This window comes from Oceanimonas doudoroffii (assembly GCF_002242685.1).
In the GTDB taxonomy this organism is placed as follows: Bacteria; Pseudomonadota; Gammaproteobacteria; order Enterobacterales; family Aeromonadaceae; genus Oceanimonas; species Oceanimonas doudoroffii.
Genome location: NZ_NBIM01000007.1, coordinates 1 through 55,863 on the forward strand (window position 1 = coordinate 1; position 55,863 = coordinate 55,863).

58 protein-coding genes (1 of these 58 only partly in view) are annotated in these 55,863 nt (G+C 62.0%); 32 read left to right on the forward strand and 26 right to left on the reverse strand.

Annotated features, from left to right (window positions below; all coding sequences use genetic code 11):
• The 4 genes from B6S08_RS15090 to B6S08_RS15105 form a co-directional block, all read right to left on the reverse strand.
• Positions 1-3,274, reverse strand: a 3,274-nt coding sequence (locus B6S08_RS15090) for a DUF4347 domain-containing protein (protein WP_141202208.1), incomplete at its 3' end; no start/stop codon positions are given.
• A complete protein-coding gene (locus tag B6S08_RS15095; RefSeq protein ID WP_094201645.1) occupies positions 3,271-4,050 on the reverse strand; it encodes an efflux RND transporter periplasmic adaptor subunit in 780 nt (259 codons plus the stop codon). The genes B6S08_RS15095 and B6S08_RS15090, both read right to left, overlap by 4 nt.
• Position 4,051: 1 nt before the next feature.
• Positions 4,052-5,641 carry a TolC family protein gene (locus B6S08_RS15100; RefSeq protein WP_245849878.1) on the reverse strand — a complete coding sequence of 530 codons (1,590 nt, stop codon included), beginning with the start codon at positions 5,639-5,641 and terminating at the stop codon, positions 4,052-4,054.
• Between the two features lie 353 nt (positions 5,642-5,994).
• Positions 5,995-6,480 carry a zinc ribbon-containing protein gene (locus tag B6S08_RS15105; RefSeq protein WP_094201646.1) on the reverse strand — a complete coding sequence of 162 codons (486 nt, stop codon included), beginning with the start codon at positions 6,478-6,480 and terminating at the stop codon, positions 5,995-5,997.
• Between the two features lie 116 nt (positions 6,481-6,596).
• On the opposite strand from B6S08_RS15105, the gene leuS reads away from it, so the two are divergent.
• From leuS to lipA, 14 genes are all read left to right on the forward strand, one after another.
• Complete coding sequence (leuS, locus tag B6S08_RS15110; RefSeq protein ID WP_094201647.1) at positions 6,597-9,176, forward strand: leucine--tRNA ligase; 2,580 nt, start codon at positions 6,597-6,599, stop codon at positions 9,174-9,176.
• Between the two features lie 89 nt (positions 9,177-9,265).
• Positions 9,266-9,751: an LPS-assembly lipoprotein LptE gene (locus B6S08_RS15115; protein ID WP_094201648.1), complete on the forward strand. Its 486-nt coding sequence runs from the start codon at positions 9,266-9,268 to the stop codon at positions 9,749-9,751.
• Positions 9,751-10,773 carry a DNA polymerase III subunit delta gene (gene holA, locus B6S08_RS15120; RefSeq protein WP_094201649.1) on the forward strand — a complete coding sequence of 341 codons (1,023 nt, stop codon included), beginning with the start codon at positions 9,751-9,753 and terminating at the stop codon, positions 10,771-10,773. Before B6S08_RS15115 ends, holA begins: the two co-directional genes overlap by 1 nt.
• On the forward strand, positions 10,770-11,417 hold the full coding sequence (nadD, locus tag B6S08_RS15125) for a nicotinate-nucleotide adenylyltransferase (protein WP_094201650.1): 648 nt from the start codon (positions 10,770-10,772) through the stop codon (positions 11,415-11,417). Before holA ends, nadD begins: the two co-directional genes overlap by 4 nt.
• Before the next feature lie 31 nt (positions 11,418-11,448).
• On the forward strand, positions 11,449-11,793 hold the full coding sequence (gene rsfS / locus B6S08_RS15130; RefSeq protein ID WP_094201651.1) for a ribosome silencing factor: 345 nt from the start codon (positions 11,449-11,451) through the stop codon (positions 11,791-11,793).
• The gene (gene rlmH, locus B6S08_RS15135) at positions 11,790-12,260 is read left to right on the forward strand and encodes a 23S rRNA (pseudouridine(1915)-N(3))-methyltransferase RlmH (protein ID WP_094201652.1); all 471 of its coding nucleotides are present in this window, start codon (positions 11,790-11,792) and stop codon (positions 12,258-12,260) included. Before rsfS ends, rlmH begins: the two co-directional genes overlap by 4 nt.
• 3 nt (positions 12,261-12,263) lie before the next feature.
• Positions 12,264-14,153 carry a penicillin-binding protein 2 gene (mrdA, locus tag B6S08_RS15140; protein ID WP_094201653.1) on the forward strand — a complete coding sequence of 630 codons (1,890 nt, stop codon included), beginning with the start codon at positions 12,264-12,266 and terminating at the stop codon, positions 14,151-14,153.
• Positions 14,146-15,246, forward strand: a complete 1,101-nt coding sequence (gene rodA, locus B6S08_RS15145; protein ID WP_094201654.1) for a rod shape-determining protein RodA — start codon at positions 14,146-14,148, stop codon at positions 15,244-15,246. The genes mrdA and rodA overlap by 8 nt, the downstream gene beginning before the upstream one ends.
• A gap of 18 nt (positions 15,247-15,264) precedes the next feature.
• Positions 15,265-16,236, forward strand: coding sequence for a lytic murein transglycosylase B (gene mltB, locus B6S08_RS15150; RefSeq protein ID WP_094201655.1), 972 nt, complete (start codon positions 15,265-15,267; stop codon positions 16,234-16,236).
• Complete coding sequence (locus B6S08_RS15155; protein ID WP_094201656.1) at positions 16,220-17,056, forward strand: septal ring lytic transglycosylase RlpA family protein; 837 nt, start codon at positions 16,220-16,222, stop codon at positions 17,054-17,056. Before mltB ends, B6S08_RS15155 begins: the two co-directional genes overlap by 17 nt.
• Positions 17,057-17,125: 69 nt before the next feature.
• Positions 17,126-18,298, forward strand: a complete 1,173-nt coding sequence (locus tag B6S08_RS15160; RefSeq protein WP_094201657.1) for a D-alanyl-D-alanine carboxypeptidase family protein — start codon at positions 17,126-17,128, stop codon at positions 18,296-18,298.
• 166 nt (positions 18,299-18,464) lie between these two features.
• Positions 18,465-18,728 (forward strand): DUF493 family protein YbeD, encoded by a 264-nt coding sequence (ybeD, locus tag B6S08_RS15165; RefSeq protein WP_094201778.1) that lies wholly within the window; start codon positions 18,465-18,467, stop codon positions 18,726-18,728.
• An 8-nt stretch (positions 18,729-18,736) separates the two neighbouring features.
• On the forward strand, positions 18,737-19,390 hold the full coding sequence (gene lipB / locus B6S08_RS15170) for a lipoyl(octanoyl) transferase LipB (RefSeq protein ID WP_094201658.1): 654 nt from the start codon (positions 18,737-18,739) through the stop codon (positions 19,388-19,390).
• Entirely contained in the window at positions 19,387-20,352 is a 966-nt protein-coding gene (gene lipA, locus B6S08_RS15175) for a lipoyl synthase (protein WP_094201659.1), read from the forward strand. The genes lipB and lipA overlap by 4 nt, the downstream gene beginning before the upstream one ends.
• A 149-nt stretch (positions 20,353-20,501) precedes the next feature.
• Here the strand turns inward: lipA and aroG are convergent, their stop codons facing one another.
• Positions 20,502-21,557: a 3-deoxy-7-phosphoheptulonate synthase AroG gene (gene aroG, locus B6S08_RS15180; protein ID WP_094201660.1), complete on the reverse strand. Its 1,056-nt coding sequence runs from the start codon at positions 21,555-21,557 to the stop codon at positions 20,502-20,504.
• Positions 21,558-21,771: 214 nt separating this feature from the next.
• Here aroG and B6S08_RS15185 point away from each other — a divergent pair, with 214 nt between their 5' ends.
• From B6S08_RS15185 to B6S08_RS15220, 8 genes are all read left to right on the forward strand, one after another.
• On the forward strand, positions 21,772-21,972 hold the full coding sequence (locus tag B6S08_RS15185) for a DUF2061 domain-containing protein (RefSeq protein ID WP_094201661.1): 201 nt from the start codon (positions 21,772-21,774) through the stop codon (positions 21,970-21,972).
• Between the two features lie 33 nt (positions 21,973-22,005).
• Positions 22,006-22,407: a DUF2750 domain-containing protein gene (locus B6S08_RS15190; RefSeq protein ID WP_094201662.1), complete on the forward strand. Its 402-nt coding sequence runs from the start codon at positions 22,006-22,008 to the stop codon at positions 22,405-22,407.
• Positions 22,407-22,844, forward strand: a complete 438-nt coding sequence (locus tag B6S08_RS15195; protein ID WP_094201663.1) for a YaiI/YqxD family protein — start codon at positions 22,407-22,409, stop codon at positions 22,842-22,844. The genes B6S08_RS15190 and B6S08_RS15195 overlap by 1 nt, the downstream gene beginning before the upstream one ends.
• Before the next feature lie 89 nt (positions 22,845-22,933).
• Positions 22,934-23,479, forward strand: coding sequence for a YceB family lipoprotein (locus B6S08_RS15200; RefSeq protein ID WP_094201664.1), 546 nt, complete (start codon positions 22,934-22,936; stop codon positions 23,477-23,479).
• Between the two features lie 115 nt (positions 23,480-23,594).
• Entirely contained in the window at positions 23,595-24,197 is a 603-nt protein-coding gene (locus tag B6S08_RS15205) for a LysE family translocator (protein ID WP_094201665.1), read from the forward strand.
• The gene (locus tag B6S08_RS15210) at positions 24,179-24,526 is read left to right on the forward strand and encodes a hypothetical protein (RefSeq protein ID WP_094201666.1); all 348 of its coding nucleotides are present in this window, start codon (positions 24,179-24,181) and stop codon (positions 24,524-24,526) included. The genes B6S08_RS15205 and B6S08_RS15210 overlap by 19 nt, the downstream gene beginning before the upstream one ends.
• Positions 24,527-24,580: 54 nt before the next feature.
• Complete coding sequence (locus tag B6S08_RS15215) at positions 24,581-26,620, forward strand: protein-disulfide reductase DsbD family protein (protein WP_245849879.1); 2,040 nt, start codon at positions 24,581-24,583, stop codon at positions 26,618-26,620.
• Positions 26,617-27,105: a protein disulfide oxidoreductase gene (locus B6S08_RS15220; RefSeq protein WP_094201667.1), complete on the forward strand. Its 489-nt coding sequence runs from the start codon at positions 26,617-26,619 to the stop codon at positions 27,103-27,105. The genes B6S08_RS15215 and B6S08_RS15220 overlap by 4 nt, the downstream gene beginning before the upstream one ends.
• A 51-nt stretch (positions 27,106-27,156) precedes the next feature.
• Here B6S08_RS15220 and B6S08_RS15225 read toward each other — a convergent pair whose 3' ends face one another.
• The 6 genes from B6S08_RS15225 to gpt all read right to left on the reverse strand — a co-directional run bounded on the left by B6S08_RS15225 (position 27,157) and on the right by gpt (position 32,367).
• On the reverse strand, positions 27,157-27,585 hold the full coding sequence (locus B6S08_RS15225) for a hypothetical protein (protein WP_094201668.1): 429 nt from the start codon (positions 27,583-27,585) through the stop codon (positions 27,157-27,159).
• Positions 27,586-27,637: 52 nt separating this feature from the next.
• Positions 27,638-28,894, reverse strand: a complete 1,257-nt coding sequence (locus B6S08_RS15230) for a glutamate-5-semialdehyde dehydrogenase (protein WP_094201669.1) — start codon at positions 28,892-28,894, stop codon at positions 27,638-27,640.
• 8 nt (positions 28,895-28,902) lie between these two features.
• Entirely contained in the window at positions 28,903-30,006 is a 1,104-nt protein-coding gene (gene proB, locus B6S08_RS15235; protein ID WP_094201670.1) for a glutamate 5-kinase, read from the reverse strand.
• A gap of 100 nt (positions 30,007-30,106) precedes the next feature.
• Positions 30,107-30,505, reverse strand: coding sequence for a sigma factor-binding protein Crl (crl, locus tag B6S08_RS15240; RefSeq protein WP_094201671.1), 399 nt, complete (start codon positions 30,503-30,505; stop codon positions 30,107-30,109).
• 95 nt (positions 30,506-30,600) lie between these two features.
• Complete coding sequence (gene frsA / locus B6S08_RS15245) at positions 30,601-31,848, reverse strand: esterase FrsA (RefSeq protein ID WP_094201672.1); 1,248 nt, start codon at positions 31,846-31,848, stop codon at positions 30,601-30,603.
• A 48-nt stretch (positions 31,849-31,896) separates the two neighbouring features.
• Positions 31,897-32,367 carry a xanthine phosphoribosyltransferase gene (gene gpt / locus B6S08_RS15250; protein ID WP_094201673.1) on the reverse strand — a complete coding sequence of 157 codons (471 nt, stop codon included), beginning with the start codon at positions 32,365-32,367 and terminating at the stop codon, positions 31,897-31,899.
• A gap of 339 nt (positions 32,368-32,706) precedes the next feature.
• Here gpt and B6S08_RS15255 point away from each other — a divergent pair, with 339 nt between their 5' ends.
• Complete coding sequence (locus B6S08_RS15255; protein ID WP_094201674.1) at positions 32,707-34,170, forward strand: aminoacyl-histidine dipeptidase; 1,464 nt, start codon at positions 32,707-32,709, stop codon at positions 34,168-34,170.
• A gap of 83 nt (positions 34,171-34,253) precedes the next feature.
• A complete protein-coding gene (locus B6S08_RS15260; protein WP_094201675.1) occupies positions 34,254-34,595 on the forward strand; it encodes a hypothetical protein in 342 nt (113 codons plus the stop codon).
• Between the two features lie 10 nt (positions 34,596-34,605).
• On the opposite strand, the gene dinB is transcribed toward B6S08_RS15260, so the two are convergent.
• The 11 genes from dinB to B6S08_RS15315 form a co-directional block, all read right to left on the reverse strand.
• Entirely contained in the window at positions 34,606-35,649 is a 1,044-nt protein-coding gene (gene dinB, locus B6S08_RS15265) for a DNA polymerase IV (protein WP_094201676.1), read from the reverse strand.
• Positions 35,650-35,788: 139 nt separating this feature from the next.
• The gene (nqrM, locus tag B6S08_RS15270) at positions 35,789-36,013 is read right to left on the reverse strand and encodes a (Na+)-NQR maturation NqrM (RefSeq protein WP_094201677.1); all 225 of its coding nucleotides are present in this window, start codon (positions 36,011-36,013) and stop codon (positions 35,789-35,791) included.
• A 1-nt stretch (position 36,014) separates the two neighbouring features.
• A complete protein-coding gene (locus tag B6S08_RS15275) occupies positions 36,015-37,049 on the reverse strand; it encodes an FAD:protein FMN transferase (RefSeq protein ID WP_094201678.1) in 1,035 nt (344 codons plus the stop codon).
• A gap of 6 nt (positions 37,050-37,055) precedes the next feature.
• On the reverse strand, positions 37,056-38,279 hold the full coding sequence (gene nqrF, locus B6S08_RS15280; RefSeq protein ID WP_094201679.1) for an NADH:ubiquinone reductase (Na(+)-transporting) subunit F: 1,224 nt from the start codon (positions 38,277-38,279) through the stop codon (positions 37,056-37,058).
• Between the two features lie 26 nt (positions 38,280-38,305).
• Entirely contained in the window at positions 38,306-38,902 is a 597-nt protein-coding gene (gene nqrE / locus B6S08_RS15285; protein WP_094201680.1) for an NADH:ubiquinone reductase (Na(+)-transporting) subunit E, read from the reverse strand.
• Between the two features lie 3 nt (positions 38,903-38,905).
• A complete protein-coding gene (locus B6S08_RS15290; protein WP_014291675.1) occupies positions 38,906-39,538 on the reverse strand; it encodes an NADH:ubiquinone reductase (Na(+)-transporting) subunit D in 633 nt (210 codons plus the stop codon).
• Entirely contained in the window at positions 39,531-40,301 is a 771-nt protein-coding gene (locus B6S08_RS15295) for a Na(+)-translocating NADH-quinone reductase subunit C (RefSeq protein ID WP_094201681.1), read from the reverse strand. The genes B6S08_RS15290 and B6S08_RS15295 overlap by 8 nt, the downstream gene beginning before the upstream one ends.
• Positions 40,294-41,532 (reverse strand): NADH:ubiquinone reductase (Na(+)-transporting) subunit B, encoded by a 1,239-nt coding sequence (locus tag B6S08_RS15300; RefSeq protein WP_094201682.1) that lies wholly within the window; start codon positions 41,530-41,532, stop codon positions 40,294-40,296. The genes B6S08_RS15295 and B6S08_RS15300 overlap by 8 nt, the downstream gene beginning before the upstream one ends.
• Positions 41,533-41,537: 5 nt before the next feature.
• A complete protein-coding gene (locus B6S08_RS15305) occupies positions 41,538-42,881 on the reverse strand; it encodes a Na(+)-translocating NADH-quinone reductase subunit A (RefSeq protein WP_094201683.1) in 1,344 nt (447 codons plus the stop codon).
• Positions 42,882-43,246: 365 nt separating this feature from the next.
• Positions 43,247-43,564, reverse strand: coding sequence for a BolA family protein (locus B6S08_RS15310; protein WP_094201684.1), 318 nt, complete (start codon positions 43,562-43,564; stop codon positions 43,247-43,249).
• A gap of 54 nt (positions 43,565-43,618) precedes the next feature.
• Positions 43,619-44,209, reverse strand: a complete 591-nt coding sequence (locus B6S08_RS15315; RefSeq protein ID WP_094201685.1) for an alpha-ketoglutarate-dependent dioxygenase AlkB family protein — start codon at positions 44,207-44,209, stop codon at positions 43,619-43,621.
• A 61-nt stretch (positions 44,210-44,270) separates the two neighbouring features.
• Here B6S08_RS15315 and B6S08_RS15320 point away from each other — a divergent pair, with 61 nt between their 5' ends.
• Genes B6S08_RS15320 through B6S08_RS15335 form a run of 4 tightly spaced genes read left to right on the forward strand, consistent with a single transcriptional unit; the run spans position 44,271 to position 47,935 of the window.
• On the forward strand, positions 44,271-45,407 hold the full coding sequence (locus tag B6S08_RS15320) for a methyltransferase (protein ID WP_094201686.1): 1,137 nt from the start codon (positions 44,271-44,273) through the stop codon (positions 45,405-45,407).
• 11 nt (positions 45,408-45,418) lie between these two features.
• Entirely contained in the window at positions 45,419-46,000 is a 582-nt protein-coding gene (locus B6S08_RS15325) for a YajG family lipoprotein (RefSeq protein WP_094201687.1), read from the forward strand.
• A complete protein-coding gene (locus B6S08_RS15330) occupies positions 46,001-46,558 on the forward strand; it encodes a peptidylprolyl isomerase (protein ID WP_094201688.1) in 558 nt (185 codons plus the stop codon). It abuts the gene before it with no gap.
• Positions 46,559-46,561: 3 nt separating this feature from the next.
• A complete protein-coding gene (locus tag B6S08_RS15335) occupies positions 46,562-47,935 on the forward strand; it encodes an AmpG family muropeptide MFS transporter (RefSeq protein ID WP_165662777.1) in 1,374 nt (457 codons plus the stop codon).
• A gap of 93 nt (positions 47,936-48,028) precedes the next feature.
• On the opposite strand, the gene B6S08_RS15340 is transcribed toward B6S08_RS15335, so the two are convergent.
• Complete coding sequence (locus B6S08_RS15340; RefSeq protein ID WP_094201689.1) at positions 48,029-48,511, reverse strand: YajQ family cyclic di-GMP-binding protein; 483 nt, start codon at positions 48,509-48,511, stop codon at positions 48,029-48,031.
• A gap of 105 nt (positions 48,512-48,616) precedes the next feature.
• Between B6S08_RS15340 and B6S08_RS15345 the strand changes: the two genes are divergently transcribed.
• The gene (locus B6S08_RS15345) at positions 48,617-49,507 is read left to right on the forward strand and encodes a ketopantoate reductase family protein (RefSeq protein WP_094201690.1); all 891 of its coding nucleotides are present in this window, start codon (positions 48,617-48,619) and stop codon (positions 49,505-49,507) included.
• A 61-nt stretch (positions 49,508-49,568) separates the two neighbouring features.
• Here the strand turns inward: B6S08_RS15345 and thiI are convergent, their stop codons facing one another.
• The 3 genes from thiI to pomA all read right to left on the reverse strand — a co-directional run bounded on the left by thiI (position 49,569) and on the right by pomA (position 52,754).
• Entirely contained in the window at positions 49,569-51,017 is a 1,449-nt protein-coding gene (gene thiI, locus B6S08_RS15350; RefSeq protein ID WP_094201691.1) for a tRNA uracil 4-sulfurtransferase ThiI, read from the reverse strand.
• A gap of 82 nt (positions 51,018-51,099) precedes the next feature.
• Positions 51,100-51,999, reverse strand: coding sequence for a flagellar motor protein MotB (locus B6S08_RS15355; protein WP_094201692.1), 900 nt, complete (start codon positions 51,997-51,999; stop codon positions 51,100-51,102).
• Positions 51,999-52,754: a flagellar motor protein PomA gene (pomA, locus tag B6S08_RS15360; protein WP_094201781.1), complete on the reverse strand. Its 756-nt coding sequence runs from the start codon at positions 52,752-52,754 to the stop codon at positions 51,999-52,001. The genes B6S08_RS15355 and pomA overlap by 1 nt, the downstream gene beginning before the upstream one ends.
• Before the next feature lie 209 nt (positions 52,755-52,963).
• Between pomA and xseB the strand changes: the two genes are divergently transcribed.
• The 3 genes in view from xseB to dxs are tightly spaced (at most 24 nt apart) and all read left to right on the forward strand, a layout consistent with a single transcriptional unit that may run on beyond the window.
• The gene (gene xseB / locus B6S08_RS15365; protein ID WP_165662718.1) at positions 52,964-53,209 is read left to right on the forward strand and encodes an exodeoxyribonuclease VII small subunit; all 246 of its coding nucleotides are present in this window, start codon (positions 52,964-52,966) and stop codon (positions 53,207-53,209) included.
• On the forward strand, positions 53,206-54,093 hold the full coding sequence (gene ispA / locus B6S08_RS15370) for a (2E,6E)-farnesyl diphosphate synthase (protein ID WP_094201694.1): 888 nt from the start codon (positions 53,206-53,208) through the stop codon (positions 54,091-54,093). Before xseB ends, ispA begins: the two co-directional genes overlap by 4 nt.
• A gap of 24 nt (positions 54,094-54,117) precedes the next feature.
• Positions 54,118-55,863: the 5' portion of a 1-deoxy-D-xylulose-5-phosphate synthase gene (gene dxs / locus B6S08_RS15375; RefSeq protein ID WP_094201695.1), read on the forward strand. 120 nt of this gene lie beyond the right edge of the window; only the first 1,746 of its 1,866 coding nucleotides appear in the window; its start codon is at positions 54,118-54,120; its stop codon lies off the right edge, out of view.

Sequence of the window (55,863 nt, forward strand, 5' to 3'; positions counted from 1 at the left end):
CCGCCGCGCCGCCCTCGGTGAAGGTCGGGTGGCTGCCGTTCGATGTCAGGGTCGGTTCGTCGTTGTTCTGCACCACGGTGACGGTGGAGGCCACGGCCAGGGCGCCGGTGTTGTCCCCGCCGTTGGCGGTGCCGCCGCTGTCCTGAACACTGGTCAGGGTGACCACGCGGTTGCTGGTCGACGGTGCGTTACTGTTGTTCTGGTAACTCATGTTGTCGATCATCGTCTCCGCCGCAACGACCGACAGATTGCCGCCGGTCAGGGTCACGGTGGCGGTGGTGCCGATCACCATCACCGAGTAGTTGAGACTGTTGCCGGCGGTGCTGCCGTTGGTGCCGTGGGTCAGCACGATGGTGGTGCCATCGACGTTGATGCGCTCGTTGCTGCCGTCGGTGACGTTGGTCACCGTAAAGCTCAGGCCGGTCACGTTCTGGCCGGACTCCACGGTGTTGATGCTGGTGCCGCTGAACAGGCTGGCCGCGGCGCCGCCCTCGGTGAAGGTCGGGTGGCTGGCATTGGCGGTCAGGGCCGGCTCGTCGTTCACGCCGACCACGGTCACGGTTGAGGCCACCGCCAGGCTGGCGGTATCGTCACCGCCGTTGGCGACGCCGCCGCTGTCCTGCAGGCTGGTCAGGGTCACCACCCGGTTGCTGGTGTCGGGCGCATCGCTGTTGTTCTGGTAGCTCATGTTATCGATGAGCGTCTGCACCGTGGCCGTGGACAGGGTGCCGCCGGTCAGGCTCACCGTGGCGGTGGTGCCCACCACCGTCACCGTGTAGCCGAGGCTGTTGCCCGCGGTGCTGCCGCTGGTGCCCTGGGTCAGCACGATGGCCGTGCCGTCCAGGTTGATCACCTCGCTGCTGCCGTTGGTAACATTGCTGACCGTAAAGCTGAAGCCGGTGAGGGTCTGACCGGATTCCACGGTGCTGATGCTGGTGCCGTTAAACAGGCTGCCCGCCGCGCCGCCCTCGGTGAAGGTCGGGTGGCTGCCGTTCGATGTCAGGGTCGGTTCGTCGTTGTTCTGCACCACGGTGACGGTGGAGGCCACGGCCAGGGCGCCGGTGTTGTCCCCGCCGTTGGCGGTGCCGCCGCTGTCCTGAACACTGGTCAGGGTGACCACGCGGTTGCTGGTCGACGGTGCGTTACTGTTGTTCTGGTAACTCATGTTGTCGATCATCGTCTCCGCCGCAACGACCGACAGATTGCCGCCGGTCAGGCTCACGGTGGCGGTGGTGCCGATCACCATCACCGAGTAGTTGAGACTGTTGCCGGCGGTGCTGCCGTTGGTGCCGTGGGTCAGCACGATGGTGGTGCCATCGACGTTGATGCGCTCGTTCGATCCGTCGGTGACGTTGGTCACCGTAAAGCTCAGAGCGGTCACGTTCTGGCCGGACTCCACGGTGTTGATGCTGGTGCCGCTGAACAGGCTGGCCGCGGCGCCGCCCTCGGTGAAGGTCGGGTTGCTGCCGGTGGCGGTCAGGGCCGGCTCGTCGTTAATGGCCGTTATGACGACGGTACGCGTATCGGAGCCGCTGGCCGCATTTTTATCGGTCGCGGTAAAGGTGATGGTCCGGCTCGAGGTCCCCGGATCATCCGTGGTGGAGTCGAAGCGCATCGACTGCAGCACTTCCTGCACGTTGGCATTGGTCGCGTCGGCATCAAAGGTAATGGTGAGCTGGGTGCCACCGGTAACGATACCGCCGCTGGTGCTGAGATCACCGATATCCACACCATTGGCAAAAATATTGGTGCCGCTGATGGTAATGGCCGTACCATCCCCGTCACTGTCGACGATGCTGAGTCGATCGCCGGCTTCGGCATTGCCCGTGATCTGCACCGACAAGGTGCCACCATTCCACTCGGCATCGCCATCGGCATCACTAATCGTCGCGGCGCCGTCTATCTGAGTAGCGGCGCTGCCTTCGGTATAGGCGAGGCTGGCATCGGCCACGGAAACCGAAGGCGCTGCATTGCCCCCCTCAGCGGCACTGATCACCAGGTTGTCCAGCGCCAGGCCATACATGACACCGCTGCCCCCATCGGCCGCATAGCTAAAGCTGAAGGCATCGATATTGGCAAAATCGGCATTCAGGGTGATGGTCTTGTGGGCAAACCCTTCCTCAAAATAAAAATAATCGTTAGTGCCGGTACTGTGAAGCTGTGTCGCCACCTCGGCGCCGTCACGCCAGCCGGTAATGGTAATGTCGCCAGGGGCATTAGACACGTCCCATCCCAACAGCAGCTGCTCCAGCTTGAATTCGGTCCCGTCACTGCTGGCAAGCTCGACCTTGGTAATGTTGGTATTACCGACAAAATCGGTCGATAGCTTCAGGATTTGCCCGTCTCCAGGGGGAGTCGCGCTTCCATCATAGTACCAGTCATCTCCCGAGCCGATGTCCACCTGAACTCCCTCGGTACCGCCGCCGCCCTCCTCGCTGGTCACGGTGAGATCCAGGCCCGAGCCGCCGATGTTCGCCACCGTCGGATCATAAACATAGCCACCATTGGTATAGGACTGGCCGGTCCAGTCTATGGTGCCGGGCGCCGGCCCAAGCAGGCCGGTAAAGCCCTCACCCAAGCGACTACCGTCACCGTCCGTGTCGATGGTGCCCCGGCTCACTTCCAGATCCCAGTCGCCGCCGAGGTCGGCGGCGCCGGTCAGGTCATCCGAGGCCGCCACATCGGCGCCGGTCAGGCTGGCCAGCCGTTCCACAAAGGCCTCACCCTCGCCGCTCGCCACCGAGCAGCCATACAGCAGCAAGTCACCGTCGGCGGTCAGGGCCCGGCCCAGGGTGCCCAGCTCGTCGGCGCGACGCTCGGCCTCGACGCCGTCCAGGGTCAGGTTGCCCAGTTGCAGCCGGCCCTCGGCGCCGTGGCTCAACAGGTAGATGGTGTCATAGCCGTCGTTTTGCTGCGCCCAGGCGGTGAGCTGCGCCAGGCCGTCCTGGCCCGCGTCAAGCAACCGCACTTCGATGCCGGCACCTATGCCGTCCACCAGCGCCTGGTAGCCTTCCACCCCGGTGTCGACAAAGGCCACTTCCTTGCGGCCCTGGTTCAGGGCCGGCTCCGCCCCTCGCACCTGGGCCGGCGCCAGGGCGGTGAAGTGTACCGATTGCTCGGGGGCCTGGCTGTGGCCGGCCGCGTCCTGATGATCCACATCGGTGGCGAGATCCACGGCGGTGGCCACCGCCGCGCCGTCGAGCAGAATGCGGGGCTCGAGGGCGGTGATCAGCGGCTGGCGGCGCGGACTATGGTGCGGGTGTTTGGTGTTCATGACTGCTCTCCTGCCCCGGCGGGGGTGAAATAGGCCGATGCGCTCATGCCCGGCATCAGTCCGGACGGCTGGGTGAGCCGGGCGCGCAACTGCAGGGTCTGGCTGACCGGATCGATGGCCGGGCTGATGGCAACCACCGCCGCCTCGACACTGGCGCCGGTTTCATCGATGCGCAGGGTCAGCGGCAGCTCGGGCTTCAGCCAGCCGAGCCAGGTGGCGGGCACCACCACCTCCGCTTCCAGCCGCTGGTCGGCGACGATCTCCAGCACTTCCTGCTGCTGACGAATGTTTTCGTGGCGGTTGACCAACACCGCCACCACGCGGCCGTCGTAGGGGGCTTTGATCTGGCAGCGCTCTGTGTTGAGCCGGGCGATGCGCAGCTCGGCCTGGGCCTGGGCGTATTCCGACTGGGCCAGTGCCACGTCCAGGCTGCCGATGGAGCGCAGCTCGTTCAACTGCTTGGCGTTATCCAGCTTAAAACGCGCCGCCTTGCTCTCGGCGGCCACCTTGTCCGCCTGGGCCTGGTAGAGGGAACAATCCAGACCCAACAGCAGCTCGCCCTGACGAAAGCTGTCCCCCGGTCGTTTGGGCAGCTGAGTGACCCGGGCCGCCAGCTCCCCCGACAACACGGCCCTGTCCAGGGCCTTGATCACGGCACGGGCCTTATATTCCTCGCCCTGGAACGCTTCGGCCCTGTACTCATCGGCATGGCCGGACCAGGCCGTCAGCGCCAGGGCCGCCAGCAACAGCTCCTTGCAACGGATCGGCTTGCTCAACTCAAGCTCCCTCGGCGCGTACGGCGCCGTCGGCCGCGGCGTCCTGCTGCTCGGCCGCTACGGTGGACTCGGGATTCGCCTCGGGCGCGTCCAGTTCACCCCGCTGCCAGCGTTCGAAGCGGGTGGCGATGGTCTCGGACAACTGCTGAACGCTGTGCTGGGCATAGCCCTCGGGCAGCAGATCCATGCCCATGCTCATGAAAATGCGGCCATAGCTGTTTTGCAGATCCGCATAGGCCACGTCCCGGCGCAACTCGGCCAGCAGGGCGTTGAGGGATTCGCGGATCAGATCCAGCTCGGAGGTCCGGTTCAGTCGGGCGGCATTGGCGGTCTGCTCGCTGATGCGACCGGCCACATCCAGGTAACGGTCGGCCAGTTCAAAGGACTTGCGTGACTCCTCATAACGAATGCGGGCCAGGTGTACCTGGGTCAGTACCGCCATGGAGGACGCCAGCCGTTGCTCTTCGGCCAGCGCCTCGCGGGTTTTGGCCAGCCGCCGTTCGGCGCCCACCTTGAACACGTCCAGCAGGTTCCAGCTCACCTGGGCGCCCAGGCTGGTCCAGTCCTGGTTCAGCAGGTAGTCGCTGCTGTCGTGATAGGCGCCGGCGGTCAGGGTGATCCCCGGCAGCATTTTCAGCAGGGCGGCGCGGGTCTCGGCGGCGGAAATGCGTTGCTGATAGTAGGTTTCCATCAGCTCTGGGCGCTGGTTGAGCGCTCGCTCTTCCATGGCCGACAGCTCGACCGTCATCTTGGGCACCACAAAGTGGGGCGACGCCACATCGGTCAGCTCAAAGGCGGTGCCCGGTTTCAGTCCCATCAGGGCGGCCAGTTCGGTCTTGGCGTTGGCCAGGTCCTGTTTCAGCGCCTGCAGCGCGCGCAGCACATCGAGCAGCTCGCGCTGGTAATAGAGGGCTTCCATCGGCGAGCGCAGCTGCAGCAGCTCGACCCGGCGGGAGTCGTTCAGGGCGGAAGAGGCCTGGGCCACCAGGGGATCTATTTTCTGCAACAACCGCTCGGCCGATACCGCCCGCCAGTAGGCACCCCGCACCTCCTGCACCACGTTATGGCCCGCCTTGCGCTCCCGCTCCCGGGCGATCAGGTAACGATCCGCATGTTGCTTGGCGCGCACATAGGAGAGGCCGAAGTCGAGCACGTTCCAGCTCAGGGCCAGATCATAGGTGGTGCGCTGCTTTTCCTGGGAGATGGAATAGGAAGGGTTGTCGCCCAGGGGCTCGGGCCGGCCGTCCTGAAACGCCACGCTGGCCGAGGCGGCATAATTGCTGCGGGCCGAATAGCCGGCGGAGGCGGCCAGGCTGGGCAGCATTTCGTGCTGCACCAGCTCGAGCTGCCCCTGCTCCATGGCCGACTCCAGCGCCTTCAGTTTCTTGTCCCGGTTGTTGCGCACCGCCCGGGCGATAGCGTCTTCCAGCCCGATGTGACCCTGAATAGCCTCCTGCTCGGCGCCGAGCTGTACCAGATCGGCTTGTACCGTCTGGTTGATCTGACGGGTGGGAATTGACTCCGGAGACACGGCACAGCCGCTGATGGCCAGCACAAGAGAGCTGGCAACCAAGGTTTGTTTGAACATCATTCAATCTCTTAATATTTGGAAAGCCAGCATTCGCCTGGCCGAATAAACGGAAGCTAACGGACGGCAACAAGAATATGCCCCGAATGTGTCAACAATCGGGTGGGTATGGCGGTAACAGTTGAAATGCAAAAGGCCGAGCGCGGTATTCCGCGCTCACGGAGAGCAAAGACAGGGTTGTCTTTCTATAGGAGGTCTCGTCCATGAATAACCTCAAAGAAACTAGGCGTTATATAACTGCAAAAATACTATCAACCGTCTATTAAAGATTCAATCGAAAACTGTCGTTTCAATGGCACCAGCCTGGCAATACCAGGCTGGACAAAATGGAAAGGTTCGGGGAAAAGAATCGGTTATCAGGGCGTAAGCGGGTGGCGAATAAAGGTGTGGTGGTTGCATTCCAGGCAGGTGGTCAGCACCACAGGGTGAGTTACTTCGTGGCGGTGGGCGCACAGGGCGCAGTCGTACAAACCGGGCCCTACCACTTCGCCGGCCTGGTATTCGCCGTGATGGGCCAGATCTTCACTTAACTCCTGCCACTCCAGCTGGCTCTTGTCGGTGGCACCGGCCAGCCAGCCCCATACGGTTTCACGAATACGGCGGTAAAACAGGCTGTCGCGAAAACCGCCTTCTTCTTCCCCAAAGGCGGCCAGATCCCGCTTGACATATTCGGCAATCAGCGCTAATTCGTCCCTGGTCAGATCTCCGGCCGCTTCCATATAGGCCTGAGTCTTTTCCACCGCCTCCTTGATGGTGGTGTTCTCCGCCATCTCCCACTGGCGCTGCAGCTCTTCCACAAAGGCGTCATAGCCTTTTTTGTGCTTGTCGTCTTGCTCGCTCATGGTCTTGTCCTCTCAGGCAGGGCCCGGGCCGGGCTATTGTTGCCGGCTACCCCCTAAGGTATTCTATGCCGATTTATCGCTGGTGTTACCACTCATTTACGGAACCGGACGTCATAATGCAAGAGCAATACAATCCCCAGAATATCGAGCCCCAGGTGCAACGCCACTGGGACGAGCAGCAGACCTTCAAGGCCACCGAACAAGCCGGCAAAGACAAGTTCTATTGCCTGTCCATGTTCCCTTATCCTTCAGGTCGGCTACATATGGGGCACGTCCGTAACTACACCATAGGCGACGTTATCTCACGTTATCAACGGCTTCAGGGCAAAAACGTGCTGCAGCCCATCGGCTGGGATGCCTTTGGCCTGCCCGCCGAAAACGCCGCCATCAACAACAAGACGGCACCGGCGCCCTGGACCTACGAAAACATCGATTACATGAAAAACCAGCTCAAGCGGCTGGGCTTTGGCTACGACTGGAACAGGGAACTGGCCACTTGTACGCCGGAGTATTACCGCTGGGAACAGTGGTTCTTTACCAAGCTCTATGAAAAGGGCCTGGTGTACAAAAAAACCTCTTCGGTGAACTGGTGCCCCCACGATGAAACCGTGCTGGCCAACGAGCAGGTCAACGACGGCTGCTGCTGGCGCTGCGACACCCCGGTAGAGCAAAAGGAAATTCCCCAGTGGTTTATCAAGATCACCGACTACGCCGATGAACTGCTGCGCGACATCGACGAGCTGGAAGGCTGGCCCGAGCAGGTCAAGACCATGCAGCGCAACTGGATTGGCCGCAGCGAGGGCGTGACCCTGCGTTTTGACGTGGCCGGAGCCGACGACAGCTTTGAGGTGTACACCACCCGCCCGGACACCCTGTTTGGCGTGACCTATGTGGGCATTGCCGCCGGCCACCCGCTGGCCACCCGCGCCGCCGAGCACAACCCGGAACTGGCCGCCTTTATCGACGACTGCAAGCACAACAAGGTCGCCGAGGCCGAGATGGCCACCATGGAGAAGAAAGGCATGGCCACCGGCCTGATGGCGGTTCACCCGCTCACCGGCAAGCAGGTACCGATCTGGGTCGCCAACTTCGTGCTGATGGATTACGGCTCCGGTGCCGTGATGGCGGTTCCCGCCCATGATCAACGCGACTATGAGTTTGCCGGCAAGTACGGCCTCGACATCGTACCCGTGATCAAGCCCGCCGATGGCAGCGAACTGGATGTGAGCGCCGAGGCCTATACCGAGAAAGGCGTGCTGTTCCACTCCGGTGAATTCGACGGCATGAACTTCGAGCAGGCCTTTGATGCCATCGCCAAAACCCTGGAAAAGAAAGGCCTGGGTCGTCGCACCGTCAACTTCCGTCTGCGCGACTGGGGGGTAAGCCGCCAGCGTTACTGGGGCGCCCCCATTCCCATGCTCAACCTGGAAGACGGCACCGTGGTCGGTGCACCGGAAGACACCCTGCCGGTGGTGCTGCCGGAAGACGTGGTGATGGACGGCATTCAGAGCCCGATCAAGGCGGATCCCGAGTGGGCCAAGACCACCTATAACGGCCAGCCGGCCCTGCGTGAGACCGACACCTTTGACACCTTTATGGAGTCCTCCTGGTACTACGCCCGCTACTGCAGCCCGGAATACGATCAGGGCATGCTGGACGTGGAAAAGGCCAACTACTGGCTGCCGGTGGATCAGTACATCGGCGGTATCGAGCACGCCTGCATGCACCTGCTCTATGCCCGTTTCTTTCACAAGCTGCTGCGCGACACCGGCCTGGTGGAGTCCGACGAGCCGTTCAAGCGCCTGTTGTGCCAAGGCATGGTACTGGCCGATGCCTTCTACCACACCGATGACAAGGGTGCCCGCACCTGGGTGAGCCCGCTGGACGTAACCGTTGAGCGGGACGAAAAGGGCCGCATCAGCAAGGCGGTGGACGCCGACGGCCGCGAGCTGGTGCACACCGGCATGACCAAGATGTCCAAGTCCAAGAACAACGGCATCGACCCCCAGGTCATGGTGGACAAGTACGGCGCCGACACCGTGCGCCTGTTCATGATGTTCGCTTCCCCCGCCGACATGACCCTGGAGTGGTCCGACTCTGGCGTGGAAGGTGCCCAGCGCTTCCTCAAGCGGGTATGGAAGCTGGTGTTTGAGCATCAGTCCCACGGCGCCGCCCCGGCCCTGAACCTGGCCGGCCTGAATGCGGCCCAGAAAACCCTGCGCCGGGAAGTGCACAAGACCATCAACAAGGTGAGCGATGACGTGGGTCGTCGCCAGACCTTCAACACCGCCATTGCCGCCATCATGGAGCTGATGAACCACCTGGCCAAGGTCGACATGAGCGACGACCAGAACCGTGCCCTGCTACAGGAAGCGCTGGAAGCCGTGGTCGTGATGCTGCATCCCATAGTGCCCCACACCTGCTTTGAGCTGTGGCGCGCCCTGGGCCATGACGACATCGACCACGCCGCCTGGCCTGTGGCCGATGCCGATGCCCTGGTGGAAGACGAAAAGCTGGTGGTGGTGCAGGTCAACGGCAAGGTGCGGGGCAAGGTCACCGTGCCCGCCGATGCCGACAAGGACGCGGTTGAAGCCGCCGGCAAGGCCGACGACAACGTCGCCCGCCACCTGGACGGCAAGACCATTCGCAAGGTCATCTATGTACCCGGCAAGCTGCTGAATATCGTAGCCAACTAACCAGACGGTGAGGAGTGAGGGAAAAGGAGTGAGGAACACACACTTCACTCCTCACCCTTCGCTCCTCACAGCAGAATCAAGGAGTTGTTATGCTCACTCGAATCAAGGCGCTGGTCCTGTTGACGCTGACCCTGATGCTGGCCGGTTGCGGCTTTCAGTTGAGAGGCGGTGACAGCCTGCCTCCCGAACTGCAGCGGTTGGTGCTGGACGGTGACGACAAGACCCAGTTTTATCGACTGGTGTCGGCCCGCCTGCTGCGCGCCGGTGCACAACTGGTGGAAAACGACGGCGACACGCCGGTGTTGACCATAGGCGATCTGAGCCAGGGCAACACCACCGCCTCCATTCAGCCGACCGGCGATACCCTGGAATACGCCGCACGCTTTGGCACCCGCTTTACCCTCGATCTCCCCGACGAGCCCCGCCAGGTGTTCAACGTGACCTTTAACCGCAGCTTTCTCGACAAGTCGGACCAAGCCCTGGCATCCAGCCGGGAGCAGCAGCAACTGCGCGAGCAGATGGAACTGGAAGCCGCCGAGCAGATTGTGCGTCAGCTGAGCCGCCTGTCGTTCTGATGCGTCTCTACCCCGAGCAGATTGCCAAACAGATCAAAGCAGGGCTGGCGCCCTGCTATTTCGTTTATGGCGACGAGCCCCTGCTCAAGCAGGAAGCCCTCGATGAACTGCGCCAGGCCGCCCGGGCGCAGGGCTTTGACGAACGCCACAAGTTCGACGCCGACGAGGGGCTGGATTGGGACGCCATCTTTGACGCCAGCCAAAGCCTCAGCCTGTTCAGCAGCCGGCAGATCATCGAGCTGACTCTGCCCGACAAGCTGGACCGCACCGCCTCGGACCGGCTAAAGGAGTTACTGGGGCAGTGTCACCAGGATCTGCTACTGCTGATAAGCGGCCCCCGCCTCAACCAGCAACAGCAAAAAACCGCCTGGTACAAGGCCCTGGCAGCCGCCGGCCCGGTGGTACCGGTATTCACCCCCGACGCCCGTCAGCTGGCACGCTGGCTGGAACAACGACTCGGCCGCCACGGGCTGGCGGCCGAGCCTGATGCCCTGCACTGGCTGACCCTGGCCTTTGAAGGCAACCTGCTGGCCGCCGCCGGCGAGATTGAAAAGCTGGCCCTGCTCGAGCTGCCCCAGCCGCTGACCCTGGCGACCCTGCAGCAACAGGTTCAGCCCCATTATCATTTCAACCCCTTTCAGCTGATCGATCCGCTGCTGCAGGGCAAGGTGAAACGGGGCTGCCGTATCCTGCTGCAACTGCGCCAGGAAGGCGTCGAAGCAGGCATGCTCTGCCACCTGCTGGCGAAAGAACTCAACACCCTGCACGGCCTGCAAGCGGCCCTCGCCACCGGCCAGTCCTTTCCTCAGGCCGCCGGCAGCCTGCAGATATGGTCCAGCCGCCAGCCGCTGATGCAGTCGGCCCTGAGCCGGCTGCCGGCGCCCAAGCTCAGCGCCCTGTCCACCCTGCTGGCCGCCGCCGACGCCGCCGTGGCCGAGTTTGATGACGACACCGCCTGGCGCTGGCTTTACGCCCTGTGCGTCGGCTTTTTCGACGAAAAACCACCGATCATTTTGCCATGACTGTACCCATCGGATTGCTGGGGGGCACCTTCGACCCCATACATGTGGGCCACCTGCGCACCGCCATTCAGGCCCAGGAACAACTGGGTCTGGCCGAGGTGCGGCTACTGCCCAACCATATTCCTCCCCACCGGGCTACCCCCGACAGTGCACCGCGGCACCGCCTGGCCATGACCCGCCTGGCGGCGGCGGCCACACCGGGGCTTACCGTGGACGAGCGTGAACTGCGCCGCACCACGCCATCCTACACGGTGGAAACCCTGATTGAACTGCGCCGGGAGCTGGGCAGCCGGCCGCTGTGCTTTATCATGGGCATGGACTCATTATGCAACCTGGACAAATGGCACCGCTGGCCCGAGCTGCTGGATCATGCCCACCTGGTAGTGAGTCACCGGCCCGGCTGGACACCCTCACTCAACGACACCCTGGAGCAGCTGTACCGCCGCCATGGCACTCGGGATCGCGAACGGCTTCACCGCGTCCCCGCCGGCCATATTTTCCTGCTCGACAACCCGGAGCTGGAGGTGTCCTCCACCCAGATACGGGACGGCATTCGGGCGGGGAACAATCCCCAGTATTTGTTGCCCGAGGCGGTAGCGAACTATATTCGACAACAGGGACTCTACACCGGGTCCGTGGTATGATTCATGTTGTTTCAACGAGGAGAAAACACGCTTGCAAGACCAAGAACTGCATGACTTTATCGTCGACAAACTGGACGATCTCAAGGCCCGTGACATTCGCGTACTGGACGTCACCGGCAAATCCACCATCACCGACTGCATGATCATCTGCTCCGGCAACTCCAGCCGCCACGTCAACTCCATTGCCGATCACCTGGCCACCGAGGCCAAACATGCCGGCCTGGATCTGCTTGGCATTGAAGGCCAGGATGCAGGAGAATGGGTACTGGTCGATCTGGGCGAAGCCATCGTGCACGTGATGCAGGAAGAAACCCGCGACTTTTATCAACTGGAAAAACTCTGGGGCGGCAGCACGGCCGGAGCCATGGCCGGATGAAGCTGCAGCTGGTGGCGGTCGGCACCAAAATGCCGGCCTGGGTAACCACGGGATTTCAGGAATACCAGCGCCGCTTTCCCCGGGACATGCCCCTGGAACTGGTGGAAATTGCCGCCGGCAAGCGGGGCAAGAACGCCGACATTGAACGCATTCTGCACAAGGAAGGCGAACAGATGCTGGCCGCCATCGCCAAGTCGGCGTGTATTGTCACCCTCGACATTCCCGGCAAGCCCTGGACCACGGAGCAACTCGCCGGCCAGCTCACCCGCTGGCAGCACGACGGCCGCGACGTGGCCATTCTGATTGGCGGCCCCGAGGGGCTGGCGCCGGCCTGCAAGGCCGCAGCCGAACAAAGCTGGTCGTTGTCCCCCCTCACCCTGCCCCATCCCCTGGTGCGGGTGGTGGCGGCGGAAAGCCTCTACCGCGCCTGGAGCATCAATAACAACCACCCCTATCACCGGGAGTAAGTCATGGCCAGGTCCCGGGTAAAAATGCGCGATCACGTCGCCGAGTCCTCTTTGCACTGGCGCCGTACCCTGGTGTCCTTTATCGGCATAGTGGTGCTGATGGGCGTGCTCTTTGCCAACCTCTACCACCTGCAGGTGAACCAGCATCAGAGCTACCAGACCCGCTCCAATGACAACCGCATCAAGGTAGTGCCCATCGCCCCGACCCGGGGGCTGATTTACGACCGCAACGGTGTGCTGCTGGCGGAAAACCGCCCCATATACAGCCTGGAAATCACTCCGGAAAAGACCGGCGATCTGGACGCCACCGTCGACGACCTGATCGAACTGCTGGATCTCGATCCCGAGCTCAGGGAGCGTTTTTTTGAAGAGGTGCGCCGCCAGCGCCGCTTTAACCCTGTGGTGCTGGTCAGCCGGCTGAACGAAGATCAGGTAGCCCGCTTCAGCATCAACCAGCACAAGTATCCCGGCGCCGCCATCGAGGCCTATCTCAAGCGTCACTACCCCTACAAGGACACCCTGACCCATGTGCTGGGTTACATGGCCAAGATCAATGATCGCGACCTGGAACGCCTGCGGGAAGAGAACAAGCTCGCCAACTACGCCGCCACCCGCGACATCGGCAAGCTCGGGGTGGAACGCTATTACGAGGATCTGCTGCACGGCCACGCCGGCTATCAGGAAGTCGAGGTCAACAACCGCGGCCGAGTGATCCGCACCCTGAAATACGAGCCCCCGGTGCCCGGCAGCGACATTTACCTGAACCTCGACATTCGGCTGCAGCAGCACGCCCAGAAGCTGCTCGAAGGCCAGCGCGGCGCCATTGTGCTGATGACCCCGAAAGACGGCCAGGTACGAGCCATTGTCTCCAACCCCAGCTATGATCCCAACCTGTTCGTACACGGCATCAGCAGCCCCGACTACAAGGCGCTGCTGGAAAACCCCGACCGGCCATTGATCAACCGGGCCAGCCAGGGCATTTACGCCCCCGCCTCCACCGTCAAGCCCATGCTGTCGGTCATGGGGCTGAACGAGGGCGCCATCACCCCCGGCACCCGCTATTTCGGCGGCCCCTATTTTCAAATCCCCAACACCAAGCGCAAGTTTCGCGACTGGCGCCGCTGGGGCCATGGCTGGATGGACGTCTACCGAGCCATCGAGATCTCCGCCGATACCTTTTTCTACGATCTGGCCTACCGAGTGGGCATCGACAACATTCATGACTACATGAGCCGCTTTGGCTTTGGCCAGGCCTCGGGCATCGATCTGCACGAAGAGGCCAGCGGCATCATGCCGTCCCGGGAATGGAAACAACGTCGCCACAAGCAGCCCTGGTATCAGGGCGACACCATTTCGGTGGGCATCGGTCAGGGCTACTGGACCGCCACCCCGCTGCAACTGGCCAGGGCCACCTCCATCATGGTGGACCACGGTGACACCGTGCACCCGCGCCTGCTTAACGCCATCGCCATCAACGGCGATCGGGTCACCATGCCCATCAGCCACGGCGAGCCCATTCGGCTCAGGCAGGACAACTACTGGCAGGTAGGCCTCACTGGCATGTGGCGGGTGATCAACGGCAGCGAGGGCACGGCACGCCGAGCCTTTGCCGGCACCCCCTATGTCGCCGGCGGCAAGTCGGGCACGGCCCAGGTGTTCAGCCTGGCGGAAAACCAGCAGTACGATCACAAGAGCCTGCGCGAGCATCTGCGTGACAACGCCCTGTTCGTGGCCTTTGCCCCCTTTGAAAACCCCGAGGCGGTGGTGTCGGTGGTGCTGGAAAACGCCGGCGGTGGCAGTACCAACGCCGCCCCCGTGGCCCGGGCCATGCTCGACGCCTTTCTGATCCCCGACCAACTTCAGCCCGACGAGGATGCCATCGCCCATGAATAAGCACCGCCGCTCCCTGGGAGAACGCCTGCACCTGGACTGGCCGCTGCTGGCCGGCCTGCTGCTGCTGCTCGGCGCCAGCATGATGATCCTCTATTCCGCCACCGGCGAGGACCTGCAGGCGGTCACTCGACAAGGCATGCGCGTCGGCCTGTCCCTTACCGTCATGTTCGTGCTGGCCCAGCTGCCGCCCGGCTTTTACGCCCGCTGGGCACCGCCGGTGTTTCTGCTGGGGGTGGTGCTGCTGGTGCTGGTGCTGCTGGTGGGTGATATTGGCAAGGGCGCCCAGCGCTGGCTGGAAATTGGCAGCTTTCGCTTTCAGCCCTCGGAAGCCCTCAAGCTGGCCATGCCCATTACCATCGCCGCCTACATCAGCCGCTACCCCCTGCCTCCCGGCCTGCTGCACGTGGCCATCGCCTTTGTGCTGGTGCTGGTGCCCACCCTGCTGATCGCCAAGCAGCCGGATCTGGGCACCTCGGTGCTGGTGGCGGCCTCCGGCCTGTTCGTGATTTTCCTTGCCGGCCTGCCCTGGCGACTGATTCTGCTGGCGCTCACCGGCCTGGCCGCCTTTCTGCCGGCGCTGTGGTACTTTCTGATGCACGACTACCAGAAGCGACGAGTGCTGACCCTGCTCAACCCGGAAAGCGATCCCCTGGGGGCCGGATATCATATCATTCAGTCCAAAATCGCCATCGGCTCCGGCGGCCTCTGGGGCAAAGGCTGGCTGCACGGTACCCAGTCCCAGCTGGAATTTCTGCCCGAACGCCACACCGACTTTATCTTCGCGGTACTGGCCGAGGAGTTCGGCCTGGTGGGCGTCAGCCTGCTGATGCTGATGTACCTGTTTATCATCGGCCGCGGCCTGCAGATTTCGGTACAGGCCCAGGGGGCCTTTCCCCGCCTGCTGGCGGGCGCCCTGACCCTGACCTTTTTCGTCTATGTGTTCGTCAACATCGGCATGGTCAGCGGCCTGCTGCCGGTGGTGGGTGTGCCGCTGCCGCTGATAAGCTTCGGCGGCACCTCCATGGTGACACTGATGGCCGGATTTGGCATTCTCATGTCCGTTCATACTCACAAACGCCTGTTGGCGAAATAACAAACAAGGAACCCGTAAATGCGCCTCGCCCTTCTTTCTGCGGCAGTGTGGTTATCTACCTCGGTCTCGGCGGCCCCCACCGTGTCCGAGCAGCAGCAATGGCTCGACGAGCTGGCCGGCAAGTTCGAGCTGACCCAGGACGCACTGAACGGAGCCCTGGCACAGGCGCAGTACCAGCAGCCGATCATCGACGCCATGACCCGGCCGGCCGAAGCCAAGCCCTGGCACCAGTACCGCCCCATCTTTCTCACCGACAAGCGCATTGAACAGGGCGCCACCTTCTGGAAAGAACACCAGGCCCTGCTGGTCCGAGCCGAGCAGGAGCTGCAGGTGCCGGCCCAGATCATCGCCGCCATCATCGGCGTGGAAACCTACTACGGCGCCCACATGGGTACGCACAAAGTGCTCGATGCCCTCTATACCCTGGGCTTTCACTACCCGCCCAGGGGCGCCTTTTTCCGTTCGGAGCTGGGCCATTACCTGAAGCTGGCCGGCGAGCAGCAATGGGCGCTGGACGAGCAAAAAGGCTCCTACGCCGGCGCCATGGGCATGGGCCAGTTTATTTCCTCCAGTTACCGCCACTATGCGGTGGACTTTGATCAGGATGGCCACACCAACCTGTTTGAGGCCACCGACGCCATCGGCAGCGTGGCCAACTACTTTCATCAGCACAAGTGGCAGCCGGGAGAGCCGGTGGCCCACCGGGCCGAAGTGACCGACGCCGACGCCGCCGAGGCGCTGCTGTCTGCCGCCCTCGAGCTGGACTACAGCTGGGCCGAGCTGGCGGCCGCCGGCGTACTCACGGACGCCGAGCTGGCGGCCGACACGCCGGTCAAGCTGCTGAAGCTGGATGGCGCCGACGGCCCTGAGTACTGGGTAGTGCGCCATAACTTCTATGTGATCACCCGTTACAACCGCAGCCCGCTCTATGCCATGGCGGTCTATCAACTGAGTGAAGAAATCAGACAAGCCTATGAACAACAGCGTTAATCTTCTGCGGCCACGGGCGTGGCTGCCACTGGCCGCCCTGCTGCTGGCCGCCTGCAGCAGCCAGCCCGAGCAGCCGCCGGCCACGGACGACGGCTATGACCGGGAAACCGCCGGCGGCCGCTACAGCATGCGCAAAGACATGGCGCCGGGCGAGATGCCCGACATGTCTCACGTCAAGGACGCGGTGCCGCGCTTTGAGCCTTACAGCCGCCAGGGCAACAAGGACTACAATGTCTGGGGGCAGGACTACCAGGTGTGGCGGGACGTGCAGAATTACAAGGACGAGGGCATGGCGTCCTGGTACGGTGCCAAATTTCACGGTTATCACACCTCCAACGGCGAGGTGTATGACATGTTCACCATGACGGCGGCCCACAAGAACCTGCCGCTGCCGTCCTTTGTGCGGGTCACCAATACCGCCAACGGCAAGCAGGTGATCGTGCGGGTCAATGATCGCGGGCCCTTTCACGATGGCCGCATTATCGATCTGTCCTACGCGGCCGCCTGGCGCCTGGGCATGCTCGACAAGGGCACGGCACCGGTGAAGGTGGAGCTGATAAAGATGGCCCCCAGCAAGGAAGACGTTCGCCTGGCCGAGCAGGGGCCGGGCCGCCACATACAGCTGCTGGCCACCCGCTCCGGCGACCGGGCCCGGGATCTTGCCACCCGCCTGAGCAGGGAGTACGGTTTTCCCGCCCGGGTAGAGCACCAGTCCGATTGGTACAAGCTGCAGATGGGGCCTATCCCGGTGACCCAGACCGATGATATTCTTTCCCGACTGATCGCCGAGGGTTACGAACAGGCATATTTCCTGAACTAAACGGACTTTTAACGTTCTCAAACGGCATTCACGCTTATCCACATTTACAACAAGGGTCTGACTCACCTTATGCGTACGGTAAATACTCTGACTTCTTTCGCCATCGCCGGCCTGGTGTCCTGTGCCGCCCAGGCGCAAACCTCGGCGCCCCTGATCCCCGAGCCGCCGGCCATTGCCGCCAAGTCCTATGTGCTGATGGACTACGCCAGCGGCCAGGTACTGGTGTCGGAAAATGCCGATCAAAAACTGCCGCCGGCCAGCCTGACCAAGATGATGACCTCCTACATCCTCGGCCAGGCATTGGAAGAGGGCAAGGTCAAGCGCGACGATCTGGTGACCATCAGCGAGGCCGCCTGGGCCCAGAACTTTCCCGGCTCTTCGGTCATGTTTTTGGAAGTGGGCAAGCAGGTCAGCATTGACGATCTCAACCGGGGCATCATCATTCAGTCCGGCAACGACGCCACCGTGGCGGTGGCCGAGCACCTGGCCGGCAGCGTCAACTCCTTTGCCGATCTGATGAATTCCTGGGCCGCACGCCTGGGCATGAAGGACAGTCACTTTGTGACTCCTCACGGCCTGCACAGCGATGACATGTACACCACCGCCTACGACATGGCGTTGCTGGGTCAGGCGCTGATCCGCGACGTGCCGGAGGAGTACGCCATCTATGCCGAGAAAACCTTTACCTATAACGGCATCACCCAGAACAACCGCAACTCCCTGCTGTGGGATCAGTCCCTGAACGTGGACGGCATCAAGACCGGCCACGTCGAGGCCGTGGGCTATAACCTGGTATCGTCCGCCACCAAGGAAGACATGCGTCTGATTGCCGTGGTCATGGGTGCCACCAACGAGCGCGCCCGGGCGGCGGAAAGCAAAAAACTGCTGACCTACGGTTTCCGCTTCTACCAGACCCTGACGCCCTATGAGGCCGGCAGCAAGCTGGTGGATCAGAAGATCTGGATGGGCGACAAAAGCACCGTTGCTCTGGGGGTAGACAAGCCGGTGGCGGTGACCATTCCCCGCGGTCAGGCCCAGAACCTGCAGGCCGACTTTACCCTGGACCAGGCCCTGAAGGCGCCGCTGGCCAAAGGACAGCAGGTGGGCACCGTGCACCTGCGCCTGAACGATAAGGAAGTGGCCACCGTGCCCCTGGTGGCGCTGGAAGACATTGAACAGGGCGGCCTGTTCAGCCGGTTGATCGACTACCTCACCCTGCTGGTGCAGGGGCTGTTCGACTAACCCATGTTCGGGGCCGGCATTCTGCCGGCCCTTTCATTTTTCTCCCGCCGCCAAAGACCCTGCAAGTTGTCGGTTTCGAATTAGCCGGTTTTATGATAAAAATGCGATACGGGTGGTGGAAATTGCTTCCATTCCCAATCGAATACTGCTGTTCTCGAAGGTTGCCATGAATACCAAATTTGATGAGTTGCTTGAATTTCCCTGCCGCTTTCCGTTCAAGGTACTGGGCCTGGCCGATGAGCGCCTGCCCGACCTGGTGGTGGAAGTGCTGCAACAACACGCCCCCGGCGATTACAGCCCCACGGTGCGCCCCAGCAGCAAGGGCAATTATCACGCGGTGAGCGTACAGGTCATGGTACAGAGCAAGGAGCAGGTAGAGCTGCTGTACCAGGAGCTCGGTAAGATCGAGCTGGTCAAGTACGTACTTTAAGGCCGGCCATGCAGCAGGACAGACTGACGATTCGACACTGGGGGCTGGCGTCTTACGAGCACGTCTGGCACACCATGCAGAACTTCACCGATCACCGCGATCAGGACACCGGTGATGAATTCTGGCTGGTGGAACACCTGCCGGTGTTCACTCAAGGGCAGGCCGGCAAGGCCGAGCACGTGCTCAACGCCGGTGACATTCCGGTGGTGCTGGCGGATCGCGGCGGCCAGGTCACCTACCACGGTCCGGGCCAGCTGGTACTTTACCTGCTGCTCGACGTGCGTCGCCGAAAACTCGGCGTGCGCAACCTGGTCACCGCCATGGAAGAGTCCATCGTCGGCCTGCTGCGCGAATACCAGATTGAGGCCTACGCCAAGCCCGATGCCCCCGGGGTCTATGTGGATAACAGCAAAATCGCCTCGCTCGGCCTGCGAGTGCGCCGAGGCTGCTCCTTTCACGGCCTGGCACTGAACGTAAACATGGATCTGAGCCCCTTCCTGCGCATCAACCCCTGTGGCTACGCAGGCATGGCCATGACCCAGTGCTGTGCCCTAGGCGGCCCCCAGACCCTCGAGGAAGCCCAGTCTCGCCTGGTGCCCCTGCTGGCAGAGCGGCTTGGCTATCTACATCTCTACTACACCACAGAGAAACCGACATTATGAGTAAACCCGTACGCGTCGAACCCGGCGTAAAATTGCGCGACGCCGACAAGATGGCCCTGATCCCGGTCAAATACATGCCCGAGCAGGAAGAGGAAGTGCTGCGCAAGCCGGAGTGGATGAAGATCAAGCTTCCTCCCAGCAACCAGCGCATACAGGGCCTCAAGAACATCATGCGCGAGAACAACCTGCACTCGGTTTGTGAAGAGGCGTCCTGCCCCAACCTGGCCGAATGCTTTAACCACGGCACCGCCACCTTTATGATCCTGGGTGCCATCTGTACTCGCCGCTGCCCCTTCTGCGATGTGGCCCATGGCCGCCCGCTGCCGGTGGACCCGGAAGAGCCGGCCAAGCTGGCCAAAACCATTCGTGAGCTGGGCCTGAAATATGTGGTGATCACCTCGGTGGACCGGGACGATCTGCGCGATGGGGGTGCCCAGCACTTCGCCGACTGCATCAAGGCCATTCGCGAACAGAGCCCGAACACCAAGATTGAGATTCTGACCCCGGACTTTCGTGGCCGCATGGACACCGCCCTGGAAATCCTCAAGGACACCCCGCCGGACGTGTTCAACCACAACCTGGAAACCGCCCCGCGCCTGTACCGGGTGGCCCGTCCCGGCGCCGATTACAAGTGGTCGCTGGAGCTGCTGCGCCGCTTTAAGGAAATGCACCCTCAGGTGGCCACCAAGTCGGGCCTGATGATGGGCCTGGGCGAAACCAACGAGGAGATCGTGGAAGTGCTCAAGGATCTGCGCGAGCACAACGTCACCATGCTGACCCTGGGCCAGTACCTGCAACCCAGCCGCCATCACCTGCCGGTGAAGCGCTATGTACCGCCCGCCGAGTTCGACGAGCTGAAGGACGTGGCCGACAGCATTGGCTTTACCCACGCCGCCTGCGGCCCCTTCGTGCGCTCGTCCTACCACGCCGATCTGCAGGCGCAGGGTGTGGAAGTGAAATAACCCCGAGAGGGGTTCGGTGTGAGGGGTGAGGAGAAAGTTCATCGCCCGTCACTCAGACCACTCAGACATAAAAAAGGAGCCTTTCGGCTCCTTTTTCTATTCAGGTCAGGGGCAACGCCGCACACCTCACCCCTTGCTCCTCACACCAATTACGCCTGGCGACGGGCGGCGACGGCTTCCGCCAGTTGTGCCAGCATCTTTTCGGTATCGTCCCAGCCGATGCAGGCGTCGGTGATGCTCTGGCCGTAGGTCAGCTCACCACCTTCCGTCAGATCCTGACGACCTTCCACCAGGTGGCTTTCCACCATCACGCCCATGATGGCCTGCTGGCCCCCAGCGATCTGGCCGCAGACGTCCTCGGCCACCACCATCTGGCGCTGGTATTGCTTGCTGCTGTTGGCATGGCTGAAGTCAATCATCAGCTTTTGCGGCAAATTGGCCTTGTCCAGCCCGGCACAGACGCTGGCCACGTGATCGGCGCTGTAGTTGGGCTCCTTGCCGCCACGCAGAATGATGTGGCAGTCCGGATTGCCGGCGGTGGACACAATGGCCGAGTGGCCGAACTTGGTTACCGACAGGAAGTGGTGCGAGGCGCTGGCGGCGCCAATGGCGTCGGCAGCCACCTTGATGGTGCCGTCGGTGCCGTTCTTGAAGCCCACCGGGCACGACAGGCCTGAAGCCAGCTCCCGGTGCACCTGGGATTCCGTGGTGCGTGCGCCGATGGCGCCCCAGCTCATCAGATCCGCCAGGTACTGGGGCGTGATCATGTCGAGGAACTCGCTGGCGGTGGGCAGACCCATGTCGTTGAGATCCAGCAGCAGCTTGCGGCCGATGCGCAGGCCGTCGTTGATCTGAAAGCTGTTGTCGAGGTAAGGGTCATTGATCAGGCCCTTCCAGCCCACGGTAGTGCGCGGCTTTTCAAAGTAAACCCGCATCACCACTTCCAGGGTATCGGCATAGCGCTCGCGCAGTACCTTGAGCCGATGGCCGTATTCAATGGCGGCCTGGGTGTCATGAATGGAGCAGGGACCGACCACCACCAGCAGGCGGTCATCCTCGCCGGCCAGGATACGATGAATTGCCTGACGGGACTCAAACACCGTGGCCGAGGCGGTATCGGTGGCAGGATATTTCTCCAGCACCGCCACCGGCGGCAGCAATTCTTTGATTTCGTTAATGCGGATATCGTCGGTCTGAAAATGCATGAGCAGCCTGCTTAATACTGGTGAGCCCCTGGCTCGCATGAAAAACTGTTTTCAATCTATCCCGGTGGGCTTCGACTGTAAACGCTCGATTGCCTCACCTCGTCATTTGTTTGACAGGAAACACCGATGGACACCATAAACAGGAACGATTAGCGCAACAACTGATAATCATTATTATTAAAGACATGATTCTGGCTACTCGAGGGTTGCCGCCATGTACAAGACCTTTACCTTTGCCGTTGTTCATTTCACCGTGGCGTTCAGCGTGGCCTGGCTGCTTTCCGGCAGCCTGCTGGTGGGCGGCCTGATTGCCCTGGTCGAGCCCATGATCAATACCGTGGCCTACTTTTTTCACGAAAAGGCATGGAACCACTTTGGTCAGGCGAGGCTGGACAAGACAGGCCCGGCAATGTGAACATGCGCTCCACTTTTCCAAGCGAGAACCTTCATGAGTTATTCCCTCACCGAGCAAGACAAGGCCACCGTGCTCGCCCTTGGCGATGACGAACGCTTCAACCACTTCGTTAACCGAGTATGCGAGCAGGAAGAGATCTGGATCCTGACCGACGAGCACGGCTGCATGATGCTGACCACGGACGATGAGGAAGACTGCATTCCGGTCTGGCCCCATGCCGATTACGCCAGGGACTGGGCCGAAGGCGACTGGCAGGGCTGCAAGCCCGAGGCCATCAGCCTCAATGTTTGGCTCAAGCGCTGGGTGCCGGGCATGACCGATGACGAACTGCTGGTGGCGGTCTTTCCCACCCCCAACGAAACCGGCGTGGTGGTGGACCCCTTTGAGCTGAAGGACGCCCTGGATCGCAAAAAGTCCCAGCGGCGGCGCAACTGATGCAAATCTGGGTGGATGCGGACGCCTGCCCCAAGGTGATACGGGAAATTTTACTGCGCGCCGCCGAGCGCACCGGCACGCCGCTGATCCTGGTGGCCAACCACGCCCTGCCGGTGCCGGCGTCAAAACTGGTGCGCCAACTGCAGGTTGCGAAAGGCTTTGACGTGGCCGACAACGAAATCGTGCACCGTATTGAAGCAGGAGATCTGCTGGTCACCGCCGATATTCCGCTGGCCGCCGAGGCCCTGGACAAGGGTGCCGAGGTGCTCAGCCCCCGGGGCGAACGCTTTGACAGAGGCACCATTCGCGCCAAACTGACCATGCGCGACTTTATGGACACCCTGCGCGCCAGCGGCGTGCAGACCGGTGGTCCGCCCACCCTGAGCCAGGCCGACCGCCAGGCCTTTGCCAACCAGCTCGACCGCCTGCTGCGTTAACCACGGTGAGGAGTAAAGCGTGAGGGGTGAGGGAATGTTTCTCCTCACGTGTTTCCCCTCACCCCTCACGTTTTTTAAAGAGGTACACCATGTTCAGAACTCTTACCCTTACCCTGAGTGCCCTGCTGCTGAGTGCCTGTGCCGGCCTGAGCCAGTACAGCGTCTCCGAGAGCGAACTGGAAAAGGCGCTTTACACCCAGCTGGAAGAGCAGGCGCCGCGCTTTACCCAGGGGCTGGTGGAAACCCGCATCGACCATCTCGATCTCACCGTCGGCCCCGACAACCGCCAGGTAGTGCGCCTCGACATCAGCGGCGAAACCGCCATCAATGCCCTGATTGCCCGGTTTCCCGCCGCCCTGGATCTGCAGATTGAAGGCCGCCCGGTGTATGACCGGCAGAAAAACGCCATCTTCATTCGGGACCTCAACCTGCTGAAAAGCAAGGTCAACGCCTTTGGCTATCAGGGTGACGTGGCCGCCGCCTCGGCGGGCATGATGCAGATGGTGCGTGCCGTACTGGAGAACCAGCCGGTGTACCGGCTTGACGACGGTCGCTACGGCTGGCTCAAAACCGTGCCCGTGGCCATGGACATCGCCCCCGGCCGGCTGGTGTTCAGCCCCCGTTTCAGCGACTGACGAAATGCCGCCGCCGGGGCTGGCTTAATCTATGGCACCTGGCCTACAATGGCGCAGATTGTGTTCAACCAAAGCGCCACTGGCAGGCAGGTGACCTATTAACGCAACGGTTTTAATGGTGTTTGTGCCCACCTTTTTCTTTGTGTCGGTCACTCCCGGCATGTGCATGACCCTGGCCCTGTCCCTGGGCATGACGGTGGGGGTAAAACGCACCCTGTGGATGATGCTGGGCGAGCTCGCCGGCGTGGGCCTGGTGGCCTGTCTGGCGGTCATCGGCGTCGCCGCCCTTATGCTGCAATACCCCGAGCTGTTTCTGTTGCTTAAATACGGTGGCGGTCTCTACCTGGCCTGGCTTGGCCTGCAGCTGTGGCGCTCCCGGGGCAAACTGGCGTTGAACCCGGTGGATGCCGGTCCGCGCCATATTCCCGCCGCCACCCTGGTAAGTCAGGGCTTTGTTACCGCCATCGCCAACCCCAAGGGCTGGGCCTTTTTCATCGCCCTGCTGCCCCCCTTTATCGACAATCAGGCCCCCCTGGCCGGCCAGCTGGCAGGATTGGTGTCGATCATTCTGTCGCTGGAATTTATCTGCATGCTGCTCTATGCCAGCGGTGGCCGCACCCTGAGCAGAGTGCTGCAACAAAAGGGCAAGGTGAAACTGATGAACCGCATTGCCGGCAGCCTGATGCTGGGAGTGGCCCTGTGGCTGGTGCTGGGCTGAGCCGAGGCCGCCTGGCCATCGTGCTGGTGCTGCTGGTGGGCGTGATCTGCCTGGGTCAGCGCATCGGCCTGATAAGCCACTGCGGCCAGCCGGCCTACACCATGCAATTCGCCGAGCCCGGCGACTCGACCGGCGGCGAAGGCTGCTCGCTCTCGGAGCAGTTACTCACCAAGTTCTGGGATCATCCCGACAGCCTGCTGCTGGGCCTGGTGGCCCTGCTAAGCTGGTGGCTGGCCCCGCCCCGCCGCCACGGCAGGCGCCCACTTCCTCCTCCCGAACCGGTACCCGAATACCGGCGTCACCTGCTGCTGTGCGTATTTCGGGAATGACAGTCAACGCCCTCTTGCCCTAATGTTTTGCGTTGACTACCGGAGATTTAAAACGTGTTCAGACTTTTTTCACTGTGTTTACTGCTGCTGACCAGCCTGTCGGCCCGGGCCGACACCGGCTGGCTGCAGGCCCCCGAGCATCCGCCGGTGCAGGTGCGACTGGTACAGAACGGTCCGCTGAATAACACCAGCGGGCAATATGCCGCCCTGCTGCAGGTGCGCCTGGCCGATGACTGGAAAACCTACTGGCGCTCCCCCGGCGAGGGTGGCCTGGCCCCGCGAATGGAATGGCAGGACTCCACCAATGTCCAGGCCCTGGACTGGCGCTGGCCCCTGCCCGATCGCTTTCACCTGCTGGGCATAGAGACTCAGGGATATCAGCAGGATGTGAACTTTCCGCTGTTTATTACCCCGGCGGACGCCGGCCGGCCGGCCACCTTCAATGCCACCCTGACCCTGCCCAGCTGCACCACCATCTGCGTATTGACCGAATACTCGCTGTCGCTGCCGCTTGATGCCAACCTGGTGCTGGATGAAACCACCAATCATTACTTTCAGCAGGCCCTGTCTCAAGTCCCGCGCCCGGCTTCCCGCGTGCAGGCCGAAGATGGCCGCTGGGACAACACCCGCGAGCAGGTAGCGGTGACCCTGAGTAATCCCGAGGGCTGGCAGGATCCCACCGTCTTTATCGACGATACCGACACCGCGGTGTTCAGCCAGCCCGAGCTGCGGCTGGCCGGCGAACGGCTCGAAGCCCGCTTTACGGTGAACAGCTGGGATCCCGAACTCAATCTGGACGGTGAGCGCCTGACCGTTACCGTGGCCGACGCCAACCTGGCCGAGGAGCTGAACGTCCCCGTCATCAAGGGCGCCCTGAGTGCCGGCGGCAGCGACCAGCCTTCCCTGCTGCTGGCACTGGGCTATGCCCTGCTGGGCGGCCTTATCCTCAATATCATGCCCTGTGTACTGCCGGTGCTGGGGCTCAAGCTCAACAGCCTGCTGCTGGGCCAGCGCAGCCGGGCCGAGGTGCGCCGCCCGCTGCTGCTGTCCGCCGCCGGCATCATGCTGTCGTTCTGGGGCCTGGCCGCCTTTATGCTGGCACTGACCTGGTCCGGTGCCCAGCTTGGCTGGGGCATTCAGTTCCAGCAGCCGGGCTTTATCGGCTTTATGCTGGCGGTCACCGCGCTGTTCTCCCTTAACCTGTTCGGGCTGTTTGAAATTCAGTTGCCCGGCCGGCTCAGTACCTGGCTGGCCACCCACCCGAAGGGCGGCGGCAGTCACCTGATGCAGGGCATGTTCGCCACCCTGCTGGCCACGCCCTGCAGCGCGCCCTTTCTGGGCACGGCGGTGGCGGCGGCGCTGGCTTCTTCCCCGCTGATATTGATCGCCATCTTTACCGGCCTGGGGCTGGGCATGGCCCTGCCCTGGCTGCTGCTGGCGTTATTCCCCGGCTTTGTGCGCTTTATGCCCAAACCCGGCCCCTGGATGGTCAAGGTGAAATGGCTGTTTGGTCTGATGCTGCTGGCCACCAGCCTGTGGCTGCTGTCGCTGCTGGCTCCCACCCTGGGCAATTCACTCAGCCTGGTCCTGGCTACCCTGCTGGTGGTGTTGCCACTGGCCGGCCTGCTACGTCGCCACGGTGCCCGCGCGCTGCTGTTCGGAGTGGCCGGCATCAGCCTGGCCGGTGCCCTGCTCGGTGGCGTGGCGCTGCTGACCCAGGAACGTTGGGTCAGCCCGGCCAAGCCGGAACTGGCCTGGCAGCCCCTGGACACTGTCCGCATTGAACAGGAGGTGGCCGCCGGCAACCGAGTGTTTGTGGACATTACCGCCGACTGGTGCATTACCTGCCAGGCCAACAAGATTGGGGTGATCCAGCGGGATCCGGTGTACAGTGCACTGCAGCAAACCGATGTGGTGCTGATGCGCGGCGACTGGACTCAGCCCAACGCCGAGATCACCGACTACCTGCGCGCCCACGGCCGCGCCGGCATTCCCTTTAACCAGGTGTTTGGGCCGGGCCTGCCCGCAGGTCGGGAGCTGGAGGTGCTGCTGACCAGCGACCGGGTGCTGGCCGCACTGGAGGCGGCGCAATGAGCCGCCTTAAACGCCTGCTGGGATACGGGGTGATGTTGCTGCTGGTGATGACGGCGGTGGATCTGTGGCGCAGCCGGGATCTGCCCGCCTCGGCCGGGGCGCTGAGCCAGCTGGTGACACTGAAGGGCGAACCGGTGGACCTGGTGGCACAAAGCCACCATGAGCCGGTATTGCTCTATGTCTGGGCCAGCTGGTGCGGCGTGTGTCGCGTGGTATCCCCCATGGTGGACATGGTGCCGGGGCCGGTGATGAGCATTGCCATCGCTTCGGGCAGCGATCAAAAGGTTGCCGCCTACATGAAGGACAAGGGCCATGACTTTGAGGTGATCAACGATGCCGACAATCGGCTGGCGCGCGCCTTGGGCATTGGCGTGACCCCCACGCTGATGGTGGTCCACCGGGGAGAGCTGAAGCTCGCCACCACCGGCTTTACCACCCTGCCGGGCATGATATTACGGCGCTGGCTGGCCGAATTGAGGATTTAAGGACAGGAGAGCGGGGAGTGCATGCCTTTCCCCGCTCCACGCTGTCGTTCGTTAAAACAACACTCGGCGGCCCTTGAGGCAATTTCGGCAGATGGGCTCGCCCATCAGCGAACCCAGCTCCTCGGGCGGGTAACGTTGACCGCAGTGGCTGCACTCGTGAAACGACTTCTGACGCAGGGCTATGCTTTCCTCCACCAGCGCCAGCAACTGCTCCAGGCTGCCGCTGTGTTCGTCCACCACCCCCTGGGAGCTGGGCTTGGTGGTCTGCATATCATGGTGGCGCCACTCCACGGCCGGCAACAGCACTTCGGCCCTGTCCAGCTGAAACGACACTATCACCAGTACGGGATCGCCAATAAACAGGCTCTGCGCCCCCTGCACCGGATAGTTCAGGTGGCTGAGCAGATGCTGACGCCAGGACTCCAGCGTGGGCGACAAGGGCATCGCCAGCAACAGGGCATCCAGCAACTTGGATGGCATAGGATTCCTCTCCCCTCGCAACACATGACCGAAGCTCAAACGGCTCAGGCCCTTACTGACGGATCAGGTAATCTGCCTGACCTACCCATTTGTAGCTGGTCAGCTCTTCCAGCCCCATGGGGCCTCGGGCGTGCAGTTTCTGGGTAGATACCGCCACCTCGGCCCCCAGACCAAACTGGGCGCCATCGGTAAAGCGGGTTGAAGCATTAACATACACCGCCGCCGAGGGCGCACCGTTGATAAAGCGTTCGGCACTGACCAGGTTATTGGTCAAAATCGCGTCGGAATGGCTGGCATTGTAACTGCGCAGGTGCGCCAGTGCCGCATCCACATCAGCCACCAGCTTCACCCCCAGGGTCAGCCCCAGCCATTCGGTGTCAAAGTCACCCGCTTCGGCGGCCCGTACCGTGGCCGGACCGTCCTGCAGCAACGCCAGTGCCGCCGGCTCGGCCACCAGGGTCACGCCTTTTTCCGCCATACGCGCACTCAGGGCAGGCAACAGGGCGGCGGCCACGGCCTCGTGCACCAGCAAGGTGTCGAGGGCATTGCAGGCACTGGGCCTGTGGGTCTTGGCGTTGTCGATCACCTCAATGGCGCGAACCAGATCGGCGCTGTCGTCCACAAAGGTGTGGCTGATGCCAAAGCCACCAATGATAACCGGAATGGTCGCCTGCTCTTTGCACAGCTGATGCAGGCCCGGGCCGCCCCGGGGAATGATCATGTCGACATACCGATCCAGCTTGAGCAGGCCGCTCACCCACTCCCGGCCCGGCTCGCCGATGTACTGCACACAGGCCTCGGGCAGTTCGCAGGCGGCCAGGGCGTGGCGAATCACCTTCACCAGCTCCTGGTTGGTATGAAAGGTTTCCCGGCCGCCGCGCAGAATGCTGGCGTTGCCGGTTTTCAGACACAGGGCGGCAATGTCGATGGTGACGTTGGGGCGGGCCTCGTAGATCACACCCACCACGCCCAGCGGCACCCGGCGGCGAGACAGCCGCATGCCGTTTTCCAGCACGCGGGACTCCAGCTCGGCGCCCACCGGATCCGGCAGCCGCACCACATTGCGCACGTCGTCGGCAATGGCGGTCAGTCGTGCGGGGTTGAGCATCAGCCGATCCAGCATGGCCTCACCAATGCCGTTGGCACGGGCGGCCTCGAGATCCAGCGCATTGGCGGCCAGAATGGCCTCGGCATGCTTTTCAAGAGCATCGGCCATGGCCACCAGGGCGGCGTTCTTGGTGTGAGTGCTGGCTTCGGCCAGCACATAAGAAGCATCGCGGGCCGCTTGGCCCATGTGTTGCAAATCCATGTTATCTCCTACAGAAGCACCAGATCGTCCCGGTGAATGGCAACGCTGCCGTAGCCATAGCCCAGCAGGGTTTCGATCTGATCTGAATGTTGTCCTTTAATGCGCTCCAGATCCTGAGCGTCGTAGCGGCAAATGCCCCGGGCCAGCTCTCGGCCGTCCGGGTTAACGATGCGCACCGCCTCGCCCCGGCGAAAGCGTCCTTCCACCCGCACTATGCCCTTGGGCAGCAGGCTGGAACCCTTGTCCATCACCGCCCTTACCGCGCCGTCGTCCACATGAATTTCGCCGTGGGGAGGCGGCCCGGCCAGGATCCAGCGCTTGCGGCTTTCCAGCGGCGTGGCCAGGGCCGGAAAACGGGTGCCGACCCGTTCGCCGGCGGCCAGCCGGCCCACCACTTCCGGAATCTGGCCGGTGGCGATCACCACGTCCACTCCGGCCCGGCGGGCCACGTCGGCGGCCTGCAGCTTGGTGGCCATGCCGCCGGTACCCAGGCCGCTGACGCTGCCGCCGGCCAGTTTGCGCAGGGTGTCGTCTATGGTCTGCACTTCCTCGATCAACTGAGCATCGGGATTGTTGCGCGGATCGGCGGTAAACAGGCCGCGCTGATCGGTCAGCAGGATCAGCAGATCGGCCTCGGCCAGAATGGCGGCCCGGGCCGACAGGTTGTCGTTGTCGCCCACCTTGATCTCGTTGGTGGCAACGGCGTCGTTTTCATTGATCACCGGAATAATGCGGTGATCCAGCAGGGCGCGCAGGCTGTCGCGGGCGTTGAGGTAACGCTCTCTGTCTTCCAGATCGGCCCGGGTCAGCAACAGCTGGCCCACATGCAGGCCGTAGATATTGAACAGCGACTGCCAGGTCTGGATCAGCTGGGTCTGGCCCACCGCCGCCAGCATCTGCTTGTTGGCCATGGTGCCGGCCAGCTCGGGAAAGCCCAGGTGTTCACGCCCGGCGGCAATGGCCGCCGAGGTCACCACAATAATGCGGTGTCCGGCCCGGTGCAGGCTGGCGCACTGGCGTACCAGCTCCACCATGTGTGCCTTGTCGAGATGGCGGGTGCCGCCGGTGAGCACACTGGTACCCAGTTTTACAACAATGGTTTTGCCTTTCATGGAACGCCCTGCGGCTCCTTTACAACACAGCAATGCCGGCATGGCGCCGGCAATATCAGTATGGACAGAAATTTCCTGCGGCCAGCCTGGCCGCAGATCATCAGGCGGGGCTCAGCAAATGCTTGTCGCCCAGTTCGGGAGATGATGTGGCACTGAGGGAAAGCTCATCAAGGCAGGCGGCCAGCTTGTCGTAGAAATCACGCAGGGTGCGCGCCACTTCCTCTTCATGCTTGCGGGGAATGTCCCGCTCCTGCCAGTTGCCCTCGGCATCGTAATAGCCCAGCCGGTAGTGAAACTCGAAACGCTGCTCGTCCTGGGGTGCCAGCACCAGCCACCAGCCCCAGAACTCCCGCTTCTCCGGCTCTACCTTGGCGCTGGCGCACACCGCCAGGCAATCAAAAAAGTAGGCTTGCTCTTCGGACTGCTCGCTGCGCAGATAGGGGCCGATGGCCGCAAACAGACGCAACAGCTTCTGATGACTCACTGCTTCAGTACTCATAACCACCTCCCTGGTAACTGGCCTATATGTAACGCTTTTTCAGCCGGGGGTAAAGGATGGCCGCCCCCGCTGCGCAAAAAACAACCGGCTTTGGGTCAAAGGTGGCGAAGCAGCCAGTCTCGGGACTCTATCAGCGCCGTTTCATAAACCTGCAATAACGGCAGCTTGTCGAGCACCAACGCTCGTCCGCCATAGCTGGTGCCGGCCAGGGCCTGAATCTCCGGCTCGGGGCAGATAAAGTCATGACGGTGACCAATGCTCAGCAGCGGCACCGGGGTGTTGCGGCCCATCAGCCCCTGGGTCTTGAGGGACAGTCCTCGACAGTGCCGGTATATTTGCTCCCAGTCGTTGCTGTGCATGCCCAGGCGATTGGCGATGGTGTCCCGCAGCATGGCCGGGGTGCGCATAAAGCGCTCGCGTTCGGTAAAGAACAAGTTGCCGGCGCCGGCGATGCACACCACGGCCCGCAGCCGGAACGGCTCCAGGCAGGCCAGCCTGGCCGCCACATTACCGCCCATGCGCACTCCCAGCATGGCCACCCGGCGCTCGTCCACCCAGGGAATGTTTGGCACATGATGCAGCACCGCCTGGTGCAGGCGGCTGCTGTCCTGCACCAGCGGCCAGTGGGAGGAATAGCCCACGCCGGGCATGTCGACGGTGAGCATGGCCATGCCCGCGGGCGCCAGGTAGCGCTCGTAAAAACGCCAGAAGTCGAGTTGCAGGCTGTCGAGGCTGCCGCTGACGATCACCAGCGGCAACGGCCGGTCGCTGGCGGGCAGGTGCAGATAGCCCTGCACCTCCTTGCCGTTAAAGGGAATACGCAGCTCCTTGAGCGGCACCGGCAACCGCCGCCCCGCTTCCCGATAGGCCTGGTTGGCCAGCAGCTGGGCCTGCAGCGCCAACCGGTCCCCCCTCAGGTGGGGGTAACTGGCCAGGGAAAAATAACGCGCCGCCGCCAGAAACTGCGCCCTGGCCTCGGTCTGGTCACTGGCGGCTTGCGCAGCCTGATGGGCCTCGGCGCCCAGCCGGCTCCATTCGTATACCCAGTTGCCGGGCTTGTACTCGGCCAGGGTGTCGAGCCAGCCCGCCACCGACCGTGGGCCCTCGGCCGCCGCCATGCGCGCCAGGGTGGCTTCAATCTCGATGCTGTCATGCCCAAGCCAGTGCCAGAAGGCGCGTTTTTGCAGGCGATAGAAGCCGGGCAGATCGGCCCCGTCGACAAAGGGGGCCGGCTCCTGCAGGCCGGCATCGCGCCGGCCGCGAAAGGCGATGGTGGACGTTTCGGGGGCGTGCTGTACGCTGGAAAAAAGCTGCTCGCTGAGATTGCCCTGTCGTTCGGTCATGGCGTCTCCGGCATCAAAAAGTAAAAAAGGCTCCGAAGAGCCTTTTTATCACGCCGGGTCCTGCTCGCACAGGGGCGGCACAAAGGTCACGCTCATGTCCCAGGGCTGTTCAATCCAGGTGTCCTGGCCCACATGTACTTCAAAGTCGTCTACCAGCGGCTCACCCTTGGGTTTGGCAAAGACGGTGATGAACTTGGCCTTGGGGTAGAGTTCGCGGATCACGCGGGCGGTGTTGCCGGTGTCCACCAGATCGTCGACGATCAGAAAGCCTTCGCCATCACCATTCACCTGCTTCAGCACCTGCAGATCGTCCCGCTGCTGATTGTGATCGTAGCTGGAGATGCACAGGGTATCCACGTGGCGAATACCCAGCTCGCGAGCCAGGATGGCAGCCGGGACCAGGCCGCCGCGGCTGACGGCAATAATGCCTTTCCACTGGCTGGCTGGCAGCTGACGGGCGGCCAGTTTGCGGGCTTCGCGCTGAAATAAGTCCCAGGTGACGACGAATTTGTTGGACATAGAAAGAACCTTTGGGTGTTGGCTTTAAAACAGAACGGCCACCCCAGCCCCGCCATAACGGAACCTAGGGCAAACAATGGGCGCATTATAGAGATCACGCCCATTCTTGACCAGCTAAACAGCTTTTTCATGGCCGTTGTAATCACTTTTTCCTTGGCAACCCTGCCGCTAAAAGCGTAGCGCAAAGCGCCACCTCCTTAATACGAAAGTGGACAGAGTAACCCCCTGCTTCCGGCCTCGACCCGGGTAGCTCAGCCGAACGGAAGAAGATGGATTCCCATCGTCGGGACAGGGTAAGCTGGCGCCATCATACCGACCGACACCGTTACCGGAGACGACATGACTGCCATTCGTTCCCTGTCCCCTTCCTCACTGTGGGGCTTTTTCGACACCATCTGCAGCATTCCCCACCCGTCCGGCCACGAAGCCGCACTTGGCCGCTGGATCATCGACTGGGCTCAGGCTCAGGGCCTGGCGGTGCGTCGGGACGACACCGGCAACCTGATCATCAAAAAACCCGCCAGCCCCGGCATGGAGAACCGCAAGGGCGTGGTGCTGCAGGCCCACCTCGACATGGTGCCCCAGGCCAATGCCGATACCGACCACGACTTTACTCGGGATCCCATTCGCCCGCGCATCGACGGCGACTGGGTGTATGCCACCGGCACCACCCTGGGGGCCGATAACGGCATTGGCATGGCCGCCTGCCTGGCGGTGCTGGCCGACCCTCACCTGGCCCATGGCCCGCTGGAAGTACTGCTCACGGTCGACGAGGAAAGCGGCATGACCGGCGCCTTTGGCCTGCAACCCGGCTGGCTCGAAGGGGAAATTCTGCTCAACACCGACTCCGAGCAGGACGGCGATGTCTATATGGGCTGTGCCGGGGGCGTGGACGCCAACATCACCCTGCCCTATCAGGCCGAACCGGTGCCCGCCGGCTATCGCGCCGTTCGCCTGTCCATCACCGGGCTGCGCGGCGGTCATTCCGGCATCAATATTCACCAGGGCCGTGCCAGTGCCACCAAACTGTTGGCGGAACTGCTGCACGCCTTTACTCAGGAGTGCCGCGCCCGGCTGTCGACCCTTGAGGGCGGCACCCTGCGCAACGCCATCGCCCGGGAAGCCACGGCCCTGCTGCTGGTGCCCGAGGCCGAGCAGGCAGCGCTGCAGGCCCTGCTGGCCCGCTACCAGCAGCAATATGCCGCCGAGTTTGCCGGGGTGGATGATTTTATTCGTCTTGAGCTGAATGATGCCGAGCCCCCCGCCAGAGTGATGACCGAAGCCATGCAGCAAAAGCTGGTGCGGGCCCTGCTGGCCTGCCCCCATGGAGTGATGGCCATGAGCCGTACCATGGCGGAGGTGCCCCAGGCCTCCACCAACCTGGGGGTGATTGCCACTCGCGAGGATCATGTGCATGTACAGTGCCTGATCCGCTCCCTCGACAATGCCGGCCGGGACAGGGTGGCGACCATGACGGCGGCGGTCTTTGAACTGGCCGGGGCCGAAGTGCGTTTCGACGGTGCCTACCCGGGCTGGCAGCCCAATCCCGACTCTCCCATCATGAAGCTGGTGCTCGACACCCACGAGAAGGTGTTCGGTGCCCTGCCGGCGGTCAAGGTGATCCATGCCGGACTGGAATGCGGCCTGTTCAAGAGCGCCTACCCTCACTGGGACATGGTGTCTTTCGGCCCCACCATTCAGGGCGCCCACTCGCCCGACGAGCGGGTCAGCATTGACGCCGTGTCCCGCTTCTGGCAATTGCTGGTGCAAGTACTGGCACAGATTCCCGACCGCGACAACTGACGTCAACCCGGGCTGTCGGGGCCGTGTTCACGGCCTCGGTTTTGGCGTATTATTCGACACGATTGATTGCTTTCGGAGGCGACATGAAATCCAAGGCCCTGTTACTGATGCTGGCACTGGTCACCACCCCGGTCCTGGCCGACAACATTCTCAGCCGGGCGCTCGACTTCGGTCGCGAGCTGCTCGACGAAACCCGCAAGCTGGCCCCCGGCATTCAGCAGGATCACAGTGCTGCACCGGCTCAACAGGCCAGTGCCCACCCCAACGACGGCCGCGATCTGCCGGCGCTGGAGCCCGGTCACGGCTCCACGGCCAGCACCACGGTATCCGGTCCGGCCACCGTGGTGGCGCCGCCGTCCCCGCCCGCAACCACCACGCCCCAAAACAATCAGGGCTGGTTTGTGGAAGAGGATCATCTGAAGTAACTCGGGACTTTTAATCCCAGTCAAAGCCCAACTGAGCGCCGCTATCTTCCCCGGCCAGCTCGACACTGACTCCCACCAGCCGCACGCCGCGGCCCTCGGCCCGCCCCCAGGCCTGCTCGCACAACTTCAGCGCCGAGTCCAGCTCGGGCACCGTGGTGCGCCGGGACAGCGTGGTCTGTTCGAAATCCTCGAACTTGAGCTTGATGCACAGGCCGCAAATGGCCCGCTCACCCAGCCGGCGCCGCAGCTCGGGCCAGAGCCGGGTCAATACTTCCCGGCCTTCCTCGGCGGCATAAATGTCGGCGGCCAGGGTGGTTTCCACCCCCACCGACTTGCGTATTCGGTCCACCTGCACCGGCCGTTCGTCGATTCCCTGTGCCCGCTGCCACAGCAGCCGGCCAAACTTGCCAAAACGGCGCGTCAGGGTCTCTTCGCCCGCGGCCACCGCCTGAGCGCAGGTCTCCAGCCCCATGGCCGCGAGCTTTTCCGCCGTTTTTCGGCCCACACCGGGAATCTTGCCGAGGGCCAGACTGCTGACGTAATTCGCCACCGCCGCCGGCGGCAGTACAAACAGACCATCGGGCTTGTTTTCTTCAGAGGCGATTTTGGCCAGAAACTTGTTCGGCGCCACCCCCGCCGAGGCGGTGAGCTGCAATTCGTCACGAATGGCCCGGCGAATGTCTTCCGCTATCAGGGTGGCGCTGCCGTTAAACTGTGGGCTGCCGGTGACATCCAGATAGGCTTCATCGAGGGAAAGGGGCTCCACCAGCTCGGTGTAGCGCCAAAAGATGGCGCGGATCTGCTGCGAAACCTGCTTGTATTCGGCCATGTTGCCGGAGATCAGCAACAGATCGGGGCACAACCGCAGTGCCTGATGGCTGGGCATGGCCGAGCGCACGCCATAGGCCCGGGCCGGATAGTTGCAGGTGGCAATCACCCCGCGCCGGCTGGCACTGCCACCGATGGCCAGGGGAATGTCCCGCCATTCGGGATGCGCACGCATCTCCACCGCGGCAAAGAAACAGTCCATGTCCACATGAATGATTTTACGCATTGACGAACTGGATAAACAGACAGTAGTTAAATACTAACCTGAGCTCGGTGCGGCGAAAAGCGCCAATTGGGCGTACTGAAGGGGAAAATCAGGGGGAAAGTCGGCGCCGGCGACATTCTGGCCGCCAGCGCCGTAAAGATCAGATAATGCGGTTTTCTTCCAGCATTTTGCGGCGGGCTTCTTCCTTGGCCATTTTCTTCTTGCGGTTATCACACGGATCCGGGCAATCGCAGGCCTTCTCCACGCCGATACCGCCCAGGCCGCCACAGGAGCCGGAGATGGTCTTGCGCTGAATGATATAGCCGATGGCCATGGCGGCAATCACCAGGGCAAAGACTCCGAAGGTAACCAGAAAATACAGCATATCAACCTCTTAGATACTTCTTAAAGGCGCTGGACATATCCACCCTGAAACCGTCGTCCGTTTTGGTAAGCAGATAAACCGCCAGTCCCTGCTCCTCGGCAAAGGACAGCGCCCTGTCTGTTCCCATCACCGTCAGCGCCGTGGCCAGACCGTCCGCCATCATACAGGATGGATGGATCACTGTCACCGACGCCAGCCGGTGGGTGATCGGCTTGCCTGTGGTCGGATCCATGGTGTGAGACAAGCGCTTGCCGTCCAGCTCATAGTAGTTGCGATAATCCCCCGAGGTGGCCACGCTGGTGTTGGCCAGGGCCACTACCTGCTGCACCATGCCCTCACCCTGGCCGGGTTTTTCCACCGCAATGCGCCAGTCCTGACCATGGGCGTTCAGGCCGCTGGTTCTCACCTCACCGCCGATTTCCACCAAATGGTGGTTCAGCCCCTGCTCGGAGAGGTATTCCGACACCACATCCACGCCAAAGCCCTTGGCGATGGACGATAAATCCACATACAGCTCAGGCAATGACTTTTGCAGGTAGTCGCCGTCGGCGGCGGTCAGCACACTCAGGTGGTCGAGGCCGGTTCGTGCCCTGACCTCGGCCAGTTGCACATCACTGGGAATTTGCGTGGGCCTGGCATCGGGACCAAAGCCCCACAGGTTAACCAGCGGACCCACGGTCACGTCCAGGGCGTCGTCGGTCAGCCGACCCAGTTGCAGCGCCGCGGTCACCACCTTTGCGGTATCACTCGACACCGCAAAGGGCGTGTCGCTTCGATGTTGATTAAACCGGCTCAGCTCGGAAGCTTTTCGGTAGGTCGACATCTGATCGTTGACCAGCTCCAGCCGGCGGTCGATCTCCGCCTGCAGCGCCGTTGCCCGGTCATCCTCGGCGCCCACTACCTTGATCGAGTAGTAGGTGCCCATGGTGTTGCCGGTCAGGTGCAACTGCGGGGCGGCGTCGTTCGCCGGCTGGCAGGCCGCCAATAAAAAGGCCAGCCCCAATGGGGCCAGCCAGTTGATTACGCGAGTCAGCATCAGTGATTAACCACCAAAGTCATCCAGCAGGATGTTCTCGTCCTCAACGCCCAGGTTCTTGAGCATGTTGATAACGGCGGCGTTCATCACGGGCGGTCCACACATGTAGTATTCGCAGTCTTCCGGCGCTTCGTGATCGCGCAGGTAGTTTTCGAACAGTACGTTGTGAATGAAGCCGGTGTAGCCGTCCCAGTTGTCATCGGGCTGGGGATCGCTTAGTGCTACATGCCACTGGAAGTTGTCGAACTGCTCCTGCAGGCCGTCAAAGTCTTCCACATAGAACATCTCGCGCTTGGAGCGGGCACCGTACCAGAAGCTGATCTTGCGCTTGGAGTTCAGGCGCTTGAGCTGGTCGAAGATGTGCGAACGCATCGGTGCCATACCGGCACCACCGCCAACAAATACCATTTCGGCGTCGGTTTCCTTGGCGAAGAACTCACCAAAGGGACCGGAAATGGTGGCCTTGTCGCCGGCCTTCAGAGACCAGATGTAGGAAGACATCTTGCCGGGAGGAGCGGTCCAGTTGCTGGGCGGCGGAGTCGCGATCCGCACGTTCAGCATGATGATGCCTTCTTCTTCCGGGTAGTTGGCCATGGAGTAGGCACGAATCACTTCTTCGTCTACCTTGGACTCCAGATCGAAGATCTTGAACTTGTCCCAGTCTTCGCGGTATTCCTCGGGCACATCGAAGTCTTTGTACTTGACGTGGTGAGGCGGCGCCTCAATCTGAATGTAACCACCGGCACGGAAAGGCACGCTTTCGCCGTTGGGGATCTTCAGCTTGAGTTCCTTGATGAAGGTGGCCTTGTTATCGTTGGAGATAACTTCACAATCCCACTTCTTGATACCGAACACTTCTTCCGGCAGTTCGATCTTCATGTCCTGCTTGACGTTCACCTGACAGGACAGGCGCTCGCCTTCGCGGGCTTCGCGCTTGGAGATGTGATCCAGTTCGGTGGGCAGGATCTCGCCGCCACCGTCCAGTACCCGCACACGACACTGGCCACAGGAGCCACCGCCACCACAGGCAGAAGATACGAAGATACCGTTAGCGGCCAGGGCACCCAGCAGTTTGACACCGGCACCTGAGGTAATCGCCTTTTCGGGATCGTCGTTGATGCTGATAGTCACATCCCCTTCCGCGACGAGCTTGGACTTGGCAAACAGAATGACGCTTACCAGGGCCAGCACGATCACGGTGAACATGACCACGCCTAGAATGATTTCCATCGTTTATTCCTTTTCCGTCACTGGGTTTACAGAGAAATGCCAGAGAAAGACATGAAGCCGAGGGCCATCAGGCCGGCGGAAATAAAGGTGATACCCAGGCCACGCAGGCCATTGGGCACATCCGCATACTTCATCTTCTCACGCAAACCGGCCAGCAGCACGATAGCCAGCATCCAGCCTACACCGGAACCAAAACCGTAGACGATGGACTCGCCGAAGTTGTAGTCCCGCTGCACCATGAAGGACACACCACCAAAGATGGCGCAGTTCACGGTGATCAGCGGCAGGAAGATACCCAGGGCGTTGTAAAGCGCCGGGAAGAACTTGTCCAGGGTCATTTCCAGGATCTGCACCAGCGCCGCAATTACCCCGATAAAGGTAATGAAGTTCAGGAAGCTCAGATCCACGCCTTCGACCATGGCGCCGTCTTTCAGGATGAAGTTATAGATGAGGTTGTTCACCGGTACCGCAATGGTCAGTACCACGATAACGGCCACACCCAGACCAAAGGAGGTCTTTACCTTCTTGGACACCGCCAGGAAGGTACACATGCCCAGGAAGAAGGCCAGTGCCAGGTTCTCGATGAACACCGCACGAACAAACAGACTCAGATAATGTTCCATCTTTTACTCCTTGGCCTCCACCTGCTCGGGACGGAAGGTACGCAGTACCCAGATAAAGCCCCCGATGATAAAGAAGGCACTCGGCGGCAGCAGCAGCAGGCCGTTGGCCTGATACCAGCCACCGTTCTTGATCAGCGGCAGGATTTCAATGCCAAACCAGGTGCCGGAGCCGAACAGCTCACGAATGGTGGCCACCACCAGCAGGATCAGGCCGTAGCCCAGGCCGTTACCGATGCCGTCCAGGAAGGACATCATGGGCGGGCTCTTCATGGCGTAGGCTTCGGCGCGACCCATGACGATACAGTTGGTGATGATCAGGCCAACGAACACCGACAGCTGCTTGGAGATGTCATAGGCGTAGGCTTTCAGGATCTGGTCCACCACGATTACCAGGGAGGCGATGATCGCCATCTGGGCAATAATCCGTACCGAGTTGGGGATCTGGTTGCGAATAAGCGAGATAAACAGGTTGGAGAACGCCGTTACCGCAATTACCGCCAGCGACATTACGAATGCCGTCTGCATCTGCGAAGTCACCGCCAGGGCAGAACAGATACCCAGCACCTGAAGGGCGATGGGGTTGTTGCCGATGATGGGACCGAACAGAACCTTTTTCATTTCAGCTTTATCAGCCATTGTTCAGTTCTCCTTCACGAACCTTGGCCAGGAAAGGACCAAAGCCTTTCTCACCCAGCCAGAATTCAAAGGTTTTTTGCACACCGTCGGAGGTCAGGGTAGCACCGGACAGACCGTCAACGCTGGAAGGGGCACCGGCGGGGGCACCGCCCTTGACCACTTTCAGCGCCGGCTCGCCGTTTTCGTCGTACAGTTTCTTGCCGACGAACTGGGCACGCCAGCTGGGGTTTTCCACCTCACCGCCGAGTCCGGGAGTTTCACCCTGCTCGTAGTAGGTGATGCCCTTGATGGTGTTGCCATCGGGGGCTACCGCCACAAAGGCGTACATGGTGGACCACAGGCCCTGACCGTGTACCGGCAGAATGATGCTGTCCAGCTCGCCGTTTTCATCCTTGGCCAGGTATACCGGGGCCAGGTTGGCGCGACGGCGAATGCCGGCCGGATCCTCTTCTCCACTCAGCGCGATGCTGGTGGCCGGATCCTTGGCGGCATTGCGCTGGTTGTAACCGGCGGCAGACTGGTCGGTCAGCTCACCTGTGGTCAGATCCAGCAGGCGGGCGTCAATGAAGCGGTCATAGGTTTCCGCCACATTGTCACGGCCCAGGCCAGCCACGTCGACGATGTTGGTCTGAACGTCCAGCGCCTGGTTGCGCTGTTGGGTCGGCTTCAGCATCACGGCGGCGCCGGATACGATGATGGAGCAGACCAGGCAGAGGCTGCCGACAACGGCAAAGGTTCTGCCGATAGTTTCTTTCTTAGCCACGGGCCAGCCTCCGTTTGATGTTTGCCTGAACCACAAAGTGGTCGAACAGGGGAGCGAACAGGTTGGCGAACAGAATGGCCAGCATCATGCCCTCGGGGAAGGCCGGGTTGACCACGCGGATCAGCACCACCATGACGCCGATCAGGGCGCCGTACCACCACTTGCCCTTGTTGGTAAAGGACGCGGATACCGGGTCGGTGGCCATGAACATCATGCCGAAGGCGAAACCACCCAGCACCAGGTGCCAGTGCCAGGGCATGGAGAACATGGCGTTGGTGTCGGAACCGATCAGGTTGAACAGGGTCGCGGTAGCCACCATGCCGACCATGACGCCGCCCACGATACGCCAGGAGGCAATACCCAGGTAGACGATGAACAGGCCGCCGAGCAGGATGGCCAGGGTAGACACTTCACCGATGGAACCCTGAATGTTACCGATAAAGGCATCCATCCAGCTGATGACGGCGCCGGTGTTGGCATCCATCAGGGCAGCCTGGCCGCCGGCGGCCCACTGGCCCAGGGCGGTGGCGCCGGAGAAGCCGTCAACGGCGGTCCACACGGTGTCACCGGAGATCTCGGCCGGGTAGGCAAAGAACAGGAACGCACGACCCGCCAGCGCCGGGTTGAGGAAGTTCTTGCCGGTACCGCCAAAGATTTCCTTGGCCATGACCACACCGAAGGTAATGCCCAGGGCCGCCTGCCACAGCGGCAGGGTGGCGGGCACGATCAAGGCGAACAGTACGGACGTCACGAAGAAGCCTTCGTTCACTTCGTGCTTGCGCACGGAGGCGAACAGTACTTCCCAGAAACCACCGACGAGGAACACGGTCAGGTAGATGGGCAGGAAGTAGGTGGCACCCAGCAGCAGCTTGCTGCCCCAGCCGGCCCCGTCACCCAGGGTTGCCCCCAGGCTCTCGGCCAGACCGTAACGCCAGTTACCATCGATCACACCGGCCAGATCGGCCGGGCTGTACATGTTGGTGAGGGCCGCAATGGCCTGGCCACCGGTGTTGTACATGCCGAAGAACATGGCGGGGAAGGTCGCCATCCACACCATGATCATGATGCGCTTCAGGTCGATGCTATCGCGCACATGGGAGGAGCGACGAGTAACCATGCCCGGGGTATAGAGCACGGTGGCCACCGCTTCGTACAGGGCGTAAAACTTCTCGTATTTACCACCCGGTTCGAAATGGTGTTCCATTTTTTCCAGAGTGTGCTTCAAACTCATTTCTCTTAGCCCTCTAGCTCAATCTTGGTCAGACACTGACGCAGCACCTGGCCGTAATCGTACTTGCCCGGGCACACATAGGTGCACAGCGCCAGATCTTCTTCATCCAGCTCCAGGCAGCCCAGGCTCTGGGCGCTGTCGGTGTCGCCGGACAGCAGATCACGCAGCAGCAGGGTCGGCAGAATGTCCAGCGGCATGATGCGCTCGTAGTTACCGATTGGCACCATGGCACGGGCAGAGCCGTTGGTGGTGGTGGTCAGGTCAAACAGCTTGCCCTTGGCCAGGTGGCCCAGGTAGGCACGGGTGACCGAAAACTTGTTGGAACCCGGGGCCAGCCAGCCCATGAATTCCTTCTCGCGGCCTTCCTTCAGCACGGAGACCTGCAGGTGGTAGCGACCCAGGTAGGCGTGAGGACCATTGGCGGTATTGCCGGACAGTACCGAACCGGAAATCACACGGTTTTCACCGTCCTGCAGCTCGCCTGCGGTCAGCTCATCCAGAGAGGCGCCGAGGCGGGTGCGCAGCAGACGCGGCTTGTTGACCACGGGTCCGCCCAGGGCCACCACGCGATCGGTGCAGATTTCACCGGTGGTGAACAGCTTGCCGAAGGCGATAACGTCCTGGTAGTTGATGTACCAGACCACCTTGCCAGGCACGACCGGGTCGATGAAGTGAATGTGGGTGCCGGGCAGACCGGCCGGATGTACGCCACCGAACACATGTTCCTTGACGTTACCGGCGGTAGCCTGAGGCAGGCTGCCTTCGCCCTTGCACACGTGCACCTGGCCGTCGGTCAGGCGGCTCAGCACCTGCAGGCCGTCGGTAAACGCCTGGGCGTTTTCCTTAATCACCAGCTCGGCATTGGCGCAAAGCGGGTTGGTGTCCATGGCGGTAACGAAGATGGAGCGCGGAGTGGAACCCAGCGCCGGCACCTTGCTGTAGGGGCGGGTGCGCAGGGCGGTCCACATGCCGGATTCAACCAGCTGCTCCTGCACGGTTTCACGTTCCAGTTTGGCCAGTTCGGCAGAGCCGTAGCTTTTGAAAGTAATCTGCTCTTCGCTGTCATCAACGGCAATAACAACGGATTGCAGCACACGTTTGGCGCCACGGTTAATTTCAACCACTGTACCGGCGGCGGGAGCTGTGAACTTGACGCCAGGATTCTTCTTGTCTTCGAAGATAACCTGACCTTTCTTGACGCGATCCTCTACCTTGACGTGCATGGTAGGGCGCATACCCACATACTCCTCGCCCAGCGTAGCAACGCGCTTGATGGCAGGACCATCGTAGATTACTTGCTCTGGTGCCCCGGCAATTGGGAGGTCCAGTCCTTTTTTAATTGTAATCATACTCACTTGCACTACTTGTTAGGGGAAGACAGGTACTTGCCATGCTGAGCATGACAACATGCTGATGAGTCGCTACCGGCATGTTCGCATCGCCCTGACAACAGCACGACTACACTCCGGTAACATCCAGCCCGATTTAAAAGGCGCGTAATTCTAGCACTTTTACCGTTGCGGCTGCCACGGCAATCACTAAAAATTACCGTCACCGCCAGCAAAATTGGCTTGCCTGATATTTCGCCAAGCAAAAATAAGGCCATGATTTTGAAGGAAGAATCATGCTTTGGTCGCAAGCGGCGCCAAAATGGAAGCGCTTTTCAACGAAACCCGCCTTATAACAAATTTGCTAACCGTGAATAACAGCCGGCTCAGGCCGACGCGCCGCCCTTGCCCATGCAGTTGGGGCTGGCAGGCACCGCTCCCCGCTCCCGCCATTCGGCCGGGGTCAGGGTGTGCAGCGCCAGGGCATGCACGCCGCCGGCCAGCTCGTCGGCCAGCAGGCCGTTGAGGGTGCGGTGACGGGCCAGCAGGCGCTGGCCTTCAAAAGCCTGGCTCACCACCACCAGCTTGAAATGGGTTTCCGAGCCCGGCGCAACGCTGTGCATGTAACTTTCGTTAATCACCTCCAGGTGCTCGGGCGTCAGTGCCTCCTTGACCTTGTGCTCTATGGTGCTTTGCATCGACATGGCGTTCTCCTCGTAAATATCAGGACAGATGACAGGCACAACCTTCACCCGCTTTCACTCCGGTGTGGCCAGCCTGCGAAAAGTCAGGTTGATTCGTTGGCCCCCGGCCCGGGTCATTCTGGGCAGGGCGTGGCGCCAATGATGCTGCATTTCTCCCGCCATCACCAGCAGGCTGCCGTGCTCCAGCCATAGCTCGCGCCGCTCGCCGCCATCATGGCGCAGCATGAAACGCCGGCGTTCGCCCAGGCTGACCGAAGCAATCATGGGGTTGCGCCCGAGTTCGGGCTCATCGTCGGCATGCCAGCCCATGCTGTCGTAACCGTCGCGGTAAAGATTGATCAGCACGCCGTCAAAGGGCTGAGCGCAGATAACCTCAAGCCGCCGGGCAATGTCTTGCACCAGCGGGTGCCAGGGCTCGGGCCGGCGCTCCCGGCCGGAGTAGCGGTAAGGCCAGTCCCCCATCCAGCACGACAATCTGGGCTCGTGCACTTCCCGGCCAAACATCGTCAGCCGGTGCTGTTGCCAAGGAATGTCCCGACTTAACTTCGCCAGCCAGGCATCCGCCTCGGCGGCAAAGGCGTCGGGCCACCACAACAGGCGCCCCTGGTTGAGCGTGAGCCACTCGGGCTCGGGCCATAGCTGCATGCTGATTTTCCCCTTCAAACTGGTAAAATGCCGCCCTTTGCAATCAGCAGGCATGAATCCCATGAATCATCACTTTCCCCTGCCCGAAGGCGGCGAGCTCGAGCTGCACCGCTATCCGCGCCAGGCCCGTCACGGCCTGCAGGCCTGGGAGGCGGCCGACGAATATATCATGAACGAGCTGGCCACCCTGGACTGGGACCGGCATGCGCCCTTGGTGATTCTAAACGACGGCTTTGGCGCCCTCACACTGGGCTTGCATTCGCACCGGCCTTATACCCTGACCGACTCGCGCATTGCCGAGCTGGCCCTGGCCGCCAACGCCGCCGACAACGGGATCGAGCCCGGCTGGCGTGCGCTCAACAGCCTGGAAGAGTTGCCCGGAACTCCCGGCCTGGTGCTGATGAAGCTGCCCAAGACCAACGCCATGCTCGAGTACCAGCTCGCCGCCATCAGCCGGGTGGCCGGGCCGAATACTCAAATCGTGGCCGGCGCCAAGGCCAAGGACGTGCACACTTCCACCCTGAAACTGTTTGAGCAGATGCTTGGCCCCACCCGTACCAGCCTGGCCTGGAAAAAGGCCCGGCTGATCTTTGCCGAGCGAGATATGAATATCGCTCCCATGGCCGCCCCCGCGCCGCTGTCCTGGCCGCTGGAAGGCACCCATTTCACCCTTCATAACCACGCCGGCGTGTTCTCTCGTGCCAGCCTGGATATTGGCGCCCGCTTTATGCTGGAGCACCTGCCCGCCAACCGGCCGGGCAGAGTGATCGATCTGGGTTGCGGCAACGGCGTGCTGGGGTTGATGACCCTGGCCCGTAACCCGCAAGCCACGGTGACCTTTGTGGACGAATCGCATATGGCGGTGGAAAGTGCCCGCCTGAATGTGGAACGCAATTTGCCGGAGGCCATGGAGCGCGCCCGCTTTGTGGTCAATAACTGTCTCGACGGCATGGGCCCCGACAGCGCCGATCTGGTGCTGTGCAACCCGCCCTTTCACCAGCAGCAGGCCATTACCGATCATATTGCCTGGCAGATGATGACCGACGCCCGCCGAGTGCTGCGCCGGGGCGGCGAGCTGTTGCTGGTGGGCAACCGCCACCTGGACTACCACCAGAAGCTCAAACGGCTGTTCGGCAATCAGCGGGTAGTGGCATCCAACCGCAAATTCGTTATTCTGAGAGCCATTCATACCGCCTGAAGGAAATATTCATGAACTGCATCAAATGGTTGACCGCTCCCCTGCTGGCCCTGGGACTGACCGCCTGCGCCAGCTACTACCCCATTGCGGTGGACGTAAACCCGGCACCGGCCCAGGTGGGCGGCGGCGTGTACCGGGGCCAGACCCTGGCGCTGTCGAGCGCCGACAACCGGGCCAGCGATTTCATTATTCAGATTGAGCAGAAGGACAAGTCGCCGGTGGTGGTGGGTGCCGCCAACAACCTGCGGCTGCAGATGGAGCAGGCCCTGGCGCAGGGATTCAGCACGCAGGGCGCCTTTATCGAGCAGGGTGCCAACACCCGTGCCACCCTGGAGCTGCAGGAGGTGCTGTCCCGGGTCATTCGCGGCCACATCAGTTATGACGTGGTGCAGAAGGTGCGGGTACAGCTGGTGCTGGAGCGGGACGGCCGCCGCGTGGTCAAGCAGTATCGCCGCAGCGCCCAGCAGGAATTCCCCGGCCGCCTGCACCCCGAGCTGGCCCCGGTCACCGAGGCCCTCAACCAGCAGCTGAGCCTGATGGTGCAGGATATTCTCGCCGATCGTGACGTACAGAGCTTTATCAACGGTAACTAAATGAAAAAACTACTGATACTGCTGGCAGGCCTGTTCACCGCCACCGCCGCCCTGGCCGCCCCCCGCGTGGAGCTGGTCACCAATATGGGCACGCTGGAAGTGGAGCTCAATGAACAGGCTGCGCCCCACACCGTGGCCAACTTTCTGCGTTATGTGGACGACGGCAGCTATGCCGGCTCCCTGTTTCACCGGCTGATCCCGGGGTTTGTGGTGCAGGGCGGCGGCTTTAACGCCGACTTTGATCGCCTGCCCACCTATGATCCGGTGCAGAACGAGTCGGGCAACGGCCTGTCGAACACCACCGGCACCATTGCCATGGCCCGTACTCAGGACCCGCACAGTGCCACCCGCCAGTTCTATATCAACCTCGGCGACAACCCCTCGCTGGATGGCGGCCGCCGCGCCGGCTACACCGTATTTGGCCGCGTGGTCAAAGGGGAAGAGGTGCTGCAGCGTATGGCCGCCGTGCCCACCGGCATGAGCCTGCAACTGCGCGCCCGGGACGTACCGGAAGAGCCCATCGTGCTTGAGCAGGTTCGCCGCCTGAGCGGGAGCTAAGCCATTCTCGCCCGGGTTCTGAAATGGCAGCAAAGCCTGTCGCTCTACACCGAGCGGCGGGTGCTGATCATGCTGGCGCTGGGGTTTTCTTCCGGTCTGCCGCTGCTGCTGGTGTTCGGTACCCTGTCATTCTGGCTGCGGGAGGCCGGCGTCAGTCGCACCAGCATCGGCTTTTTCAGCTGGGTGGCGCTGGCCTACGGGGTGAAGTGGCTGTGGTCGCCGCTGGTGGACAGGCTGCCGCTGCCGCTGTTGTCCCGCTGGCTGGGGCGGCGGCGCGGCTGGATGCTGTTCTCCCAGGGCATCATCATGGCGGCGCTGACGGGCATGGCCCTGTCCGATCCCACCACGGATCTCGCCCAACTGGCGCTGTTCGCCCTGGCGGTGGCCTTTGCATCCGCCACCCAGGACATCGTCATCGACGCCTACCGCATCGAATCGGCCCCGGAACGGCTGCAGGGGGCGCTGGCCGCCGCCTACATGACCGGTTACCGGCTGGCAATGATACTGGCGGGCGCCGGGGCGCTGGCCATCGCCGCCTGGGCCGGGTCCGACACCGGCTATAACATGACAGGCTGGCAAACCGCCTACCTGGCCATGGCCGGCTGCATGCTGGTGGGGGTGATCACCTGTTTGCTGCTGCACGAACCCGACGTGGATCTGGGCGCGCAGCAGCGCTCACAGCAGGAGCACCGCGCCCGGCTGGTCACCGCCGGCTGGCCCGGCTGGCTGGCGGGGCTGATGGCCTTTGGCAAAAGTGCCGTGGTGGCCCCCTTTGCCGATTTTATCGGGCGCTTTGGCTGGCACGCCCTGTTGATCCTGGGGTTGATCGCCAGCTACCGCATTGCCGACGTGGTGATGGGGGTGATGGCCAATCCGTTTTACGTGGACATGGGCTTTTCCAAGACCGAAATCGCCACCGTCACCAAGGTGTATGGGGTGATCATGACCCTGGCCGGAGCCGCCGTGGGCGGTGTACTGGTCAGCCGCTTTGGCACCCTGCGCATTCTGATGCTGGGCGCCCTGCTCACCGCCGGCACCAACCTGCTGTTTGCACTGATGAGCCAGCTGGGCCCGGACGTGCGCCTGTTGACGGTGATCATTTCGCTCGACAACCTGAGCGCCGGCATTGCCACCGCCGCCTTTATCACCTATCTGTCGAGCCTGACCAACGTGGCCTTTTCCGCCACCCAGTACGCCCTGTTCAGCTCGGTGATGCTGCTGCTGCCCAAGTTCGTAGCCGGCTTTTCGGGCCTGGTGGTGGACGCCATCGGCTACGCCGGCTTCTTTACCGGCACCGCCGCACTGGGTTTGCCGGTGCTGGTGCTGATTGCGGTGGTTGCCCGACGGGTGCCGGCTCAACACCGTAGGTTGGAATAAGCCTCAGCGAATTCCGACATGCCGCAGTCGCCTTCATGTTGGAATTCGCTTCGCTCATTCGCAACCTACCGCTGCTCCTCGCACCCTGCCGCTTTAATCCCTAAAGTTGTTGAACTGCAGGGGCTGCTCCTGCTCTTCGGCGCGCAGCATGGCCATAACCTGCTGCAGATCGTCGCGCTTCTTGCCGGTCACCCGCAGCTGCTCGCCCTGAATGGACGCCTGCACCTTGATTTTGCTGTCCTTGATCTTCTTGACCAGCTTCTTCGCCAAGGCACTGTCAATGCCCTGAAGAAAGCTCATTTCCTGCACATGGCGCTTGCCCGAACGTACAATGCTGCCCGCATCCAGCACGCGAACGTCTATGCCCCGCTTGATCAGGGCCCCCCGCAGCATGTCCCGCATCTGCTGCAGTTGCAGCTCGGCATCGGCGGCCAGCTTTACCTTGTTGTCGTTGAGTTCAAAACTGGCTTCCACGCCACGAAAATCATAGCGGGTGGCCAGCTCGCGGTTGGCGTTTTCGACGGCGTTACGTACTTCGTTCATTTCCACTTCGGAAACAATATCAAAAGAGGGCATGAAAGCTCCTTGAATGGGCATTAAAACCGCTGGCAACGGCCGCGGTTCACGGCTAACGTATGGCATTAATAACAGACAATAATATCAAAGTTCAGGGAGAGAGTGATGCGCGAGTGGACCATATTGGGGGCCGGAGCCCTGGGCTGCACCTTTGCCGCCCTGCTGACGGCAAAACACCGGCCGGTGTCGTTGTTGCTGAGTGAACGGCACCGGCGCCATTTTCATCCGGCACTGGAATTTATCGCCCTTAACGAGCGCCGCCGGCTGGTAAGCACTCACCCCCGCCATGCCGAGCAGGCCACCGGCATCGAGTGCCTGCTGGTCATGACCAAGGCCTATCAGGTGCTGCCCGCCCTGAACAACCTGCGTGGCCTGCCTGCCGACACTCCCATCATACTGCTGCACAACGGCATGGGCGTGGCCGAGGCGGTGGCCCGCGCCTTTCCCCACAACCCGCTGCTGGCGGGCGTCACCAGCCATGGTGCCCTCAAGGAAGGCCCCTGGCAGGTGCGTCACACCGGCAAGGGCGAAACCTGGCTGGGGCCGGTCAACGACAAGGGCAGAGCGTTTGCCCACCTGCTCAAGCCCCTGGCCGACGCTTTGGGGCATGCCGAGTGGAGCGAAGACATTGTCTCGCTGCAGCATCGCAAGCTCGCCATCAACGCCGTGATCAACCCCCTCACCGCCTGCCACCATATTCGCAACGGCCAGCTGCACGAGCCCCGCTTTGCCGACGTGCTCAACCAGCTGGCCGAGGAGGTACACGCGGTGCTGACCCGGCTGGGGGAAACCGAGACCCTGGCGCAGTTTCTGCGCCGGCTTAACAGCGTGATTGGGCTGACCGCCACCAATTATTCCTCCATGCACCAGGATCTGGCCCACGGCCGCCCCACCGAGATCGACTACATCACGGGTTATGTGCTGAAACATGCGGAAGACTTACCGGTGCCGGTGTGCCGGCAGTTGTATAACGAGGTGAAAAAACAGGGCGGGTAAGCAGTGAGAAGGAAAACGTGAGGAGTGAGGGGGAAGGAGTTTTTCCTCCCCCCTCACCGATTCAGGGCTTGTATACCTTTACATTGTCAAAGCCCTGCTCTTTCAGGTGAATGGCCTGCAGCCGGCTCATCACACCCCGGGCGCAATACAGCAGATAGGTCTTGTTCTGATCCAGCTCGCCAAACTGATGGGCCAGGCGGAAAAACGGCAGGTGCATCACCTTGTGGCCGTCCACTTCCAGCGGCGATAGCTCTTCTTCCTCGGGGGCACGAATGTCGAGGATCACCTCTTCCTCGCTGGCCTGTTCACTGAATTCCACTTCCGGCACCTCCCATACCTTGCCCAGATCGCGCACGTCTTCCACAAACGACGCCTGCACCGCGGTGTCGAGCACGCCGAAGTCAAAATTGGCTTCCTCTTCTTCCACCTTGCTCAGCACCGCCTTGATGGTGGGCTTCTGGGAAATCACACCGCAGTATTCCGGCATTTTTTCCGCATAGGCGGCGGTGCCGATGGCCCTGGCCTGATCGATGATATCCTGCTTATCGGTGGCGATCAGCGGGCGCAGGATCAGGGTGTCGGTCACCCGATCGATGACGTTGAGGTTGGTCACGGTCTGGCTCGATACCTGTCCCATGGACTCACCGGTGACCAGGGCGTTGATGGCCAGACGCTCGGCTACGGCGGCACCGGCGCGCATCATCATGCGCTTAAGCACCACGCCCATGTGGCCCTTGTCGATCTTTTCCAGGATCTCGGTTACCACGCCCTCAAAGGGCACGGAGATAAACTTGACCCGGTGCGACGCGCCGTATTTCTTCCACAAAAAGTGCACCACCTCGCGCACCCCGGCCTCGTGTTCGCGCCCGCCCAGGTTGAAGAAGCAGTAATGCACCCGGCTGCCGCGCTTGATGAACTGGTAGGACGACACGCCGGAGTCGTAGCCGCCCGACATCAGGCTGAGCACGCTTTCCTGGGTGGCGATGGGAAAGCCACCCATGCCGGCGTGCTGCTCACTCACCAGGTACAGCTTGTCGTCGTCCAGCTCCAGGTTGATCTGCACATCGGGCTGCTTGAGCTTGACGCCGCCGGTCTCGCAACGCTGATTCAGGCCGCCGCCCACATAGCGTTCCACGTCCAGCGAGCTGAACTCCTGCTTGCCCCGGCGCTTGGCGCGCACGCAAAAGGTCTTGCCGGCCAGCTGGTCGCCGAACATGGCCTGGGTATGCTCGAGAATGTCGTCCATCGACGACACCTTGTATTCCACCACCTCCAGAAACGACTGAATGCCGGGAATACAGGCCAGCGCCTCAATCAGCATGCGGCGGCTGTCTTCGTCGTTGTTGTTGCTGCGCACCACCAGCTTGTCCCAGTCGGCACGCACCTTGACGGTCTCATCCAGGGGCTTGAGGGTGTTGCGAATATTGCCGGAGAGAATCTTGCTCATGCGCTGGCGCACCGACTTGCTCTTGATGGTAATTTCAGGATGAAGCTTGATGATAAATTTCATAATTCGGTACGCTCAGACAACACATAAAAAAGAAAGCCCGGCATTATACACGTGCCGGGCTTGCGGTTAAAAGAAAAGCAGTTCAGGGAGTGCCGGGCGGCACCGCCTCCAGGGGCTCGGTATACACCGGTTTGCCCTGGGAAATGGTGATTTCCACCCGCCGGTTGCGGCGGCGGTTTTCGGCGCTGTCGTTGGCCACCAGCGGCTTGGTGTCGGCCAGGCCCATGACGATCATGCGGGCGTCATCAAACCCCTGAGTGCGCCTGAGCTGATCCGCCACCGCCAGCGCCCGCTGGGTGGACAGCTCCCAGTTGGAGCTGAACAGCTCGTGACCGCTGTTAATGTCATCGGAATGGCCGGACACCAGGATCTCGCCGGGCACATTCTTCACCAGGTCGCCAATCAGCCGAATCACCGGCCAGAACTGGGGCTGCAAAAACGCCGAGCCGGCGGGAAAAGAGGCGTTTTCACGAATGCGGATCACCACCTGCTGCCCCAGGGCCTCGATTTCAATGGCGTCCTGCTCAATGGCACTGCTCAGTTGCTCGGCCAGGGCCTGGGCCAGACTCACCGACTCGGCGCTGGTCTGGGGCATGTCGGGCTGCTGGCTGCCGCTCATGTTGCCGTCTTCCCGGCTCTGGCCCGATGCCCGCTCCGACTCGCCGGGCTGAAAGTCCAGCTCGGTGAGGGTGGAATCGGTGGTGTGCTGCATGACGGTGCTGATGGGCGTGGGCTCGGGCCGGCCGGGGCGAAATTCCAGGGCGATGACCGAGGTGCCCTTGGGAATTTCGGTGACCTCAATCTGGTTCTGCACCCCAAAGGCATATTTCATGCTGCCGGCGATCTGCTTGAACTTGAGCACGTCCATCTCGGCAAAGGCCAGCAGCAACACGAAAAAGCTCATCAGAATGGTGGCCAGATCGGCAAAGGTCGCCATCCAGGCGGGCGCGCCGGCCGGCTGTGGCTTGCTCTTTTTGGCCACTATTCCTCCTTGGTGCGCTTGTTCTCGGCCAGGTAATTCTCCAGCAGTCCCTGCAGTACCCTGGGATTCTGGCCGTCCTGAATGCCAAGCACGGCGTCCATGATCAGCGTGCGGTTAAGCCGTTCCTCTTCCGAACGCAGATCCAGCTTGTCGGCAATGGGCAGCGCCACCATATTGGCCAGCATGGCGCCATACAGGGTGGTGAGCAGCGCAATGGCCATGGCCGGGCCGATGGCCTTGGGGTCATCCATGTTGGCCAGCATGGCCACCAGACCGATAAGGGTACCTATCATGCCCATGGCCGGGGCCACATCCCCCAGGGCGCGAAAGATTTTGGCTCCCTGCTCCTGGCGTTCGGCGTTGAGGTCGATGTCCTTTTCCAGCGCCGCCTTCACCACTCCCTGGTCGTGGCCGTCCACCAGCATGTTGACCGCCTTTTGCAGAAAGGGATTGGTGATCTGCGCCTCTTCCAGCGCCAGAAAGCCCCCCTTGCGCGCCGCGTCGGCCAGGTCCACCACCCGCTCAATCAGCTCTTCGGGCTTTTCCAGCTTGAACATAAAGGCCTTGGCGGCCACCTTGGCGGCCCCCAGAAACTGCCCGAGGTTGAATTTCATCATCACCACGAACAGCGAGCCGGCAAACACAATGAAGATGGACGGTACGTCCACATACATGGTGATGCTGCCCCCTAAAATCATTGCCATGGCGACGAACGCAAATCCGCCAATCAGTCCGATCAGTGTTGCCAGATCCAAAATGGGCATCCTCTTCAGTTAGCGCAAGCAATACGACTCAATCTTACCTCTTGCGAGTGAGTTTTGTCGCCGAAGTTGTTATCGGCACCGCACAAAAATGCTTAACGGCGGCCTGGCCCCATAGTTGAAAGTCGCTAATCCTTCGCCAAATTCCGGGCAGCGGTGTTACTATTGGCCCAATTTTGCAAGCGATCGAACAGAGGATGCCCGTGGCTGCCAGAAAACCGGAAAACATGGACTTTGAAAGCGCACTCGCCGAGCTGGAAGGCCTGGTAGGCCAGCTGGAGCAGGGCGAGCTGAGTCTGGAGCAGGCGCTCAAGTCGTTTGAACGGGGGGTGCAGCTGGTGCGCGCCGGCCAGCAGCGGCTGAGCCAGGCCGAGCAACAGGTGAAGGTACTGATGAGCGACGGCGACACCCTGGCCGACTTCGCCACCGGCGAGGAGTCCCAGCCATGATTGCGCAGTGGCAACAGCAATATGGCGAACGCATTAACGCCGCCCTGCGCCGGGCCCTGGACCGGCTCGATGACCTCGCCCCCGGCCTGCGCGACGCCATGGAATATGGCCTGCTGCAGGGCGGCAAGCGGGTGCGGCCCATGCTGGTGTATGCCACCGCCGGGCTGCACACCGACAGCGACCAGCAGGCCGCCGATGCCGCCGCCGCCGCCATTGAGTGCATTCACGCCTATTCGCTGATCCACGACGATCTGCCGGCCATGGACAACGACGACCTGCGCCGGGGCAAACCCACGGTGCACAGGGCCTTTGACGAGGCCACCGCCATTCTCGCCGGTGACGCCCTGCAGACCCTGGCCTTTGAGCTGGTCAGCCAGTCCGGCGACGATCTGCCCGCCGAGCGCCGGCTGCGGCTGGTGCAGGAGCTGGCCACCGCCAGCGGCTATGGCGGCATGTGCGGCGGCCAGGCGCTGGACATTTACCACGAGGGCAAGCCGGTAGAACGCGCCACCCTGGAAACCATTCATCGCCACAAGACCGGGGCGCTGATCCGCGCCGCGGTGCGCATGGGGGCATTGTGTTCCCCCGCCATGCAGGAAACCGAACTGGCCGCGCTCAGCCGCTACGCCGAGGCCATTGGCCTGGCGTTTCAGGTGCAGGACGACATTCTCGACATTACCGCCGACACCGCCACCCTGGGCAAAACCCAAGGGAAGGACCTGGCCCAGCAGAAAAGCACCTATCCGGCGCTGCTGGGACTGGACGGCGCCCGCGCCCTGGCCGCTAGCCTGCACCGGGACGCCCTCGCCGCCCTGGCCGGCCTGCCCGGCAATACCGAAACACTGGAAGCCTTCGCCCACTACATCGTGCAGCGCGAATACTGAAGCGACAACAATAACGACAAGCCTATGAGTCTGAATATTGCCGATTACCCCACCCTGGCCCTGGCCAACCTGCCGGAAGAGCTGCGCAGCCTGCCCCAGGAGCGCCTGCCGGCGTTGTGTGACGAGCTGAGATCCTATTTGCTGCACTCGGTCAGCCGCAGCAGCGGCCACCTGGCCTCGGGGCTGGGTGTGGTGGAGCTGACGGTGGCCCTGCACTATGTGTATCACACGCCCTTTGACCGCCTGGTATGGGACGTGGGCCACCAGGCCTATCCCCACAAAATTCTCACCGGCCGGCGTGAGCGCATGGCCAGCATTCGCCAGTATGAAGGGCTACACCCCTTTCCCTGGCGGGAAGAAAGCGAATACGACACCCTGTCGGTGGGTCACTCCAGCACCAGCATTGGCGCGGCGCTGGGCATGGCCATTGCCGCCGACGAAGAACGCCAGAACCGCAAGGTGGTGGCGGTGATCGGCGACGGCGCCCTCACCGCCGGCATGGCTTTTGAGGCCCTGAACCACGCCGGCGATCTGCACAAAGACATGCTGGTGGTGCTGAACGACAACGAGATGTCCATTTCCGAAAACGTGGGCGCACTCAACAACCACCTGGCCAGAATCATGTCGGGCTCGCTCTACAGCACCCTGCGCGAAGGGGGCAAAAAGGCGCTGGAAATGCTGCCGCCGCTGAAGGAGCTGGCCCGGCGCACCGAGGAGCACCTCAAGGGCATGGTGGTGCCCGGCACCCTGTTTGAGGAATTTGGCTTCAACTACGTGGGCCCCATCGATGGCCACGACATTGATACCCTGGTGGAAACCCTGCGCAATATGCGCAAGCTCAAGGGCCCGCAGTTTCTGCATGTGATGACCCGCAAGGGCAAGGGTTATCTGCCCGCCGAGCAGGATCCCATCGGCTATCACGGCGTACCCAAGTTCGATCCGGCAGAAAGCTGCCTGCCCAAAAGCGCCCCGACCAGCCCCAGCTTTTCCAGCATTTTCGGCAACTGGCTGTGCGACATGGCCGGCGGCTGCGACAAGCTGATGGCCATTACCCCGGCCATGCGCGAAGGCTCTGGCCTGGTGCGCTTTTCACGGGAATACCCCAAGCGCTATTTTGACGTGGCCATCGCCGAACAGCACGCCGTCACCCTGGCGGCGGGCCTGGCCATTGAAGGCAAAAAGCCGGTCGTGGCCATTTACTCCACCTTTTTGCAACGTGCCTACGATCAGCTGATCCACGACGTGGCGCTGCAAAACCTGGACGTGCTCTTTGCCATCGATCGCGCCGGCATCGTGGGCGCCGACGGCCCCACCCATCAGGGCGCCTTTGATCTCAGCTTTTTGCGTACCGTGCCCAACATGGTGGTCATGACCCCGGCCAACGAAAACGAATGCCGGCAAATGCTCTACACCGGTTATATGCACACCGGTCCGGCGGCGGTGCGCTACCCTCGCGGCAGCGGCTGCGGTGCCGAGATTGACGACACCATGACCGCCCTGGAGATCGGCAAGGGCCGGCGCATGCTCAAGGGCAAGGGCGTGGCACTGCTGAACTTCGGCACCCTGCTGCCCGAAGCCGAAGCGGCCGCCAGAGCGCTTGATGCCACCCTGGTGGACATGCGCTTTGTCAAACCCCTCGACGAGGCCCTGTTGCTGGATCTGCTCTCCGACCACGAGCTGCTGGTGACCATTGAGGAAAACGCCATCATGGGCGGCGCCGGCTCGGCGGTAAACGAGTGCCTGATGCGCCATAAAAAACCGGTGCCGGTG

What these genes read in the sequence shown, in the direction of transcription:
- B6S08_RS15100 (WP_245849878.1), bottom strand. Translation starts at nt 5,641, where the DNA reads ATGATGTTCAAACAAACCTTGGTTGCCAGCTCTCTTGTGCTGGCCATC.
- B6S08_RS15105 (WP_094201646.1), bottom strand. Translation starts at nt 6,480, where the DNA reads ATGAGCGAGCAAGACGACAAGCACAAAAAAGGCTATGACGCCTTTGTG.
- leuS (WP_094201647.1), top strand. Translation starts at nt 6,597, where the DNA reads ATGCAAGAGCAATACAATCCCCAGAATATCGAGCCCCAGGTGCAACGC.
- B6S08_RS15115 (WP_094201648.1), top strand. Translation starts at nt 9,266, where the DNA reads ATGCTCACTCGAATCAAGGCGCTGGTCCTGTTGACGCTGACCCTGATG.
- holA (WP_094201649.1), top strand. Translation starts at nt 9,751, where the DNA reads ATGCGTCTCTACCCCGAGCAGATTGCCAAACAGATCAAAGCAGGGCTG.
- nadD (WP_094201650.1), top strand. Translation starts at nt 10,770, where the DNA reads ATGACTGTACCCATCGGATTGCTGGGGGGCACCTTCGACCCCATACAT.
- rlmH (WP_094201652.1), top strand. Translation starts at nt 11,790, where the DNA reads ATGAAGCTGCAGCTGGTGGCGGTCGGCACCAAAATGCCGGCCTGGGTA.
- mrdA (WP_094201653.1), top strand. Translation starts at nt 12,264, where the DNA reads ATGGCCAGGTCCCGGGTAAAAATGCGCGATCACGTCGCCGAGTCCTCT.
- rodA (WP_094201654.1), top strand. Translation starts at nt 14,146, where the DNA reads ATGAATAAGCACCGCCGCTCCCTGGGAGAACGCCTGCACCTGGACTGG.
- mltB (WP_094201655.1), top strand. Translation starts at nt 15,265, where the DNA reads ATGCGCCTCGCCCTTCTTTCTGCGGCAGTGTGGTTATCTACCTCGGTC.
- B6S08_RS15155 (WP_094201656.1), top strand. Translation starts at nt 16,220, where the DNA reads ATGAACAACAGCGTTAATCTTCTGCGGCCACGGGCGTGGCTGCCACTG.
- B6S08_RS15160 (WP_094201657.1), top strand. Translation starts at nt 17,126, where the DNA reads ATGCGTACGGTAAATACTCTGACTTCTTTCGCCATCGCCGGCCTGGTG.
- ybeD (WP_094201778.1), top strand. Translation starts at nt 18,465, where the DNA reads ATGAATACCAAATTTGATGAGTTGCTTGAATTTCCCTGCCGCTTTCCG.
- lipB (WP_094201658.1), top strand. Translation starts at nt 18,737, where the DNA reads ATGCAGCAGGACAGACTGACGATTCGACACTGGGGGCTGGCGTCTTAC.
- lipA (WP_094201659.1), top strand. Translation starts at nt 19,387, where the DNA reads ATGAGTAAACCCGTACGCGTCGAACCCGGCGTAAAATTGCGCGACGCC.
- aroG (WP_094201660.1), bottom strand. Translation starts at nt 21,557, where the DNA reads ATGCATTTTCAGACCGACGATATCCGCATTAACGAAATCAAAGAATTG.
- B6S08_RS15185 (WP_094201661.1), top strand. Translation starts at nt 21,772, where the DNA reads ATGTACAAGACCTTTACCTTTGCCGTTGTTCATTTCACCGTGGCGTTC.
- B6S08_RS15190 (WP_094201662.1), top strand. Translation starts at nt 22,006, where the DNA reads ATGAGTTATTCCCTCACCGAGCAAGACAAGGCCACCGTGCTCGCCCTT.
- B6S08_RS15195 (WP_094201663.1), top strand. Translation starts at nt 22,407, where the DNA reads ATGCAAATCTGGGTGGATGCGGACGCCTGCCCCAAGGTGATACGGGAA.
- B6S08_RS15200 (WP_094201664.1), top strand. Translation starts at nt 22,934, where the DNA reads ATGTTCAGAACTCTTACCCTTACCCTGAGTGCCCTGCTGCTGAGTGCC.
- B6S08_RS15205 (WP_094201665.1), top strand. Translation starts at nt 23,595, where the DNA reads ATGGTGTTTGTGCCCACCTTTTTCTTTGTGTCGGTCACTCCCGGCATG.
- B6S08_RS15220 (WP_094201667.1), top strand. Translation starts at nt 26,617, where the DNA reads ATGAGCCGCCTTAAACGCCTGCTGGGATACGGGGTGATGTTGCTGCTG.
- B6S08_RS15225 (WP_094201668.1), bottom strand. Translation starts at nt 27,585, where the DNA reads ATGCCATCCAAGTTGCTGGATGCCCTGTTGCTGGCGATGCCCTTGTCG.
- B6S08_RS15230 (WP_094201669.1), bottom strand. Translation starts at nt 28,894, where the DNA reads ATGGATTTGCAACACATGGGCCAAGCGGCCCGCGATGCTTCTTATGTG.
- proB (WP_094201670.1), bottom strand. Translation starts at nt 30,006, where the DNA reads ATGAAAGGCAAAACCATTGTTGTAAAACTGGGTACCAGTGTGCTCACC.
- crl (WP_094201671.1), bottom strand. Translation starts at nt 30,505, where the DNA reads ATGAGTACTGAAGCAGTGAGTCATCAGAAGCTGTTGCGTCTGTTTGCG.
- frsA (WP_094201672.1), bottom strand. Translation starts at nt 31,848, where the DNA reads ATGACCGAACGACAGGGCAATCTCAGCGAGCAGCTTTTTTCCAGCGTA.
- gpt (WP_094201673.1), bottom strand. Translation starts at nt 32,367, where the DNA reads ATGTCCAACAAATTCGTCGTCACCTGGGACTTATTTCAGCGCGAAGCC.
- B6S08_RS15255 (WP_094201674.1), top strand. Translation starts at nt 32,707, where the DNA reads ATGACTGCCATTCGTTCCCTGTCCCCTTCCTCACTGTGGGGCTTTTTC.
- B6S08_RS15260 (WP_094201675.1), top strand. Translation starts at nt 34,254, where the DNA reads ATGAAATCCAAGGCCCTGTTACTGATGCTGGCACTGGTCACCACCCCG.
- dinB (WP_094201676.1), bottom strand. Translation starts at nt 35,649, where the DNA reads ATGCGTAAAATCATTCATGTGGACATGGACTGTTTCTTTGCCGCGGTG.
- nqrM (WP_094201677.1), bottom strand. Translation starts at nt 36,013, where the DNA reads ATGCTGTATTTTCTGGTTACCTTCGGAGTCTTTGCCCTGGTGATTGCC.
- B6S08_RS15275 (WP_094201678.1), bottom strand. Translation starts at nt 37,049, where the DNA reads ATGCTGACTCGCGTAATCAACTGGCTGGCCCCATTGGGGCTGGCCTTT.
- nqrF (WP_094201679.1), bottom strand. Translation starts at nt 38,279, where the DNA reads ATGGAAATCATTCTAGGCGTGGTCATGTTCACCGTGATCGTGCTGGCC.
- nqrE (WP_094201680.1), bottom strand. Translation starts at nt 38,902, where the DNA reads ATGGAACATTATCTGAGTCTGTTTGTTCGTGCGGTGTTCATCGAGAAC.
- B6S08_RS15290 (WP_014291675.1), bottom strand. Translation starts at nt 39,538, where the DNA reads ATGGCTGATAAAGCTGAAATGAAAAAGGTTCTGTTCGGTCCCATCATC.
- B6S08_RS15300 (WP_094201682.1), bottom strand. Translation starts at nt 41,532, where the DNA reads ATGAGTTTGAAGCACACTCTGGAAAAAATGGAACACCATTTCGAACCG.
- B6S08_RS15305 (WP_094201683.1), bottom strand. Translation starts at nt 42,881, where the DNA reads ATGATTACAATTAAAAAAGGACTGGACCTCCCAATTGCCGGGGCACCA.
- B6S08_RS15310 (WP_094201684.1), bottom strand. Translation starts at nt 43,564, where the DNA reads ATGTCGATGCAAAGCACCATAGAGCACAAGGTCAAGGAGGCACTGACG.
- B6S08_RS15315 (WP_094201685.1), bottom strand. Translation starts at nt 44,209, where the DNA reads ATGCAGCTATGGCCCGAGCCCGAGTGGCTCACGCTCAACCAGGGGCGC.
- B6S08_RS15320 (WP_094201686.1), top strand. Translation starts at nt 44,271, where the DNA reads ATGAATCATCACTTTCCCCTGCCCGAAGGCGGCGAGCTCGAGCTGCAC.
- B6S08_RS15325 (WP_094201687.1), top strand. Translation starts at nt 45,419, where the DNA reads ATGAACTGCATCAAATGGTTGACCGCTCCCCTGCTGGCCCTGGGACTG.
- B6S08_RS15330 (WP_094201688.1), top strand. Translation starts at nt 46,001, where the DNA reads ATGAAAAAACTACTGATACTGCTGGCAGGCCTGTTCACCGCCACCGCC.
- B6S08_RS15340 (WP_094201689.1), bottom strand. Translation starts at nt 48,511, where the DNA reads ATGCCCTCTTTTGATATTGTTTCCGAAGTGGAAATGAACGAAGTACGT.
- B6S08_RS15345 (WP_094201690.1), top strand. Translation starts at nt 48,617, where the DNA reads ATGCGCGAGTGGACCATATTGGGGGCCGGAGCCCTGGGCTGCACCTTT.
- thiI (WP_094201691.1), bottom strand. Translation starts at nt 51,017, where the DNA reads ATGAAATTTATCATCAAGCTTCATCCTGAAATTACCATCAAGAGCAAG.
- ispA (WP_094201694.1), top strand. Translation starts at nt 53,206, where the DNA reads ATGATTGCGCAGTGGCAACAGCAATATGGCGAACGCATTAACGCCGCC.